This window comes from Sphingomonas sp. FUKUSWIS1, from assembly GCF_000733135.1.
In the GTDB taxonomy this organism is placed as follows: domain Bacteria; phylum Pseudomonadota; class Alphaproteobacteria; order Sphingomonadales; family Sphingomonadaceae; genus Sphingomonas; species Sphingomonas aerolata.
In genome coordinates this window covers 1-42,882 of the sequence record NZ_JPJC01000095.1, presented here as the reverse complement: position 1 = coordinate 42,882, position 42,882 = coordinate 1, and the positions used below count along the sequence as shown (strand labels likewise).

38 protein-coding genes, 1 tRNA gene and 1 pseudogene are annotated in these 42,882 nt (G+C 64.6%); 21 read left to right on the top strand and 19 right to left on the bottom strand.

Going from position 1 to position 42,882, the window contains the following annotated elements; translation table 11 throughout:
* Positions 1 to 202, top strand: a pseudogene (locus sphsw_RS07105) (acetyl-CoA C-acetyltransferase); the annotation flags it as partial.
* A gap of 89 nt (positions 203 to 291) precedes the next feature.
* On the opposite strand, the gene sphsw_RS07100 reads toward sphsw_RS07105, so the two are convergent.
* A complete protein-coding gene (locus sphsw_RS07100; protein ID WP_052380870.1) occupies positions 292 to 3,495 on the bottom strand; it encodes a TonB-dependent receptor domain-containing protein in 3,204 nt (1,067 codons plus the stop codon).
* 469 nt (positions 3,496 to 3,964) lie between these two features.
* On the opposite strand from sphsw_RS07100, the gene sphsw_RS07095 reads away from it, so the two are divergent.
* Positions 3,965 to 7,222 carry a TonB-dependent receptor domain-containing protein gene (locus tag sphsw_RS07095; protein WP_031439993.1) on the top strand — a complete coding sequence of 1,086 codons (3,258 nt, stop codon included), beginning with the start codon at positions 3,965 to 3,967 and terminating at the stop codon, positions 7,220 to 7,222.
* A 140-nt stretch (positions 7,223 to 7,362) separates the two neighbouring features.
* Here the strand turns inward: sphsw_RS07095 and alr are convergent, their stop codons facing one another.
* The 3 genes from alr to sphsw_RS07080 all read right to left on the bottom strand — a co-directional run bounded on the left by alr (position 7,363) and on the right by sphsw_RS07080 (position 11,861).
* A complete protein-coding gene (gene alr, locus sphsw_RS07090) occupies positions 7,363 to 8,406 on the bottom strand; it encodes an alanine racemase (RefSeq protein WP_031439992.1) in 1,044 nt (347 codons plus the stop codon).
* An 88-nt stretch (positions 8,407 to 8,494) separates the two neighbouring features.
* The gene (locus sphsw_RS07085; protein WP_042466743.1) at positions 8,495 to 10,564 is read right to left on the bottom strand and encodes a TonB-dependent receptor; all 2,070 of its coding nucleotides are present in this window, start codon (positions 10,562 to 10,564) and stop codon (positions 8,495 to 8,497) included.
* Positions 10,565 to 10,676: 112 nt separating this feature from the next.
* Positions 10,677 to 11,861: an acetyl-CoA C-acyltransferase gene (locus sphsw_RS07080; protein WP_031439990.1), complete on the bottom strand. Its 1,185-nt coding sequence runs from the start codon at positions 11,859 to 11,861 to the stop codon at positions 10,677 to 10,679.
* 336 nt (positions 11,862 to 12,197) lie between these two features.
* On the opposite strand from sphsw_RS07080, the gene sphsw_RS07075 reads away from it, so the two are divergent.
* Together sphsw_RS07075 and sphsw_RS07070 are read left to right on the top strand one after the other, a co-directional pair.
* Positions 12,198 to 12,647, top strand: coding sequence for a hypothetical protein (locus sphsw_RS07075; RefSeq protein ID WP_235188315.1), 450 nt, complete (start codon positions 12,198 to 12,200; stop codon positions 12,645 to 12,647).
* On the top strand, positions 12,644 to 13,393 hold the full coding sequence (locus tag sphsw_RS07070; RefSeq protein WP_042466742.1) for a TorF family putative porin: 750 nt from the start codon (positions 12,644 to 12,646) through the stop codon (positions 13,391 to 13,393). The genes sphsw_RS07075 and sphsw_RS07070 overlap by 4 nt, the downstream gene beginning before the upstream one ends.
* A gap of 189 nt (positions 13,394 to 13,582) precedes the next feature.
* Here sphsw_RS07070 and sphsw_RS07065 read toward each other — a convergent pair.
* Positions 13,583 to 13,657, bottom strand: a tRNA-Val gene (locus sphsw_RS07065).
* A gap of 44 nt (positions 13,658 to 13,701) precedes the next feature.
* Positions 13,702 to 14,079 (bottom strand): cell cycle two-component system response regulator CpdR, encoded by a 378-nt coding sequence (cpdR, locus tag sphsw_RS07060; protein WP_031394969.1) that lies wholly within the window; start codon positions 14,077 to 14,079, stop codon positions 13,702 to 13,704.
* A gap of 97 nt (positions 14,080 to 14,176) precedes the next feature.
* Here cpdR and sphsw_RS07055 point away from each other — a divergent pair, with 97 nt between their 5' ends.
* A complete protein-coding gene (locus tag sphsw_RS07055; RefSeq protein ID WP_031439987.1) occupies positions 14,177 to 15,055 on the top strand; it encodes an N-formylglutamate amidohydrolase in 879 nt (292 codons plus the stop codon).
* A gap of 305 nt (positions 15,056 to 15,360) precedes the next feature.
* Here the strand turns inward: sphsw_RS07055 and sphsw_RS07050 are convergent, their stop codons facing one another.
* Positions 15,361 to 16,128, bottom strand: coding sequence for a SapC family protein (locus tag sphsw_RS07050; protein WP_031439986.1), 768 nt, complete (start codon positions 16,126 to 16,128; stop codon positions 15,361 to 15,363).
* A gap of 64 nt (positions 16,129 to 16,192) precedes the next feature.
* Positions 16,193 to 17,641, bottom strand: coding sequence for an FAD-binding oxidoreductase (locus tag sphsw_RS07045; RefSeq protein WP_031439985.1), 1,449 nt, complete (start codon positions 17,639 to 17,641; stop codon positions 16,193 to 16,195).
* Between the two features lie 66 nt (positions 17,642 to 17,707).
* Between sphsw_RS07045 and sphsw_RS07040 the strand changes: the two genes are divergently transcribed.
* Together sphsw_RS07040 and sphsw_RS07035 are read left to right on the top strand one after the other, a co-directional pair.
* Positions 17,708 to 18,181 carry a hypothetical protein gene (locus sphsw_RS07040; RefSeq protein WP_031439984.1) on the top strand — a complete coding sequence of 158 codons (474 nt, stop codon included), beginning with the start codon at positions 17,708 to 17,710 and terminating at the stop codon, positions 18,179 to 18,181.
* A gap of 130 nt (positions 18,182 to 18,311) precedes the next feature.
* Positions 18,312 to 19,901, top strand: coding sequence for a DEAD/DEAH box helicase (locus tag sphsw_RS07035; protein WP_031439983.1), 1,590 nt, complete (start codon positions 18,312 to 18,314; stop codon positions 19,899 to 19,901).
* 210 nt (positions 19,902 to 20,111) lie between these two features.
* On the opposite strand, the gene sphsw_RS07030 is transcribed toward sphsw_RS07035, so the two are convergent.
* The 7 genes from sphsw_RS07030 to sphsw_RS07000 form a co-directional block, all read right to left on the bottom strand.
* Positions 20,112 to 20,729: a glutathione S-transferase family protein gene (locus sphsw_RS07030; protein WP_031439982.1), complete on the bottom strand. Its 618-nt coding sequence runs from the start codon at positions 20,727 to 20,729 to the stop codon at positions 20,112 to 20,114.
* 117 nt (positions 20,730 to 20,846) lie between these two features.
* The gene (locus sphsw_RS07025) at positions 20,847 to 21,716 is read right to left on the bottom strand and encodes a dienelactone hydrolase family protein (protein WP_031439981.1); all 870 of its coding nucleotides are present in this window, start codon (positions 21,714 to 21,716) and stop codon (positions 20,847 to 20,849) included.
* Positions 21,717 to 21,751: 35 nt separating this feature from the next.
* Positions 21,752 to 22,873 carry an MBL fold metallo-hydrolase gene (locus sphsw_RS07020; RefSeq protein WP_081874196.1) on the bottom strand — a complete coding sequence of 374 codons (1,122 nt, stop codon included), beginning with the start codon at positions 22,871 to 22,873 and terminating at the stop codon, positions 21,752 to 21,754.
* 120 nt (positions 22,874 to 22,993) lie between these two features.
* A complete protein-coding gene (locus sphsw_RS07015; RefSeq protein WP_081874195.1) occupies positions 22,994 to 23,671 on the bottom strand; it encodes a DUF1013 domain-containing protein in 678 nt (225 codons plus the stop codon).
* A 111-nt stretch (positions 23,672 to 23,782) separates the two neighbouring features.
* Positions 23,783 to 24,817, bottom strand: a complete 1,035-nt coding sequence (locus tag sphsw_RS07010; protein ID WP_031439978.1) for a glycosyltransferase family 4 protein — start codon at positions 24,815 to 24,817, stop codon at positions 23,783 to 23,785.
* A 45-nt stretch (positions 24,818 to 24,862) separates the two neighbouring features.
* The gene (locus sphsw_RS07005; protein ID WP_031439977.1) at positions 24,863 to 25,744 is read right to left on the bottom strand and encodes a UDP-2,3-diacylglucosamine diphosphatase; all 882 of its coding nucleotides are present in this window, start codon (positions 25,742 to 25,744) and stop codon (positions 24,863 to 24,865) included.
* Between the two features lie 158 nt (positions 25,745 to 25,902).
* The gene (locus sphsw_RS07000; RefSeq protein ID WP_031394981.1) at positions 25,903 to 26,883 is read right to left on the bottom strand and encodes an NAD(P)H-quinone oxidoreductase; all 981 of its coding nucleotides are present in this window, start codon (positions 26,881 to 26,883) and stop codon (positions 25,903 to 25,905) included.
* 118 nt (positions 26,884 to 27,001) lie between these two features.
* Here sphsw_RS07000 and sphsw_RS06995 point away from each other — a divergent pair, with 118 nt between their 5' ends.
* The 14 genes from sphsw_RS06995 to sphsw_RS18755 all read left to right on the top strand — a co-directional run bounded on the left by sphsw_RS06995 (position 27,002) and on the right by sphsw_RS18755 (position 41,190).
* Positions 27,002 to 27,196, top strand: coding sequence for a DUF1192 domain-containing protein (locus tag sphsw_RS06995; protein ID WP_031394982.1), 195 nt, complete (start codon positions 27,002 to 27,004; stop codon positions 27,194 to 27,196).
* A 143-nt stretch (positions 27,197 to 27,339) separates the two neighbouring features.
* Positions 27,340 to 29,658, top strand: a complete 2,319-nt coding sequence (clpA, locus tag sphsw_RS06990; protein ID WP_031394983.1) for an ATP-dependent Clp protease ATP-binding subunit ClpA — start codon at positions 27,340 to 27,342, stop codon at positions 29,656 to 29,658.
* Positions 29,659 to 29,809: 151 nt separating this feature from the next.
* Positions 29,810 to 31,456: a GGDEF domain-containing protein gene (locus sphsw_RS06985; RefSeq protein WP_031439976.1), complete on the top strand. Its 1,647-nt coding sequence runs from the start codon at positions 29,810 to 29,812 to the stop codon at positions 31,454 to 31,456.
* A gap of 75 nt (positions 31,457 to 31,531) precedes the next feature.
* A complete protein-coding gene (locus sphsw_RS06980; protein WP_031439975.1) occupies positions 31,532 to 31,729 on the top strand; it encodes a hypothetical protein in 198 nt (65 codons plus the stop codon).
* Between the two features lie 96 nt (positions 31,730 to 31,825).
* Positions 31,826 to 32,065: an exodeoxyribonuclease VII small subunit gene (locus sphsw_RS06975; protein WP_031394986.1), complete on the top strand. Its 240-nt coding sequence runs from the start codon at positions 31,826 to 31,828 to the stop codon at positions 32,063 to 32,065.
* A gap of 7 nt (positions 32,066 to 32,072) precedes the next feature.
* Complete coding sequence (locus tag sphsw_RS06970) at positions 32,073 to 32,972, top strand: polyprenyl synthetase family protein (protein WP_031439974.1); 900 nt, start codon at positions 32,073 to 32,075, stop codon at positions 32,970 to 32,972.
* A 21-nt stretch (positions 32,973 to 32,993) separates the two neighbouring features.
* The gene (coaD, locus tag sphsw_RS06965; protein WP_031439973.1) at positions 32,994 to 33,515 is read left to right on the top strand and encodes a pantetheine-phosphate adenylyltransferase; all 522 of its coding nucleotides are present in this window, start codon (positions 32,994 to 32,996) and stop codon (positions 33,513 to 33,515) included.
* 116 nt (positions 33,516 to 33,631) lie between these two features.
* Positions 33,632 to 34,354, top strand: a complete 723-nt coding sequence (locus tag sphsw_RS06960; RefSeq protein ID WP_031439972.1) for a peptidylprolyl isomerase — start codon at positions 33,632 to 33,634, stop codon at positions 34,352 to 34,354.
* Between the two features lie 7 nt (positions 34,355 to 34,361).
* Positions 34,362 to 35,417 (top strand): tRNA preQ1(34) S-adenosylmethionine ribosyltransferase-isomerase QueA, encoded by a 1,056-nt coding sequence (queA, locus tag sphsw_RS06955; protein WP_031439971.1) that lies wholly within the window; start codon positions 34,362 to 34,364, stop codon positions 35,415 to 35,417.
* Positions 35,350 to 35,868 carry an EF-hand domain-containing protein gene (locus sphsw_RS06950; protein WP_327195636.1) on the top strand — a complete coding sequence of 173 codons (519 nt, stop codon included), beginning with the start codon at positions 35,350 to 35,352 and terminating at the stop codon, positions 35,866 to 35,868. Before queA ends, sphsw_RS06950 begins: the two co-directional genes overlap by 68 nt.
* Entirely contained in the window at positions 35,868 to 37,013 is a 1,146-nt protein-coding gene (tgt, locus tag sphsw_RS06945) for a tRNA guanosine(34) transglycosylase Tgt (protein WP_031439969.1), read from the top strand. The genes sphsw_RS06950 and tgt overlap by 1 nt, the downstream gene beginning before the upstream one ends.
* A 9-nt stretch (positions 37,014 to 37,022) precedes the next feature.
* Positions 37,023 to 37,238, top strand: a complete 216-nt coding sequence (locus tag sphsw_RS06940; protein ID WP_197975095.1) for a hypothetical protein — start codon at positions 37,023 to 37,025, stop codon at positions 37,236 to 37,238.
* Between the two features lie 8 nt (positions 37,239 to 37,246).
* Entirely contained in the window at positions 37,247 to 40,084 is a 2,838-nt protein-coding gene (locus tag sphsw_RS06935; protein ID WP_031439968.1) for a M16 family metallopeptidase, read from the top strand.
* A gap of 443 nt (positions 40,085 to 40,527) precedes the next feature.
* Positions 40,528 to 41,190, top strand: a complete 663-nt coding sequence (locus sphsw_RS18755; protein ID WP_414712111.1) for a cell wall hydrolase — start codon at positions 40,528 to 40,530, stop codon at positions 41,188 to 41,190.
* Positions 41,191 to 41,266: 76 nt separating this feature from the next.
* On the opposite strand, the gene sphsw_RS06925 is transcribed toward sphsw_RS18755, so the two are convergent.
* From sphsw_RS06925 to sphsw_RS06910, 4 genes are all read right to left on the bottom strand, one after another.
* Positions 41,267 to 41,491 carry a hypothetical protein gene (locus sphsw_RS06925; RefSeq protein ID WP_031439967.1) on the bottom strand — a complete coding sequence of 75 codons (225 nt, stop codon included), beginning with the start codon at positions 41,489 to 41,491 and terminating at the stop codon, positions 41,267 to 41,269.
* A gap of 103 nt (positions 41,492 to 41,594) precedes the next feature.
* Positions 41,595 to 41,807, bottom strand: a complete 213-nt coding sequence (locus sphsw_RS06920; RefSeq protein WP_031394996.1) for a cold-shock protein — start codon at positions 41,805 to 41,807, stop codon at positions 41,595 to 41,597.
* A 249-nt stretch (positions 41,808 to 42,056) separates the two neighbouring features.
* On the bottom strand, positions 42,057 to 42,470 hold the full coding sequence (locus sphsw_RS06915) for a glycine zipper 2TM domain-containing protein (protein ID WP_031394997.1): 414 nt from the start codon (positions 42,468 to 42,470) through the stop codon (positions 42,057 to 42,059).
* A 74-nt stretch (positions 42,471 to 42,544) separates the two neighbouring features.
* Positions 42,545 to 42,882, bottom strand: a 338-nt coding sequence (locus sphsw_RS06910; RefSeq protein WP_031439966.1) for a DUF3597 domain-containing protein, incomplete at its 5' end; no start/stop codon positions are given.

The following is a 42,882-nucleotide window of genomic DNA, read 5'->3' as shown; positions in this document are numbered from 1 at the left end:
GGTCGGCAAGGAGCTCGGCTGGGATGCCGACAAGGTCAACGTCAATGGCGGCGCGATCGCGATCGGCCACCCCATCGGCGCCAGCGGCGCGCGTGTGCTGACGACGCTGATCTACGAGATGGAGAAGCGCGACGCCCGCAAGGGGCTGGCGACGCTGTGCATCGGCGGCGGCATGGGAATCGCCATGTGCCTCGAACGGTGAGACTGCCGTTGCCGCACTTATAAGCCTCAAACGAATAAAGGGGGCCGCTCGGTAAGACGAGCGGCCCCCTTTTTCATATTATCGCCCGGTCAGAACTTACCGGCAACGCTCACCGCGAACCGGCGACCGATCAGGTCACTATAGCTCGCCGGGATGATGATCCCGTTGTACTTTTCGCCGACCCTGTTGAACAGGTTGGTCACGGCAAAGGTAACCCGGAAACGATCACTTGCGTTTATGTAGACGCTCGGATTGACCGTCACGAAATCCTTGAGCTTGTCGATTTCGCGAAGATCGGCACCACGGCTGACACGAGAGAAAAGCGCTTCGCCGGTATAGTTGAACGAAGTCGAGATGCCGAAGTCGTCATGAAAATAGGAAAGGTTGTACTGGCCCTGAAACGTCGGATCGCCCAGCGTTCCGTCGGTCCGCACGGGGGCAACGCCGGTGATGTCGTTGATGCGCTTCAGCGAGACGAACAGATTTCCCCGCATCCCGACCGAGCCAGGAATGCCCAGCCCCGACAACGAACGATTATAAGTGAGTTCGGACTGGATCCCTTCGAACTTGATCTTGTTTCCATTGACGAAACCACTTCCGACACCCGGGTTTAGGGGGTCGTTGACCACCTGGCCGCCATTGTTGCCACCGTTCGCCGATGCGCCGCCTTGTCCCTGTGCATAGCGTCGGATTTGTGAGCAGAACGCATTGCCGTTCGCCGGATCGGCGGCGTTGAACGTCGAATTGTCGAAACACGCCGATGCGATCTGCGCGACCGTCAGGCTGGCAATTGGATCCGAGATCTTGATGTTCACATAATCGACCGTCAGCGTCAGGTTGGGAATGAAACGCGGCTGCAGAACGACACCATAGGTGAAGCTCTTCGCCACTTCATTCGCAAGCCCGACATTGCCCCCGTTGCGTCCCGGGACGGTGGCGGCTGCGGCATCCAGTGGCGTGGCATTCGGGAATGCCGACAGGAAGGCCGCGCAGTTGCGGGCACGGTTTTCGGGCGCGGCACCGGCATTGATGTTGGCAGGCGAACACAGGTCGGGAACCGTGGTGAACACGTTCGCAACGGGGGAGAACAGCTCGGTGATGGCAGGTGCGCGGAACGACTTCGTATAATTGCCGCGCAGCGCGATATCCCGGATCGGCGCGAACGACACGCCGCCTGCATAGGCCGTGAAACCGCCATTGACGGTGTTGTTGACGTGACGGCCGCTGGCATTCAGCTGAAGCGAATGCAGGAACGACAACCCGTTCTGCGCCGTGACGATCGGAAGGATGACTTCGCCGAACACCTCGTCAACATTGTATCGTCCCGCGACCGGAAGAATGGCGACAGCACGCCCCTGCCCCAGTTGCTCGAAGGTGCTGGGGGTGAAGCTGCCGCGCTCCTCGCGATGCTCATAGCCCAGGTTCAAGCCGGTCTCGTTGCCGAACAGGTCGAACGGGCTGCCGCCGACATTGACGTTGTAAACGATCTGTTCGAGCCGGCTCCTCGTGATGTTCTCGGATACGATGTACGACCGTGCCTCCGGGCTCGAAAGACCTTCACCCAACAGGTTGAGCGGCACGCAGGCGGCGTCTGCGACTGGCGTACCGCCAGGTGCGGCCTGCACCAACGGGGTTGCCGTGCACACGATCTGCCCCGCAGCGTTCCGCGTGACGTTCACCGCATTGATGAACCGCTGGGCGTTGATGTCCTGTCGGGTATCGCGAATATCGACCCGACCGATGTTGCTGCTGGCTTCATAATTAAAACGACGACCACCAACATTGAAATTGCCGCGGACGCCGGCGACGGCACGATATTGCTTGTTGGTCGAGAAGCCCGTCAGGTCGGCCAGATCGAGCGACGCACGCGAGACCTGGAACCGCTGGACGCCGAGCGCCGTTAGCTGCGCGCGCGCCTGATCCGTCAGGAACGGGCTTGCGCTCGTGAACGTCAGCGCGCCGCTGAGACCGCCGAACAGGCTGCTGTTGAAGGTCGGCTGCTGAACCAGTTCGTCACCGCGCGACTGGAAATAGGTTGCCTCGATGAAGACCTTGAACGCATCGGAAAAGTCGTAACCGGCAAAGCCATTAAACACGTTGCGCCGCAGATCGCTGGTGATCTGCGAATAATCGTTGAAGCGGAACCCGTCGCCGCCGCTGCCCTGCTGGACGCTCACGAACCGGATACCCCGGTTGAAGGGCACGAGATTGCCGCTGCGGTCGAACTGATAATTCTGCACTGCCGCCGCGACTGAGCCGGTCCCGTTCGCGTTGGCGAAGGCCGACGTGATCAGACCTCCACCGGTCAGCAACGGCAACGTCCGGTCGCGTACCAGGATCGATCCGGGAAATCCGTCAGTTCCGGAATCATTGAAACCGATTCCTGTATTCACCCGGCCGTCATTTGCGGTGGTCGTACCAGCAGGGCGGCCGAGCTGTGCGGACTGCGCTGTCGAGGGATTGTCGGCCGATCCGATATTGTCGCGAAGGAAACCACGCGAATTGTACAGCAAGCCCTTTTGATAGTCGCGCGTATAGGCCAGCGTGATGTTACCGCGGCCATCGTCAAAGTCGAAGCCGCCCGCCAGCGCTAGGTTGTAACGGAATGCGTCCCCTTCTTCGGTGATACCACTCAATGCGGTGTAGCGAACGCCCTTTAGGCGGGTGTCGAGAATAAAATTGACCGTTGAGGCAATCGCGTCTGAACCATAGGTGGTCGCCCCGACCGTCGAGATCTGTTCGATACGGTCGAGCAACAGCGTCGGAATGACGTTGACGTCGACCTGCGTCCCTGCGCCGCCCTGGTTGAAGATCGTCGTCACGTTGGACGATACCGAGCGGCGGCCGTTGATCAGCGTCAGCGTCCGGTTCGAACCCAGCCCAAGTCCGTTGATGAAATTGACGCCTTGGCCAAACGAACCCTGCGCGCCTGCGGGGGTGATGCTGCCGCGAATGCCCGGCGTCTCGTTCAGCGCATCGGCAGCATTGGTCAGGCCGCGATTGGACAGATACTGATTGTTGATCACCGTGATCGGCACGGTGCCTTCGACGTTCGGAAGCCGGATACGCGATCCGGTGACGGTGATCTCTTCGGGGGCGGACTCGCGCCGCGTTGCGCCATCGGCGCCCACCGCCGGCTCGCCCGCGACCGGCGCGCACAGCGACCCATCGGCGAGACGCTCCTGGCCGGGCGTGCATTCAGGGGTGGTCGAGGTTTGTGAATAGGCGGTGCCGGAAAATCCCGCGGCCAAGACGGCAAGCGCGGATACGCGAACGAGCAGATTGCATCGCATTAGTTATATCCCCCTGTGAACACGTGATTTTCTAGGGAGACATCGGACGAAGATCGACCGTTACATGACGAAATTGTCATTTGGCGCCGCACGCGTTGTAAGAATGCAACATATTTGTCACAATATGTCGCTTTATGATCTATGTTTGTTGTTAAAAACCTCCGCAAAGCCGCTTGGGTGTATTTTGGTTTAAACCCTGTGGTTTGCGATCGCACGGCGGAAGCTGTGAGCCTCGTTGACAACGACACGGCCGCTATCGCCTCGCTGCGGTGATAACGCCACCTCGCCTCTTCGAGTTCACAACATGGAATATGGAAGGGGATGTGTCGAATTGTTGCGTGAACGCTACAGTTTTGTGAAAACTCGGACTTCCGTTCATGCTGCAGCAATAAACCAATTGCGCGGCCAATCGCATGGCGTCACCCTCTCGCCATCGAATAGGGCATAAATGCCAACGCAAAGGGGTTTTATGAAATTTTCTCGCTTTCTGGGCGCGACGGCGATCGTCGGCGCGCTTGCGGCACTGCCCGGCACTGCGCTGGCACAAACCGCACCGGATCAGGTCGCACCTGTTGCGGAAGCACCCCAGCGCGAAGCGTCACAGCCTGCGAACGACGAAATCCTCGTCACCGGGTCGCGCATCGCCAGCCCGAACGGCGAATCCGCGGTTCCCGTGAGCACGATCAGTGCGGTCGAACTGACGACGACCGCCAAGACGTCGATCGGCGACGTCCTGAACGATCTGCCGCAGCTCCAGAGCACCTATAGCCAGGCGAACTCGACCCGCTTCCTCGGCACGGCCGGCCTCAACCTGCTCGATCTGCGCGGCCTTGGAACGCAGCGCACGCTCGTGCTCGTCAACGGTCGCCGGCATGTCGGGTCCGACATCCTCAACAACGCCGTATCGGTCGACACCAACACGATCCCGACTGACCTGATCCAGTCCGTCGATCTTGTGACGGGCGGCAATTCGGGCGTCTACGGATCGGACGCGCTGGCCGGCGTCGTCAACTTCATCCTGAAGGACAATTACGAGGGTCTGCAGGTCCGCGGCCAGGGTGCGATCAGCGAGCGTGGCGATGCCGGGTCCTATTTCGGCAGCGTCCTGGCGGGCAAGAATTTCGCCGACGGTCGCGGCAACCTCGCGGTCAATCTGGAATATTCGCGGCAGAATGCGCTCTACGCGTCGCAGCGCGACTATCTGCGCCAGGCCAACGGCTTCATCGCCACCGATTCGGACGCCGCTGGTGTCGCTAACGGTCAGACGAGCCTGAACTCTGACGGCATTCCGGATTCGGTGTTCTTCCGCGATATCCGGTCGGCAACGATCTCGGCCGGCGGCCTGGTCGCCTTTGCAAGCCCGACCGGCGCTTGCGGGCGCGACAACACGCCGACGGCGACGTTCAACAATGCCGGACGCCCCTTCTCGTGCAACTTCCTGTTCCAGTCGTCCGGCGCCCTCGCGCAGGAGACGGGGTCGCGCGTCGGTCTTGCCGCGACGGCCGGCACGGGCAGCGCGACCAACCCCTTCCGCGCCAGCGCGGTTCCGGCGGGATCCTATATTGGTGGCAATGGCGACACGCGCCGTGAAGGGCAGCTGATTCAGATCCTGCCAGAACTTAACCGGTACTCGGCCAATCTCATCGGCCATTTCGAGGTATCGGACGCCTTCGTCCCGTTCATCGAGGCCAAGTATTCGCGCACCGATTCGGTCGGACAGGGGAGCTCGGGACCGGCCTTCTTCACCGGCCAAACGCTGGACCTTCTCTACGAGCGGCCGCGACTTGATAACCCCTATCTTTCGGCCGATGCGCGCAACACCATCGCTGCGCAGATCCTCGCAAGCGGTATCAATCCGACCACCAACGCACCGCTCACGGCCGCGAACATCACCGCGATCAACAACGGGTCCTTCCGCTTCATCCTGCGCAAGAACCTCACCGATCTGGGCGTCCGCACCGAAGCCGCGCGGCGCGAAACCTACCGTCTTGTCGGCGGTGTCCGGGGCACGTTCAACGACGACTGGCACTATGAGCTTGCGGGGAACTATGGCGAGTTCCGCGAAAAGACGAAGGTCATGGGCAATCTGAACCAGCAGCGCATGGTGCTTGCCCTCGACGCCGTCACCAATCCGGCAAACGGCCAGATCATCTGCGGATCGCAGCTGCCGGGTACGGGTCAGGCGCGCGCCGATGCGTCCTTCGGCGGCGACATCGCCGGAAACGCAGCCGTCCAGGCGGCGGATATCGCCGCCTGCCAGCCGCTCAATCCGTTCGGCACCGGGAATATCTCGCAGGCGGCCAAGAACTACGTCCTTCAGGACACGGTCTCGAGTGGCAAGATCACGCAGCTTGACATCAACGGCTTCGTCTCCGGCGATCTGAGCCAGCTGTTCAGCCTGCCCGGCGGCGACATCGGCTTCTCGGTCGGCGGCGAATACCGGCGCGAGACGGCCTTCTACGAGCAGGATCCCTTGGTCTCGTCAGGCTATACCTTTTACAACGCGATCGGAAAGTTCGACCCGACCTCGTTCGAGGTCAAGGAAGCGTATGGCGAAATCCGCATACCGCTGTTGAAGGACATCACGCTCATCCGCGAGCTGACACTGAGCGGTTCGGGCCGCGTGTCGGATTACAAGGGCTCGGCGGGCACGGTTTACGCATATAGCGGCAACGCGACCTATACGCCGATCGATGGGATCCGTTTCCGCGGAAACTATTCTCGCTCGGTCCGTGCGCCCAACCTGTCCGATCTCTACTCGCCGCAATCGCAGAACTTCGCCACCGTCACAGATCCGTGCTCGGCGCGAAACGTCGCGGGGGGCACGCAGTTCCGGGCCGGCAATTGCGCCGCGGCGGGCATTCCGACCACCTACGACTATGTCTACGCACAGACGCTGGAGATTGTCAGCGGCGGCAATCCGCAACTCGACGTCGAAAAGTCGGATTCCTACACCTATGGCGTGCTGCTCCAGCCCAGGTTTATCCCGGGCCTGACGCTGTCGGTCGATTACTACAACATCAAGGTCAACAATGTGATCACCGCGCCATCGGCGCAGGGCATCATCAACAGCTGCTACGATTCGCCAACGACCGGCAACCAGTTCTGCTCGCTCTTCACTCGCGTTCCCGCGGGTCAGACCGGTGCTGTCGGTGAAGAGCAGTATCGCATCGTCGAGGGCAGCCTTCAGCAGACCTTGCTCAACTATGCAAAGCTGCAGGTTCGCGGTATCGACGTCGACCTGAACTACACGCACACCTTTGGCGATGTTCGCCTGAACAGCCACATCATCTACACGCACGTGCTGACCAACAGCTCGTTCACCGACCCGACGCAGCCGGGCTTTGCTGACACGACGGTCGGCGAAGTTGGAACGCCCAAGGATCAGGTCAACTGGAACCTTGGCGCTGATTTCGGCTCGGTCTTCGGCAACCTGCAGATGCGTTACATCACGAAGCAGTCGGTCGGGGCCGCCGAGAACCGTCAGTCGTTCCAAGGCCGCGTCCCGCAGAACCTCGACGATTTCGACATCCCCTACTACCCCGACGTGTTCTACATGGACGTGAAGTTCGGCGTGAACGTCACGCGCGAAACGAACTTCTACTTCGGCATCGACAACCTGACCGACCGCCTCCCGCCACTGGGCTCGACGGGCATCGGCGCCGGCACCGCGATCTTCGAGCCGCTGGGCCGCAAATTCTACGCCGGGTTCCAGGCGAAGTTCTGACCTGATCGCGATTTTCGCGACAAACGCTATCCCTTGGGGGGCGGTGATTTCCACCGCCCCTTTTTTTGTAACCCGCCGGTCCGCGGACACCTATGCGGTGCTTGCCGTGACCTAGTGCCGCGCCTTGCCCGCGCGGGGCGTCACGCAGATATACGCGGCGCGTCCCAAACGCGCTGGAACCTGGTGCCCATCGCGGTCAGCAGTTCATATTGCGACATTCCCGACACGACGGCCGCATCCGGCAAGGCTGGGTCAAAGGCGATCCAGTCCCCCTCGCTAGCAGTCGCCGAGGTCACGTCGATCGCGACGAGATCCATCGAGACCCGGCCGATCACTGCGAGCCGGTCCTGGCCATGCCATGCGGTGCCGCAATTGGAAAATCCCCGGAAATACCCGTCGGCATATCCAAGATTGACAACCGCGACATCGGTGTCGGCCTTCGCGGTCCATGTCGCATTATACCCGACCGCGTCGCCTGCGCGCACCCGCCGGACCTGCAGGATCTCCGCCTCGGGATAAACCACCGGCGTGATCACTTCGCCCAGTTCCCCTCGCGGCACCCCGCCATACACCGCCAATCCCGGCCGTGTCAGATCAAACGCATAATCGTGCCCCAGCGCGATCCCTGCGGAATTGGCGAGACTCATCCGCCGCGCGCCCGTCATGCCCTGCAACGCCGCGAACCGATCGCGCTGCAGCGCGTTCATCGCCGCGTCCTCATCGGCGCAGGCGAGATGGCTCATCAGCGTCTCGATCGTCAGTCCGTCGAGCAGTCCGTCGGCGATATCCTGCGCGGACACGCCGAGGCGGTTCATCCCCGTGTCGACCATGACGTCGCACGCGCCCCCGCCCCCGGCCTTCCAGCGCGAGACCTGTGCGGGCGTGTTCAGCACCGGACGCCCGACCCCGGCGCGGGCAGCCGCCATGTCTTCGTCACGGACGCCGTGCAGGACGGACACCGCGAGGCCGAGCGGTGCCAGCTCGACCGCCTCGCGCCAGTTGGAGACGAAGAAGTCGCGACACCCCGCCCCCGCGAGACGCTGCGCGACCTCGACCGCGCCCAGACCATAGCCGTTCGCCTTGACCGCCGCCCCACACGCGGCGCGGCCACTCATGCGGTCGAGCGTCTGCCAGTTGCGGACAAGAGCGTCGCCGTCGAGGCGCAGGCGGAGCGGGGCGGGAATATCGATCACCCGCGCGGGATAGAGCGCTCGCGCGGCATCGTCGATGACCTTCCCGTCTCCCCGCCCTCGCCCGGCCCCGATCCGTCCGTTACCGCATGGCGTAGCGCAGCCCGATCCAGAGCGTGCGCGGCGTTGCACGCTCGACAATCGTACCGCTGCTGATCCCCGCCTCGACCGTTTCATCGAACAGGTTTTCCGCGCGCGCCTCGACGACCAGCGCGCGGGTAATCGGATAGGCCGCATAGGCGTCGAGCGTGGTCGCGGGATCGAGGCTGCGGCTGTTCTGATCGTCGTCGAACTGGCGCGCGACATGGCGCACCGTCAGCGATGCGGCGGCGGCATCGCGTCGCCAGTCGATCGTCGCCGATACCTGGTCGCGCGGCGTCTGGGCCGGACGCAGCCCGTCGAGCGCGATCGCGGCGGCCGAGGCGTCCACGGTCGAATTGACGTGCGACCACGAGGCCTGGACGCCGACCGGGCCGGGGCGATACGCGGCATCGATCTCGAACCCATGCGCGCGGATCGCGTCGAGGTTGCGGCGGACGCGCGACGCGCTGGTGGCGGTCGACGACAGCGTGACGTTGGCGATCGCGTCCTTCAGCCTGTTGTAGAAATAGGTCGCGGCGATGCTGCCCCCCGGCGCGGGCGCCAGCGTGACCCCACCCTCGACCCCGGTCAGCCGCTCTGGCGACAGCAGCGCATTGGCCGCGGTCGTGTCGTTGCCGACGCGGAACGGGCGATAGAGTTCGTTGAGCGTCGGCAGCCGCCAACCGCGATAGCCCGCGACGCGGAACGTAACCGCGTCGACGGGACGATAGGCGATCCCCGCGCGGCCCGTCGTTTCGGTGCCCTCCCGATCGGCATAGCGCAGGTCGGTGACCGGCAGCCCCCCGGCAAGCGGTCGTTCCGACAGATACCCCTGGTCGATCGTCCAGCGGTCGATCCGCCCGCCAAGGCTGAACGTCACATCGCCCGCGACGAGGCTGCCGTCCGCGAACAGCCCCGACGTGGTCGAGCTGCCGCCCGCCTCGCGTCGCCGGGTCGGATTGCCGCCGGCAAAAAAGAACAGCTCCTGCGTCTTGCCGCTCACGTCGCGAATGTCCGCACCAAGCCGCAGCGTGATCGCCTCACCAAGCGGCGGCAGGAGTTCGAACCGCGCACCGAGCCCCGTCGCGGGCGTATTATACTGGTCGAGCGACTGGGTGGTCGTGCTGCGTGCCGCGTTGATGCTGCCGAAGCTCGAGGCAAAGGCGCGGGTCTGAAGATAACCGAGCAGCGAATAGCCCCAGCGTCCTCGCCCGACCAGTCGCAGGCTGGCATCCGCGCCCTCGCTGCGATTGGCGGTGAAATCGCTGCCGCGGTCGCGCGTGTCGGTGAAGGCGCTCGCGTTCAGCTGCAGCTCGGTGGTCGCGTCGACGGCGATCACCGTGCGCACGGCGCCCGACGCCTGTTCATACGGCGCCGGGCGATCGACCGCGCCGCGCGACCCCGCGACCGTCGGCGTGAAGCCGTCGCCGCGCGCATAGGCCCCCGATACGACTGCGAAACCGCTGTCGCGGACCAGCGCCGCGGAGGCCTGCGCGTCGACCGAATCGCGGCTGCCATAGGCGATGCCCGCCTGGAACGGGGTCAGCTGGTCGGGCCTGGCGCTTTCGAGCTCGACGGTGCCCGCCAGCGCGCCCGGCCCCTGATAGCCGCTGCCGCCACCACGCGTGACGCGGATCCGGCCCAGCCGGCCCGTCGCATAGGCGGGAAACGCGACCCAGCCGCCGAACGGGTCGGCCTGCGGGACGCCGTCGAACAGCAGCAGCGCGCGGCTTGACGCATTGCCGCCGATGCCGCGCAGCGAAATGCCCTGGCTGGTCGGATTGGCGCTGCGCGAATCCGAGCGGCGGAACTGCTGCAGGCCCGCGACATCGGCGAGCACGGTTTCCAGCCGATTGCTGGCGCTCGACTGGATACGGTCGCGCTCGATCGTGACGATGTCATAGACCCGGTCGCCGGGTGCATCCGCCAGGCCGCGCCCGGTGACGACGATCACCGGCGGCGTCTCAATGACGGGCGATGGGGCGACGTTCTGCGCGATGCCCGGCGTCGGGAGCGCGAGCGGAAGGAGAAGGGCGGCGGACAGGCAACGCGATCGCGCGATAATGGTCATCGCGGGCTCATGCCAGCATTGCACCGCCGGCGAAAAGCCTCTTTCGCCAAAGACCTGACACCAAGGCAAAGGCGGGGGCACGCATGCACTGCCCCGCCCCCGCCGGGCTGCGTCAGACCAGTTCGACCGCGACCGCCGTCGCCTCGCCGCCACCGATGCACAACGCCGCCACGCCCTTGCGCAGACCCCGCGCCTTGAGTGCGGCGACCAGCGTGGCGATGATCCGCGCGCCGCTTGCACCGATCGGATGGCCGAGCGCGGTGGCGCCGCCATTGACGTTCAACCGGTCGCGCGGGATTGCGAGGTCGCGCATCGCGATCATCGCCACCGTCGCGAACGCCTCGTTCACCTCGAACAGATCGACGTCCCCGACCGACCAGCCCGCGCGGTCGAGCACCTTGCGGATCGCCGAGACGGGTGCGGTCGTGAACTGCGCGGGGGCGTGCGCATGCGCGGCGGTCGCGACGATCCGCGCCTCCTGCGCCAGCCCCAGCCGCGCGGCGACGCTCGCACGCGTCAGGACCAGTGCCGCAGCACCGTCCGAGATGGACGCCGAGGTCGCCGCGGTGATCGTCCCGTCCTTGGCAAAGGCGGGGCGCAGGCCCGGGATCTTCTCGGGCTTTGCCTTGCCCGGTTGCTCGTCCTCGACGACCGCGACGTCACCGCCGCGCGTCTTGACCGTCACCGGCACGACCTCGTCGCGGAAATGCCCCCCGGTGACCGCTGCGCTCGCCCGCGCCAGGCTTTCAAGCGCGAACGCGTCCTGGTCCGCCCGTGTGAACTGATAGGCGCCGGCCGTGTCCTCGGCGAAGGCGCCCATCGGCTTGCCCTTCTCATAGGCATCCTCGAGACCGTCCAGCATCATCGAATCAGATACGACGTCATGGCCGATCCGCGCGCCGCCGCGATGCTTGGCGAGCAGGAAGGGCGCATTCGTCATGCTTTCCATTCCGCCCGCAACGACCACGTCGACGGTCCCGGCGGCAAGCGCCTCGAACCCCATGATCGCGGCCTGCATTCCGGATCCGCACATCTTGTTGATCGTCGTGGCCTCGACCGAATTGGGCAGCCCCGCGCCGAGCGCCGCCTGGCGTGCAGGCGCCTGGCCCAGCCCGGCAGGCAGGACGCAGCCCATATAGATACGGTCGATCACCGCCGGGTCGACCCGTGCGCGCTCGACCGCCGCCTTGACCGCGGTCGCGCCGAGTTCGGTCGCGGTAACCCCTGACAGGGCCCCCTGGAATCCACCCATCGGGGTGCGGGCATAGCTGGCGATGATGATCGGATCGTCGGTCATGGTGATCGTTCCTGTAAACGGCATGCGGCGTGCGCCAGTGGACCGGGGCCGGCGTCGCCGCGCACGGGCGCGGACCATACCGGATCATCCAAAGTCGCTGCAACCGACGCTCTGAGCGCCCTGCCATACCCGCGGTAAATGGTGTGTCAACACCACCGCGCCGCCGTGGCGCGCTGCCCCGAATTGCCGCACGCAGGACGTCGCACCCCCGGCCCGACGCGGTACCGGCGCAACGAACCGCCAGACGCGCGCGTTCAAAGGGCATGGTCAATCGACCGTGCCCAGACTTGGAAGCGTCACCGGCCAGCATAAGCCGGGACCCGAAAGGAGACGAACATGACCCATATGTTGCTCGCCGGCCTCGCGCTCGCGACCGCCGCCGCCATGGCCGCACCGACCATCGAACACACGACGCGAGTCGATCATCACAGCGGCCCCGTGGAGGTCCGTTATCGCGGCGCGGTCGTCATCGAACACCGCCAGATCGGCGCGGTCGCACCCGCGGGGCAATCCTCGACGCTGCGTTGTGCCTGGACCGCCAACATGATCGTCGACCGGCACGCCAAGGCGTCTTCTGGCACGTTGATGACGCGCAACTTCGCGCGCGATGGCGTCGCGGCGGGCCACCAGCCGGGATGGTGCAGCAGCAGCCGCGCCGCGATCGCGCGCGAGGTCGCCGCGAAGACGCGCGACCTGCATCAGGACGTGACCGCGATGGCACAGGAAGACCATGACGTACTCCGCGCCGAACTCGATCAGATCCACGGAGCGTTGGCCGCAGGATGACGCGCCCCTTCACGCATACACTCGCGCTGACCCTGTGCAGCACGGCAGCCTTTCTCCCAACGTCCGTGCGGGCACAGGTCGCGCCCTCCGGCGGGATCGAGGTCGCCACCGACGAGGCACGCCGCGGGCTCAGTTGGAGCGAGGGCCGCGCGGTACTGTCCGCGGATGCGGCGGCCTCGCTCGGCAGGATCGACGCGACAGCGCGCGTGACGACGCTCCGCAACGCCGACCGCCACGCGGGCGCCGACGCGGTCGTCGACGTCATGCTGGCAACCGGGTGGGATCTGGGCGCAGTCACGCTCCGGACGTCCGCGACCGGGCATCTGTTCGCCGGCGCGCGCACCGGGATGGACTATGCCGAGATCGGCGCGTCCGCGCGGTACAGCTATGGTCCGGCCCGTCTGGTCGGCGGGATCGAATTCGCCCCGTCGCAGGATGCGCTGGGGGGCAGCAACGTCTATCTTTATGCGAATGCCGATGCCGGGATCCCCGGGACGCCCTACACGCTGCTGGCAGGTATCGGGCACTCCTCGGGCACCACGACGGATCCGCTGCGCATACAGCGGCTGCGTCCCGGTGGCAGCTATACCGATTGGCGGTTTGGCGTCGAACGCCAGCAGGGGCCGCTGACGCTCGGGGTCGATTATATCGGCACCGACATCGCACGCGCCGATGCGACCGGCCCGTTTGCGGATGCGCGACACAGCGGCGACCGGATCGTCGCCCGCGCGCGGCTGGGCTTCTGATCCCGCGGGAGCGCACTGATCCGCGCTCCCGAGTCCGGCCCCCTTGAAGGGCCGTGCTCACGAAGATTCAGAAATGACATGATGGGGTTTGGGAAGCCCGGAAGTCCCTGAGGACATCCTCTGCTTCGAATTATCCCTACCCGGCTTTCTGTCTGCAAAGACGAGAAAGACCGGGTAGGGTCAATTCCATGGTGGGCGTGGCAAGGATTGAACTTGCGACCCCTGCGATGTCAACACAGTGCTCTACCACTGAGCTACACGCCCGCCGGAGCGCTCCACTAGCCGCGCTTATCGCGGGGCGCAAGCGCTCAATTGAAGCTTGTTGCATTATCCATCTCGAACAGCCGATCGACCTCGGCCACCAGGTCGCGGAGATGGAAGGGTTTGGACAGCACGCGCGCCTGCGGCATCGTCTTGCCCGCCTTCAGCGTGACCGCCGCAAAGCCGGTGATGAACATGACGCGAAGATTCTTGCAGAGCTCGCCGGCACGCTGTGCCAGCTCGATGCCGTCCATCTCGGGCATCACGATATCGGTCAGCAGCAGGTCGAACGTCTCGGTCTCGAGCAGCGGAATCGCCGCGGTGCCACGGTCGACCGCGGTCACTGCATACCCCGATCGCTGCAAGGCGCGGGTAAGATATTCGCGCATGACCTGATCATCCTCGGCCAGCAGGATTCGCAACATCGATATATTCCCGTGATTTAGCGGTCCGTTACTCCATAAGCAGTTAAGATTTCCAGATCGTTTGCCCGTTCATGCAATGCGCCCTACGCTTTTCCGCATGCAGTCTCCTTCGTTCACGCGCTTCGGCGACCTGCCGCCTGCCAGCCCGGTGGTGATGTCGGTACCGCATGCCGGGCGCGACTATCCGCCCGCCTTGCGCGAGGCGTTACGCGTCCCGTTCGACACCGTCGTGGCGCTCGAGGACCGTCATATCGACATCGTTGCCACCCGGGCACGGACGGTCGAGACGATGATCGTGCAGACCCGGGCGCGCGCCTGGATCGACCTGAACCGCAGCGAGGCCGAACGTGATCCGCGCGTGGACGAGGGGGCGAACCCGATGGCGCAGCCTCAACCCTCCGCCAAGCTGCGAAGCGGCCTCGGCCTGGTCCCGCGTCGGGCGGCCGCCGCGCCAGACCTCTGGCGGCGCCGGTTTACCGACGCGGACATCTCCAGCCGGATCGCCAACGACCACCGCCCCTATCATGACGCGGTGCACGACGCGTTGGCCGCAGCGCAGGCGCGGTTCGGGATCGCGATCCTCCTCGACGTCCATTCGATGCCGCCGCTGTCGGCGGCGGGCGTACCGGGCGGCAGCCCGCCCCGGATCGTCCTGGGGGACCGTTTCGGCCGCAGCGCCGATCCTCGCTTTCTCACCCGGCTCGAGACCGAGATCGCGGACACCGGCCTGCCCTGCGCCCGCAACGCGCCCTATGCCGGAGGGCATATCCTCGAACGGCACGCACGTCCCGCTGCGGGGATCCACGCGATCCAGCTCGAATTTGATCGATCGCTCTATCTGGATCGCCAGTTTGACGGGCTGGGCACCGGCGTGGATGCGACGGTGCGGCTGCTCAAGGCCCTTCTCACGACCTTGACGAACGAGGCGCGGGCCATGGGCGCATCGGCCACCACCCGGGCCGCAGCGGCCGAATAAGGGCCAGCGTTAACGACACCAATTCCCCGCAGCAGGACCCCAGCCTGGCACATAAAAAAACCACCCCGTGCACGAAGCACGAGGTGGCCAAGGTTCAGGGAGGAGGCACGCTGGAAGCGTGCCGTACGACGCCGCGAAAGGGGGGGACACGGTGCCGTACAGGTCTAAAATGGGCGAGCGGGATTTTGGTTCAACCCCGACGCGAAAAATTCTGCGCCGCAACGATCGCAGCCCGGGATTCCCGCGCGAGCGAGCCGTATCCGCTGCGCCGACCGACCGCACTGCGATCGGTCGGCGCGGGCGGATCAGCCGCCGAGCTGCGGCAGCGGCGTCTTGCCGAGCTGAACCTGGCGCGCGAAGATGTCGCGCATCAGCGCGAGCGAGAACAGGTGGGCGTACAGCAGCGGCAGCATGCCCGATTTGCTGATCTTGCGCAGCGCATCGCCGCGCAGGTCGATCAGCTTTTCCTCGTTGACCATCTGGAATCCGCGATAGACGAAGGGCTGCTCGGCACCGTCGGGCTGGATCGAGACTTCGCCGTCCATCAGCAAGCCGAGTTCGCGCAGCTCCTTCATGAAGTTCTGCGTGCGCGCGCCGGCCTGTTCGAACGATTCGTTGAACGCCAGGATCGACTTGGTAACCTCGGTCGGCGCGCCATCCGCGAACAGCGCGTCGCCCTCGTCGAACGCACCGAGCGCATCCGACGTCGGATCGAAGCAGAGCGACAGCTCCTGCGCATCGGGATGCAGCCGCGCGAGCATGTACGGATAGCGGCGGATATAGGCGGGAACGTAGAAGGTGTTCTCGGTCAGCTTGCCGTCGTCGCCGATGAAGACGTTGACGCCCTCGTTGAGGCCCATCAGCGCCAGCGGGATCGCATCGTCGCCGACCGAGAAGACGATCGGCATGTGACGCTGCACCAGCGGGAATTCGTCGACGGTGATCGGGATCGCATGCTGGCCGACGAGGAACGGCGCGCTCGCCTGCGGGCGGACCTTGTAATCGGCGTGCGTGTCGCTCGAAAGCGGCTCTAGGCCGTTGTAGAAGAGCGGAAGCTGCGGTGCGCTGGCCATCATGTATCTCCAGTGTTTCGTCAGAGGATCTGGGCGGCAGGACGCCGGCGATTGGCGCGAGGCTCTATGGCGTGACGCCTGCCCGTGCAAGCGTGACGAGCTTGCCGGGGTTCAGCAGCCCGTGCGGATCGAATGCGGTCTTCACCGCGCGCAGGATCGTCAGCCGTGCCGGCGACGACAACCGCTCCAGCTCGCCGATCTTCATCTGGCCGATCCCGTGCTCCGCGGAGATCGATCCTCCGGCCGCGACGACCAGATCGTCGACGAAGCGCGTCACGACCGGCGCATCCTCGGCATACCAGCGCGCGGGATCGGTGCCCTGCGGGGCGCGGACGTGAAAATGGACATTGCCGTCGCCCAGATGGCCGAACCCGCTGGCATGCGTACCGGGAAACCGCGCCTCGCAGGCCCGAGCGGCATCGATCATGAAGCGCGGCATCGTCTCGACCGGGACCGAGATGTCATGCTGGGTGGCGGGGCCGAGCGCACGTTCGGCCGCGGACAGGGAATCACGGATCCGCCAGAATGCCGCGGCCTGCGCCTCGCTGGCGGCGATCACGGCATCCTCAGCCTGCCCTGCCTCCAGCGCGGCGCCCAGCAGCCGTTCGAGCAGCGCCGCGGGGGTTTCGCCGTCCATGGACGGTGCGGTTGCCTCGATCAGGACATGCCAGGCATGGTCGCCGTCGAGCGGCGCACGCGTTCCGGGGAGATGCGCGACCGCTGCCGCTAGCGTTTCACGCGGCAGGATCTCGAAGCTTTCGACACGGTCGGTCGCCGCCTGCAAGCGGCGGAGCAGCCGGAGCGCGCTGTCGGGTCCGGAGACCCCGACCCAGGCGACCGCGCGTGCGGCCACGGCTGGCACCAGCCGCAATGTGGCTGCGGTGACGATCGCCAGCGTTCCCTCGGATCCGACGAGCAGCTGATCGATGTCGTAGCCGCGATTGTCCTTCTTCAGCGCAGACAGGCCGTCATGGACGCTGCCGTCGAGCAGCACCGCCTCGACCCCTGCGACCAGCCCGCGCATCGTCCCGAACCGCAGCACCTGCGTGCCGCCGGCATTGGTCGAGACCAGGCCGCCGATCGTCGCGCTGCCGCGTGCGCCGAGCGTCAGCGGGAAGCGCTGGCCGGCCGCCTGTGCGGCGTCGTCGAGATCGGCGAGAATAGCGCCTGCCTCCACCACCGCGAGGCCTGCCTCGGCATCGATCGACCGGATGCGGTTGAGACGGCGCAGGGACAGCAGGGCGGCACGGCCATCGGCGGGCGGCGTCGCCCCGCCGACCATCGACGTGTTGCCGCCCTGCGGTACCAGCGGGACGCGGAACGCCAGCGCGGCCTGGGCGATCGCCGATACCTCGGCAACCGACGACGGAGCGAGCATCAGCGGGGCTGCACCATGGAACCGGCCGCGCCAGTCGTTCAGCCAGGGGGCGATATCGGCGGCATCGGTGACGATGGACTTGCGCTCGAGCTGCGGGGCAAGCGCATCGAGCATCTGTGTCTGTTCGGGCGTCATGACTGCGCCGCTAAGCGCAATTCACCTCCCGTTCAACGATCGCGGTTAACGCTGCTTAGCGACATCATGATTCACCCTGCGCTTCCCGCCTCCCTCCTCGCCCTCACCGCCCCCCTCGCGGCCGTGGCGAACCCCGCCGCGCCGACGCGCGCGCGCGTCGAGATCACGCAGGTCTCGATCCACGAGCGGATCATCATCCGCGTCCCCCGCATGTTCAGGCGATCGGCCCAACCCGTCGGTAGCGCGCCCTTGTCGAAGCCGCGCGAGTGGAAAGAGCGCAAGGGACCCAAATGCGTCGCCGTCGCGGAGATAGCGGGCGCCTTTCTCGGCCAGCCGGGCTCGGTCGATCTCGTCATGCAGGACGGCACGCGGTTGCGCGCGAAGCTTGATGGCGACTGCAAACCGCTCGACTATTATCCGGGATTCTACCTGCGACCGAGCGGTGACGGTCTGATATGTCGCGACCGCGACGCGATTCGCATGCGGTCCGGCGCGCGCTGCGAAATCGATGACTTCAAGACGCTGAAGCTCAAGCAATAGACAAGACGGCAGGGGTGATGTGCGACTTTCGTCGTGTCGCCACCCGCTTTCCTTGACATTTTGTTGGAAATCCGCGAGCGGCGGGGCGCTTGAGGGAATAATGCGCGCCCTCCTTTTCCCGGACATATAAATGAGCTTTGCCGATCTCGGCCTTTCCGAAGAACTCCTGAAGGCGGTCACTGACGCCGGCTATACCGAGCCGACGCCGATCCAGGCCGGCGCGATCCCTTCGGTTCTGATGATGCGCGACATCATCGGCATCGCCCAGACGGGCACCGGCAAGACCGCGTCGTTCGTGCTGCCGATGATCGACATTCTTGCCCATGGCCGAAGCCGCGCCAGGATGCCGCGCTCGCTGATCCTTGAGCCGACCCGCGAACTGGCCGCGCAAGTTGCCGAAAACTTCGAGAAATACGGCGTCAATTCGCATCTCTCGATGGCGCTGCTCATCGGCGGCGTGTCGATGGGCGACCAGCTCGCCGCGCTCGAAAAGGGCGTCGACGTCCTGATCGCGACGCCGGGCCGGCTGATGGACCTGTTCGGCCGCGGCAAGATCATGCTCAACGGCTGTTCGCTGCTGGTCATCGACGAGGCGGACCGGATGCTCGACATGGGGTTCATCCCCGACATCGAGGAAATCTGCACCAAGCTGCCCAAGTCGCGCCAGACGCTGCTATTCTCGGCAACGATGCCGCCGCCGATCAAGAAGTTGGCGGACAAGTTTCTCTCGAACCCCAAGACGATCGAGGTCTCGCGCCCTGCATCGACCAACCTCAACATCAAGCAGTATCTGGTCCCGGTCGCCAGCCAGACCGCGAAACGCGAGACACTGCGCCGGATCCTGGCGCAGGACGAGGTCACCAACGCGATCATCTTCTGCAATCGCAAGACGACCGTGCGCGACCTCAACAAGGTGTTGAAGCAGGCGGGTTACAAATCAGGCGAAATCCATGGCGACATGGAGCAGCCCCAGCGCCTCGCCGAACTGGACCTGTTCAAGAACGGTGCGGTGACGATCCTCGTCGCCTCGGACGTCGCTGCGCGTGGTCTGGACATCAAGGGCGTGTCGACCGTCTTCAACTATGACGCGCCTTGGCATCCCGACGATTATGTCCACCGGATCGGCCGCACGGGCCGTGCGGGCGCGACGGGCACCGCTTATACCTTCGTCGCACCCGACGATTCCGAGAATATCCAGAATATCGAAAAGCTGACGGGCCAGACGATCGAGCGGCTCAAGCTGTCCGAGCCGAGAGCGCTGGCTCCGGCGGCTACCGCGCCGTCCGATAGCAATGAAGAGCTGCCACCGCGGCGCGAGCGGTCGCGGACGCGGCGGGTGCCGCGTGCCGATGTCGTTGCCCATGCCGTCGAGGACGAAGTGATGGCAGCTGCCGAAATCGCAGCGCCCATGGCCGCTGCCACGCCGAAACCATCGCGCTGGGCTCGGACGCCGATTGACGAACCGGTCCCAGCCGCACAGCCTGCGCTTCCACGTGTTGCTCCGGCAATGCCCATCGCGCCGGTCGCGGAACGTCCTGCCGCGGCCCCGGTGCCGACAGTGCCGCCAGCACCGTCGACCGCCATGCCCGAGCAGGCACGCGAGCCAAAGGTCGATCCCGTGCGGGCCACCCGCCGCAGTACCGTGCCCGACGCGCCGGTTGACGGGTGGAACGGCCCCTTCCCCAGCTTCCTGAATGCCGTGATTGGCGGATACGAGTGATGCCGAGAGCTTAGCTTCAGGCTTGCCCACTATAGGAGCGATAGCGACACAAGCGCGCTTGCCGTTTTGATCGTTGATCCACGGAGCGATCGCCTTGGGAGTGCGGAGGTACGTGGCCGAGTCGACGAATGCCCGCGCTATGGGGTCACAGGCGCTGCCGGGGGTTGCGTCTGGGCCACCTGATCGGGCATTCGACCTCATAGCGCAACCTCATGACGCCATCTTGGCCATAGCGTCATCATCCAGCGCTGCTGCCCGCCGATAGGCCGCGCGTCCGGTCAGGCGGGCGGCATAGGCCTCGAATGCTGCAAGCTTCGGCATCGTGCCGAACTGTAATCCCCATATGACCTGGGCACCCACATAGACATCGGCTGCCGTGAAGCGTTCGCCCGCGATATAGGGATGCGCCGCAACGGCATGCTCAAGTCCCGCGATCGCGGCCTCGAAACTTCCATAACCGACCATCCGCTGCTGCGTCTCGGTCGGGACCACGCCGAGCGATCGGTTGGTAATCGCGGCCTCCAGAGGCCCGGCCGCGTAAAATAGCCATCGATAATAGTCGGCCCGCTCGTCGGCCGTCGGCGCCAATTGCGCCTCGGGCACGGCGTCGGCCAGATAGGCGCAGATCGCGCCGCATTCGGTAACGACGTGGCCGTCATGGACGATAGCCGGCACCTTGCCCATCGGATTGACCGAAAGATACGGCGCCGCCTTCATCGTCGTCGCATAATCGAGCATTACCGTATCGTAAGCGACCCCGGTCTCCTCGAGCATCCAGCGAGCAATACGCCCCCGCGACATCGGATTCGAATACAGCGTCAACGTCATGGCCCGCCCCTCAAGAACATAGAGTGAACGATGGTCTCATGGCGATGCCGTCCCGTCAAGATGCGATCGCGGATCGCACCCAGCGGGTTGTGCCGTCGAACGAAGCGGCGATGTGTCCTACGCCAGCGCCGTGGCGAACAGCGCGAGCATACGGCCCCACGCACGGTCCGCCTGCACCGGATTATAGACCTTGCTGTCGGGCGGGCACCATCCGTGCATCGTTTCCGGATAGACCTCGATTTCCGCCGGACGCATTGCTGCCGCGAAGGCTGCCCGCAGCACATCCTTCTCGGTCGGCGCGCGCGCATCGTCGTTCGCCGCTATTGCGATCAGATAGCCGCCTTTTAATGCGGGGATCAGGCGGTGCGGGCTATCGGGTGTGTCGGTCACGAACCCACCGCCGTGAAACGTCGCCCCCGCACGAATGCGCCCCGAGACCGCAGCCGCAGTGCGGATCACCATCGGCCCACCCATGCAATAGCCGGTGGTCGCCAGACCACGCTTGTGATCCACCTGCGGTTGCGCATCCAGGAAGGCGGTGAAGGACTTGGCGTCACGGACCGTAGCCTCGGGCGTAAGCGCGTCACGAAAGGGTGCAATTCGCGCGCGGACGGCCGGCTGGTCGTAGGATTCACCGGGGCTAAGGAACGGTGCCTTGGTCGACCGATAGAATTGATTGACGACCAGGACGGCATAACCCGACTGCGCGAGCCGATCGGCCATCTGACGGAACGCCGGACGCAGGCCCATGATGTCTGGCCAGACAAGCACGCCCGGATAAGCCCCGGTGGCCGGCGCGACGAAATAGGCGTCAGCCTGACCATCGGGCGTCTTGATCGACACGTCGCGTCCGCTGATCGGCTTCGCATCGGCCGGCACGGGCAACAGCATCGCAAGACCTGCGGCCCCGGTCATCACGCCGAACTGGCGCCGCGACATGGCGGCGAGATAGTGTTCGTTATCGTCTGCGGTATGCTCGTCGCACATGGGGCCTCTCCTGCCGGCTTTGATCCGATGCTAGCTCACGTTGCGCGCCACCACCACACGCCATCGACACTGTCCCGAACGGCGCGACCCTCGACCTCGAGCCGACGCAGATGCGCGAGCGCTTCACCCGTCGCCATGCCGAGCAGATCGGGGCCGATTGCGCGCCGGAACAGCCGTCCGAAACACTCAACCGCACGACGCGGCTCGGCGAGAAAGGCAGCGAGTTCGTCGAGCCGTTCGCGGTGCTCACGATCCATCGCGCCAAGCCTGGTATGAAGACCAGTAAACGGATCGCCATGCCCCGGCAGGACCAGCAAATCTGCGGGCAATGTCTTGAGCCGGGCGATCGCGGCAAACCATTCGCCCAGCGGATCCGCATGCGGCTCGGTGATGCCCAAAGAGATATTCGGGCTGATACGGGGCAGAACCTGATCCCCGGCAATCAGGATGCCCGATGCTTCGTTGAGAAGGCATGCATGCTCTGGGCTGTGGCCCGACCCGATCACGACCTGCCAGTCATCGCGGCCTACCGTCAACACGTCACCGTCGGTGATCCGCGTGTAACCCAAGGGAAGCGGCGTGATGATCTTGCGGAATCCCGCCCACCCCTTCGCACTGGCATGCGCGATCTGCGTATTGTCCCAGCCCGCACCGCGCCAGAATGCCAGCATTTCGGCAGGAACGGCATCCCGGGCATCAGCGGCCAGCATTCGTGCGGTCAACCATTCGCCCCGGGTCATGACGAGGGCCGCGTCGTGCGCCTCGCACAGCCAACCAGCAAGGCCGATATGATCAGGATGAAAATGCGTGCCGATCACGCGGGTGATGCGGACGCCCGACTTCGGCCCTGCCAGGATTGCGGTCCACGCGTCGCGAGCTTCCGGCGTATTCATGCCCGTATCAACGAGCGCGTCGCCGTCGCCGTCGGCGAGCATCCAGCAGTTCACGTGGCGCAGCGGACCGGGAATTTTGAGGCGTACCCAGTCAACGCCGGGAGCGATGCGAAATACGTTACCGGGTTCGGGCTCGCGGTGGCCTAAGGGGTAGACCAGCCCCTTGTGTGTTAGCGGTTCATCCTGTGGAGCCGGCGGCGACGTCATGTGCCGCAGGTAGCAACCACCAGGCGCCAGAGATAGTCCCCGGGCCGACACGCGCATCAGCCATGCCGCATGCCCTCAACGCCCTGTGCCGCCGGCCATCCCCGCGCCGTCAGGACCGCAAACCTATCCGATAGCCCGTACCGCCCCCGCACCGCGCCACGCGGGGACCGGGAACGTTCAGCGCTTGAAGGGGTCGTCGAACAGCGGCTTGACCGGCAGGACACCGCCCTCTGCGACGAACTGCGCGTCCGCCGCTGCCTGCGTACGCTCGTTACGAAGCTGCTCGAGCAGCGCCTCACGATCACCTTCGAGACGCGTGTCGGTCGGTGCTTCCATACCTGCCGCCTTGGCGGCCTTGGCAACCGCGGCGTCGAGTTCGCGCTGCGACGTCAGGCCGAGCGTGACCGGATCCTTTGGCGTGATGTTGGCGATGTTCCAGTGGCTACGGTCACGGATCGCAGCGATCGTCGTGCGCGTCGTGCCGATCAGCAGCGAGATCGCGCCATCGGTGATCTCGGGATGATTACGGATAATCCAGGCAATGCCATCGGGCTTGTCCTGGCGCTTGGACACCGGCGTGTAACGCGGGCCCTTGGTCCGGCGGACCTGCTCGGGACCCTTGATCATCTTGAGCTGATAATCGGGATCGGCCGCGCCCTTGTCGATCTCGTCCTGCGTGACCTCATGCGCGCGGACGGGATCGCGCCCCGTCAGCTTGGTCGACGTGGTGTCGTCGGCGATCGCCTGGATCTCGAGAATGTGCAGACCGCAAAAGTCTGCGATCTGTTCGAAACTGAGCGCAGTATTGTCGACCATCCAGGCGGCGGTCGCATGGGGCATGAGCGGCTGGGCCACGGCGGAAACTCCGTAAAAATAGAAAGGGCCGCCCCTTTCGGAGCGGCCTGACATGACACACGACTTAGTGCGCCCATGACTAACAGGCAAGCGCGCGATCGTCGCGTCGCATCATGCCGCCATGCGCGGTCGATCGAGTGGACGGGCAAGCGGAACAAGGGCACGCAGAAACTGGCGCGCACTTGCGGGCCAGCTGTACCGGGCAGCATAGGCGGCGCAGGCGACAGGATCGCGGGTCAGTGCCGCCGCGATCGCTTCGTCGAGATCCTCATGCATCACGCCAACGCGCGGGTCGAGTACGTCGATCGGGCCTGCGACGGGATAGGCTGCAACGGGAGTCCCGCACGCGAGCGCCTCGATCATGACCAGCCCGAAGGTGTCGGTCCGGCTGGGAAAGACGAGGACGTCCGCGGTACGATAGGCCGCCGCCAGCCCTTGTCCGTCACGCTGGCCAAGAAACACGGCATCGGGGAAGCGACGTGCAAGCGTGGCGCGCCCGGGTCCGTCGCCGACGACGACCTTCGTTCCCCGATGCGCGGACGACAGGAAGGCCTCGACATTCTTCTCGACGGCGACGCGCCCGACATAGAGCAGGATCGGGCCGGGCAGCGCCGCCATCTCCGGATCGCGGGCGCCGTCCAGCCCGAATTGTGCAAAATCGACGCCTCGCCCCCATTCGCGAACCTGATGCAGCCCCTGTGCGGTAAGTGTTGCCGCGACGGACGGCGTGGAGACCAGGATCGACTCGGCGGGACGATGGAACCAGCGAATATAGCGCCATATCCAGGCGGGGTTCGCGCCCGTCCGTGCCGCGATGTAATCGGGAAACTGGGTATGATAGGCGGTCGTGAACGGCAGATCTCGGGCCAGGCACCAGGCTCGTGCAGCGAGGCAGACCGGACCTTCCGTCGCGAGGTGTATCGCATCGGCGCCAAAGCTTTCGAGCAATCGTCCGACCGCGCCCGACCGTGCAAAGGCCAGCCGAATCTCGGGATAGGTCGGACACGGCATCGAGGCGAACTGCGCGGGGGATATGATCAGCACTTGATGACCCACCGCTTCGAGTTCCCGTCGGACGGACTGCAGGGTGCGAACCACGCCGTTGACTTGCGGGCTCCAGGCATCGGTGACGATCGCGATACGCATCGGGGTCTCCTTGGGTAATCGCGGCATGAGCCGAATTGACGTGGGTCAGGCGGCCAGCGTGACGACGTTGTCGATTTCGCGTGCGGCGATCTCGTCTGCCCAGTGAAGCAGTTCCATTCGCCCGTCGAAATGCTCGACAAGTGCCGTGCAGCCTTCGACCCAGTCGCCGTCGTTATAATAGGCAACGCCGGCAATATCGCGCATTTCCGCGGTATGGATGTGTCCACACACGACGCCGTCGACCCCCCGCACGCCGGCCGCGTGCGCGACGACTTCTTCGAAATGCGATATGAAGGCGACCGCGTTCTTGACCTTGGCCTTGGCGTGTTTCGAGAGCGACCAATAGGGCATGCCGAGGCGTCGGCGCGCGCCATTCACCCACCGGTTGAGCCCCATGAGCAATGTGTACGCCGCATCCCCAATATGCGCGACCCAGCGATGCGCCAGCGTGATAGCGTCGAACTCGTCACCGTGCAGAACCAGCAGGCGGCGGCCGTCGGCGGTCTCGTGGATCGCCTTGCGCCGGATCGAGATCCCACCGAAGTCGAGCCCCGAATATTGCCGGAACACCTCGTCATGGTTGCCCGGAATATAGACGACCCGCGTACCGCGCTTCGCGCGCTTGAGCAGCCGCCACAGCACGTCGTTATGCGCCGCCGGCCAGTAGAATTTCTTCTTCAATCGCCAGCCATCGATCATGTCGCCGACCAGGAACATCGTCTCGCTGTCGACATGGTCGAGAAAGTCGTTGAGCATCGCCGCGTTGCAGCCACGCGTGCCGAGATGGACGTCGGAAATCCAGATCGTGCGATATTGCCGCCGGTCGACCACGCGTTCGGGCACAACGGGTCGCGAATGGATGAAGTCCGCGATGTCCGCCACATCGGCTATCGGCAACGCGTCGGTTGGAAACGTGACGATGTCCATCGGCCTGCCCCGCAAATCTGTTCGTTGCGGTCCTGTCTAGCGGCGCAATATGACATGGCAGTCGCAGTCCGGTGACTATTCTAAGTCATCGGACGACGCACAGCCTCCGTCACGAATACAGAGGCGGCTCGGGGACAGCCTGGTCAGGCATGTCCGCGTCACGTCATGGACAGCACGATCTTCCCGACGTGATCGCCCGCCTCCATCCGCGCATGCGCCGCCGGGGCGTCGGCAAAGGCAAAGACGCGATCGATCACTGGCTTGAGCTTGCCGGCCTCGACATGCGGCCAGACCGTCCGTGCCAGTTCATCGGCCACGAGCGACTTGAACGCGGTATCACGCGGGCGCAGCGTCGATCCCGTCAAGGTCAGACGACGGCGCATGATCTCGAACAGCGGCACTGTCGCATTCGCCCCACCCTGAACCGCGATCGATACGTGCCGCCCGTCTTCGGCCAGACATTGCAGATTACGCGCGACATAGTCGCCACCCACCATATCGAGTACGGCCGCAACACCCTTGCCGCCGGTGATCTGCTTGACCCGTTCGACGAAGTCCTCGGTCTTGTAGTCGATCGCGTGCGTCGCGCCGAGGCTGAGCGCGGCTTGGCATTTCGCCTTCGAGCCCGCGGTGACGATGATGTCGATCCCGAAGATGGCACACAAGCCGATCGCCATCGTGCCGATCCCGCTCGTGCCGCCATGGACGAGTACCGTATCGCCTTCGGTCGCATAGGCACGCTCGAACAGGTTGGTCCACACCGTGAACAACGTCTCGGGCATCGCCGCGGCTTCGACCATCGTCAGCGCTTCGGGCACGGAGAGGCACTGGCCGAACGGCGCAACCGCATATTCGGCATAGGCACCGCCCGTGATCAACGCACAGACCCGCTGCCCGATCTGTTCCTCGCCGACCCCGTCGCCGACCGCGACGATCGTCCCGGCAATCTCCATGCCCAAGATCGACGGGGCACCGGGCGGCGGCGGATATTTACCCTGCCGTTGCATCACCTCGGGACGATTGACGCCCGCCGCCGCAACCTTGACGAGGACCTCGCCGGCTCCGGGATGCGGCACGGCGCGCTCCACAAGGACGAGCACTTCAGGGCCTCCCGGGGCTTCGGGATCGATTGCCTTCATGACGTCAGGGACGATGTAACGCGGAGTCACGGTTTTTGCAGTCATGTGATCGAGACGCCCCATTGGATTCCCGTGCCTTATTGACATCACTCCGGTGCGGGTCAACGTTACAGGCGCAATGGATCCGGATGACGCCCCCTCTCGTCCCGACGATTTCCTCGATGCGCTCGTGCGTCAGGACATCGACTCGCTCTCGGTCGCCGAGCTCGATGCGCGGATCACCGTGCTGCAAGGCGAGATTGCGCGCTGCCAGTTGAAAAAAGATCGAGCGATCAGCCACCGCGCCAGCGCCGACGACCTATTTAGACGGTGATGTCCTCGACCTCGTCTCGGCGGTCCGCATTTGGACGGTGCAGGAACGCAGGCCGGCGGGGTCAAGTGCTTGATGCGATCGATTACCGTTCCGACATAGTGCCAAAGGGCCTGCGTCTGCGTGGCCCGACAGGAGTAATGTAAATGCCGTCATTTGCACCCGCCCTCGAGACCACCCTGCACAAGGCACTCGAGGCTGCATCGTCCCGACGCCACGAATATGCGACGCTCGAGCATCTCTTGCTGGCGTTGATCGACGACGAGCACGGATCGAAGGTCATGGGCGCCTGCAACGTCGATCTGGGCGAACTGAAAACCACGGTCGCGCATTATCTCGACACCGAGCTCGATGCGCTCAAGGTCGATGCCGCGACCGATCCTTCGCCGACGAGCGGCTTCCAGCGCGTCGTCCAGCGCGCCATCCTTCATGTCCAGTCTTCGGGCCGCGACGAAGTGACGGGTGCCAATGTGCTCGTTGCCTTGTTTAGCGAGCGGGAAAGCTATGCCGTCTATTTCCTGCAACAGCAGGACATGAGCCGCCTCGATGCGGTCAGCTTCATCAGCCACGGCGTCGGCAAGGGCGGACAGCAGCCGACCGAAGCTTCGACGCCCAAGGGTGCCGACGACGAGAAGCCGACCAAGGGACAGGAGAAGGGCAAGACGGAAAGCGCGCTCAAACAATTCACGGTCGACCTGAATGAGAAAGCCAAGAACGGGAAGGTCGATCCCCTGATTGGGCGCGGGCCGGAGGTGGATCGCACGATCCAGATCCTGTGCCGCCGGTCGAAGAACAACCCGCTTTATGTCGGCGATCCCGGCGTCGGAAAAACCGCGATTGCGGAAGGCCTCGCGCGCAAGATCGTCGAGGGCGAGGTCCCCGACGTGCTCAAGCCGGCGGTAATCTATTCGCTCGACATGGGCGCATTGCTGGCAGGCACCCGGTATCGTGGTGATTTCGAGGAACGCCTGAAGGCAGTCGTCAACGAGTTGGAGAAGATGCCGGACGCGGTGTTGTTCATCGACGAGATCCACACAGTCATCGGTGCAGGCGCGACGAGCGGCGGTGCGATGGATGCGTCAAATCTGCTCAAGCCGGCGCTCTCGGGCGGCACGATCCGCTGCATCGGCTCAACGACGTACAAGGAATTCCGCAATCATTTCGAGAAGGATCGCGCCCTACTGCGGCGCTTCCAGAAGATTGATGTGAACGAGCCGACGATCGAGGACACGATCAAGATTCTGGCGGGCCTGCGCTCGGCGTTCGAGGATCACCACAACGTCAAATACACCCCCGACGCGATCAAGTCGGCGGTGGAGCTCAGCGCGCGCTACATCAACGACCGCAAACTGCCCGACAAGGCGATCGACGTGATCGACGAGGTGGGTGCGATGCAGATGCTGGTGCCGCCGAACAAGCGCAAGAAGACGATCACCCCCAAGGAGATCGAACAGGTCATCGCGACCATGGCGCGCATCCCGCCGAAATCGGTTTCGACCGACGACAAGCTCGCGCTCGCCACGCTCGAAACAGATCTAAAGCGCGTGGTGTTCGGGCAGAATGCGGCGATCGAGAAGCTCAGTTCGGCGATCAAGCTGGCGCGAGCGGGTCTACGCGAGCCAGAGAAGCCGATCGGCAACTATCTGTTCACCGGCCCCACCGGCGTCGGCAAGACGGAGGTGGCCAAGCAGCTGTCTTCGATCCTGGGCATCCCGCTCCAGCGGTTCGACATGTCCGAATATATGGAGCGGCACTCGGTCAGCCGTCTGATCGGTGCGCCCCCGGGCTATGTCGGGTTCGATCAGGGTGGTCTGCTGACCGATGCGGTCGACCAAAATCCGCATTGCGTGCTGCTGCTCGACGAGATCGAGAAGGCGCATCCAGACCTGTTCAACATCCTGTTGCAGGTAATGGACAACGGGCGCCTTACCGACCAGCACGGCAAGTCGGTCGATTTCCGCAACGTCATCCTGATCATGACGACCAATGCGGGGGCCAGCGACATGGCGCGCGAGACGGTGGGCTTCGGTAACCTTACGCGTGAAGGCGAGGACGAACAGGCGGTGCAGAAGATGTTCACGCCGGAGTTCCGCAATCGCCTCGATGCGATCGTGCCGTTCGGCTATCTGCCGACGACTGTGGTCGCCCGGGTCGTGGACAAGTTCATTCTTCAGCTCGAGCTTCAGCTGGCGGACCGCGGCGTCCATATCCAGCTCGATGACGAGTCGAAGGCGTGGCTCACCGAGAAGGGCTATGACAAGCTCTACGGAGCGCGTCCGATGGGCCGTTTGATCCAGGAAAAGATCAAGCAGCCACTTGCCGAGGAGCTGCTGTTCGGGAAACTGGTCCATGGCGGCGAGGTGACGGTGAAGATGAAGGATGGTGCGCTATCGTTCGCGATTGAAAGTGCAGCGCCGAAAAAGCCCAAGAAGAAGGGGAAGGCTGAACCCGTCTCTGCGAAGTAGCAGCGAGACGGCGTCAAGCCGTGTTTATAAGACCCGGCGGCAGCGCTTGCCGCCGGGTTTTTTTGTGCCATAGCCAGCCACGTTTACCGTTCTTTGCCGAACGCGCTTTACGAGGCATGTCATGGGGATACGGGCATATATGCGGTGGGTCATGGTCTTGCTGCTGTGGACGCTCAGCCTGGTGACTGCACCGCCCGCCGCCGCGACCGCCTTCCCTCTGGCGACCTGTCTCGTCCGCGCAGCACCCGGCATGACGGCGCCGTCCCTGTTCAAGACGCCGGAACGATTCGACTGCACCACCCCACAGCGCCGATTCGGCCCGGGTGATTTCTGGGTCCTGTCACAGCCGCTTCCCGCCGCTCAGCTACGCGGCACCAGCGTGCGTATCGGCAGTATCTGGATGACGCGCATCACGCTCTATGTCCGCTATGCCGATGGTGCGATTCGCCATGTCGGCGTCACGCCAAAAACCGCCCATGAGATCCTGAACCTCGGCGCCGTCCTCTCGCAACCGCTGCCGCGCCATGACGCGCCACCGGTACGTCTCCTGTGGCATGTCGAAGGCGCCACGAACCTTCGCGGCGTCATCCTGCAGCCGGCACTGGCGGATCATGGCGAGGCGGCGACGACCGAGATCGTGCGCGGCGCACTTTACGGCGCGTTTGCCGGCATGGCGATCGCGCTGATCGTCTACAATCTGGCGCTCTGGGGAGCGCTTCGCCAGTCCTTCCAGCCAATTTACTGCCTGCTCGTCCTGTGCCTTCTGGCCTATGTATCGACGTCATCAGGTGCTGCGGGCCAAGTCTTTACGGGCCTCGACAATAACGACCGCCAGCGGCTCAACATACTGTTCCTGGCCGCATCCGCCAGCACAGCACTCCTTTTCGCCCGCAGCTTTTTCGAACGCGCCGTGTTTTCGGGTTGGGTACGGCCGCTCAGCAGTGCGGTGATGGTCGGGCTGGTCGGCATGGCGGGGCTCTGGGTTATGCTCGCCCCCCGCGCGATCCATGTCCTCGATACCGGCATGTCGATCGCATATCTGGGGTTCATCGGGGTTGTGGCGATCATCCTGTGGCGCGCGTGGCGCGTCCGCAGCAATTATCTGTGGTTGTTTGCGCTTGCGTGGGGTGCACCGATCGTCATGTCCGGGCTTCGCATCGCCAGCAGCTTCGGGATGGTCGAGCCGAGCCTGCTGGTCGACAATTCGACGGTCATCGCGATGGCGATCGAGGCGCTTCTGTCGAGCACGGCGATTGCCTATCGCATCCTGTTGCTGAGCCGCGAACGCGACGCTGCGCGGGAACAGGAGATCGCGGCGCGCCTGCTCGCCGATACTGACCCGCTGACCGGCCTGCTTAATCGTCGCGCCTTCCTGGCACGCGCGATTGGCCGCCCCGGCGAGCAGACGCTGCTGATCGCCGACATCGACCATTTCAAGCGGGTCAACGAGACGATCGGTCATGATGGCGGCGACGAGGTGTTGCGGGCCTTCGCCCGTGCGCTCCGCAGCGCACTGCCAACCGATACGCTCATCGCGCGAATTGGTGGCGAGGAGTTTGCTATCCTCGTCGATGCCTCGACATCGGTTTCGCCCTGCGCAATCCGCGACCGTGTCCGCGGCCAGTCGATGCCGTACGATATCACCGTCACCGCCAGCATCGGTACATGCACCGGCCCCCTGTTGCACGACGCCGACTGGAAGACGCTCTACCGCGACGCCGACCGCGCCTTGTTCGAGGCCAAAGCGGCGGGGCGCGATCGATCGCGAAGCGCGGTCAGCCTCGTCTCGGCCGCCTGAATGCGGTGCCTGGTGCCGCGGCTTGTCAAAGCGGATTGACGACGTCAGGATGCAGCTTCCGCCGGGGGAATGACGATGCGTAATCGTAAGGCTGGCCTCGCTGTCGCAGCGCTGGTGCTGACGCTCGCAGTAATGCCGCGACCGACGGCGGATATCCGCCTCATCACGCATGACCCGTCCGACCCCGCGCCGCACAGGATGCAGGCTGCCGTCGACCTGGGGCTGATCGGCATATCGGTGCTTTACACCTGGACCGTCGACCGGTTGCGCTAGAATTCGCGGCAAACTCGGCGCGTGCCGGTCACGGCATAGCCTCCGCCGTCGACGCGTCCTTGACCCCCGTCGCGCGCCTGCTCCATAGCAGCACGCATGGAAACGCCGACCGAAGACCTCTCATTCGAAGAGGCATTGAAAGAGCTGGAGACGATCGTGGGGCAGCTCGAGCGTGGCGATACGCCGCTGCAGCAGGCGATCGAGCTTTACGAACGCGGCAACAAGCTGCGCCAGCGTTGTGCCGATCGGCTCGACGCTGCGCAGGCGCGGATCGAAGCGATCCGGCTCGATGCCGAGGGTAAGCCGGCTGGGGTTCGCCCCTTTGCGGCAGGTTGAGCCGCGCATGACGACCTTGCCGCAATCGCTGGCAGAAGCGCTCGCGGAGGTTTCCGCAGAGATCGACGCGCAGTTCGACGTCCTTCTGGCGATCCCCAAAGATCCGCGTGCGGACCTGTATCGCGCGATGCGTCATGCCGCGATCGGCGGCGGCAAGCGGCTACGCCCGTTGCTCGTTTTCGCGACCGCCAGTCTGTTTGGGGTCGACCGTGCTTGTGCGGCGCGGGTGGCCACGGCCATCGAGGCGATCCATGTCTATTCGCTGATCCATGACGATCTCCCGGCCATGGACGACGACGACATGCGTCGTGGCAAGCCGACCGTCCACAAGATGTTCAGCGAAGCATGCGCGATCCTCGCAGGTGACTGCCTTCACGCGCTGGCGTTCGAGATCCTCGCCGACCCGTCAACGCACCCCGATCCGTTCGTGCGCGCCGATCTGGTGCTCGACCTTGCCAAGGCGTCCGGCCCGACTGGCATGGCCGGCGGCCAGATGATGGATCTCGAGGCGGAGAATGCCCGGTTTGATCTCAACACTGTCACCCGGCTTCAGCAGATGAAGACCGGTGCGCTGATTTTGGCGTCCGTCGAAGCAGGCGCCATTCTTGGCAGGATTGCGCCCGAGGGCCGGGTTGGCCTGCGCGGCTATGCGCACGACCTGGGACTTGCCTTTCAAATTGCTGACGATCTGCTCGATGCCGAAGGCGATGAGACGGCGGCGGGCAAACGTCTCCGCAAGGATGCCGGTGCGGGCAAGGAGACATTCCTGTCGCTGCTCGGCGCGGAGCGCGCGCGTGAACAGGCCCGCATGCTTGTCGAGCAGGCGATCGCGCATCTGCACAGCTATGGCCGCGAGGCCGATCTGCTCCGCGAGATCGCACGCTTCGTGCTTGATCGCGACCGCTGACCTCTTCCGGAGACACCGACCATGACGGCAAGCCAAGAGACCGTAAGGGTCGGTGTTTACCCGGGTACGTTCGACCCGATCACGCTAGGCCATATGGACATCATCCGGCGTGGCGCGAAGCTCGTCGACCGGCTGGTCGTCGGCGTCACGACGAACGCCTCCAAATCGCCGATGTTCACGATCGAGGAACGCATGGCGATGGTGAGGCGTGAGGTAGACGGCGTGGCCGGCGAGATCCACGTGGTCGCGTTCGACTCATTGTTGATGGATTTTGCCGAGCGCGAAGGGGCAAAGGTCATCGTCCGCGGTCTGCGTGCCGTCGCCGACTTCGAATATGAATATCAGATGGCGGGGATGAACCAGCAGATCAATCCGCGGGTCGAGACGGTGTTCCTGATGGCGGATGTCGCGCTGCAGCCGATTGCGAGCAAGCTGGTCAAGGAAATCGCGCTCTTCGGCGGGGACATAGCCAAATTCGTGCCGCCTGCCGTCAGTGAAGAGGTCATTGCCCGCGTCAATCAGATCGGCCGCAAGGGAAGTTGACGCGCGCGGGACGCCAGTCGGCAGACGATGTTCAGTTTGGCGCAAGCACGGATTTGTTCTAAGCGGCGGGCTTCAAGGTCGGCCCCGGCCTCATGGCCAATGCGAGTAGGGATTTGATGCGCTTTTTCGCCGGTATGTTTGCGATCCTCGGGTGCCTCGTCGCGGCGCCTGCGTCCGCCCAGATCATCGATCCCGCCGTTGCCGGACGCGCTACCCCGCCGTTGACGACGGACACGCAGAACCTGCTGCTGCTTGACCTGTCGACGGGGGGCCGGGTCACGATCTGGCTTCGTCCCGACGTCGCCCCTTTGATGGTCGAGCGCATCAAAACCCTGACCCGGCAGCATTTCTACGACGGCCTGGCGTTTCACCGGGTGATCGACGGGTTCATGGCACAGGGCGGCGATCCAAAGGGTGACGGTACCGGTGGCTCACCCCTGCCCGACGTGAAGGCCGAGTTCAATTATCTGCCGCACGTTCGCGGCGCGGTGTCCGCGGCGCGTTCGGAAAAGGAAGACAGCGCGAACAGCCAGTTCTTCATCGTCTTTCAGCCGCGCCTCAGCCTCGACAAGAAATATACCGTGTTCGGCCGGGTGATCGACGGCATGCAATATGTCGACGCCATTGAGCGCGGCGAGCCGCCGGCAAACCCCTCGCGTATCCTGCACGCCTATATCGCTGCGGACAGCCCACCGGCCTATGTCGCCGCGCCCGTTACCCCGCCACCGGCACTGGGCGTGCCTGTAACCCTGCCGGGGACCGGCAGCAGCAAGTCGAGGCCAGCACCGGCGGTCGTTGCAAAGCCCAAGCTTGCCAAGAAGGCCCCCGCGAAGAAGTGAGAATCCGTTGAACGTCGACCTTTTCGACTTCGACCTGCCGACCGACCGTATCGCACTCCGGCCCGAAACGCCGCGCGATGCCGCACGGCTGTTGGTCTTAGACGGGGATGCAACACGCGACCTGCGCGTCACGGATCTGGCTGGACAGCTGCGTCGCGGCGACCTGCTGGTGTTCAACGACACGCGGGTCATTCCGGCGCAGCTCGAAGGGCGTCGTGCTGGGATCGAGCAGGACGGGCAGCTCTCGTCCGGGGCGAAGATCGGGGCGACGCTGCACAAGCGCGAGGGGCCGCGGCGCTGGCGCGCCTTCATTCGAAATGCGCGCCGTCTGCGCGATGGGGATCCGATCGATTTTGGCAACGGCGTCGTCGCCCGGGCGGTCGACCGGGCAGAAGACGGCAGCTACGCGCTCGAATTCGCAGGCGACGAACCGATCGAACTGCTGCTCGATCGCGCGGGGCGAATGCCCTTGCCTCCCTATATCGCGGCGAAGCGCCCGACGGACGCGCGCGACGCCGAGGATTACCAGACAATGTTCGCCGCCGAGCCCGGCGCGGTCGCGGCGCCGACCGCGGCGCTGCACTTCACCCCATCGGTGATGGCGGCGCTCGAGGCTGCGGGCATCGGGAAGGCAACGCTGACGCTGCACGTCGGTGCGGGCACGTTCCTGCCGATGAAGGTGGACGATACCGACGATCACCAGATGCATGCCGAATGGGGCCGGATCGATGCCACCACGGCGGACCAGCTGAATGCGGTGCGCGCCGCCGGCGGCCGGGTGATCGCGGTCGGCACGACATCGCTGCGACTGATCGAGAGCGCGACCGGTGACGACGGCATCATCCGCCCGTTTGAGGGCGACACGGCGATCTTCATCACGCCGGGCTACCGCTTCAAGGGGATCGATGGCCTGATGACCAATTTCCACCTTCCGCGATCGACGTTGTTCATGCTGGTATCGGCGCTGATGGGACGCGAGCGGATGCAGGCCGGCTATGCGCATGCAATTGCGGCCAAGTATCGCTTCTACAGCTATGGCGATGCCAGCCTGCTGCTGCCATGACCGGCCCATGTTGATCCCGTTGATCCTGGCTTTGCAGGTCGTGCCTTCCGCTGGGGTCGCGCAACCGCCCGCAACGATCTTTGCCGAACCGGCCGCAATGCTGGTCGCCGCCTGCGATGGGGATCGCGACGCGCGCGTGACCAGGCCCGAACTCGACACTTGCCTCGCGCGGAGCTTTGCGGGCGCCGAGGGCAGCACGACGGGCAAGATCGGCTATATCGCCTATGCCGACTGGTCGCTGAAATGGCTTGGCGATCGCAACGCCCTGCCCAGTCCCTTCGAAGTCGATCGCGACGGCGATAACGCGATCACCCTTGCCGAGCTTCAGGCCCGATTTGCGCAGTTCTTTCTCCGCTTCGACCGCAACCGGGACGGTGTGCTCGTGCGCGAGGAGCTGCTCACGATCAGAAGCTTCGCCCCCAACGCCCCACCGCGCGGCAAGCGCCGTTAATGGATCATCCCGTGTCCCTTCGTTTCGACTTCACCATTTCTGCCACCGATGGCGCAGCACGCACGGGCCAGATCGCGATGCAGCGCGGCGTGATCCGTACCCCCGCCTTCATGCCGGTCGGCACCGCCGCGACGGTCAAGGCGATGAAGCCCGACGACGTGGCGGCCGCGGGGGCCGACATCATCCTCGGCAACACCTATCATCTCATGCTGCGTCCCGGAGCGGAACGTGTCGCGCGACTGGGCGGGCTTCACGGCTTCATGGGCTGGTCGAAGCCGATCCTGACCGACTCGGGTGGGTATCAGGTGATGAGCCTCGCGGATCTTACCAAGCGGTCCGAGGAAGGGGTGTCGTTCAAATCGCATCTCGATGGCACCCGCCACCTGCTCAGCCCCGAACGGTCGATCGAGATCCAACGATTATTGGGGTCGAACATCGTCATGGCGTTCGACGAGCTTGTCCCGACGACCTCGACGCGTGAAGTTCAGGCCGCGGCCATGGAACGATCGATGCGCTGGGCGAAGCGATCGCGCGACGCCTTCGATGCAGGCGGTGCCCATGCGGAGAACAACGCGATCTTCGGAATCCAGCAAGGCGCGCTGAATGAGTCGTTCCGCAAATCGTCGGCGGACGCGCTGATCGATATCGGCTTCGATGGCTATGCGGTCGGCGGATTGGCGGTCGGCGAAGGACAGGAGGCGATGTTCGGATGCCTGGATTTCGCCCCCGGACAATTGCCCGCCGACAAACCCCGCTATCTGATGGGCGTCGGCAAGCCTGACGATATCGTGGGCGCTGTCGAGCGCGGAATCGACATGTTCGATTGCGTCATGCCGACCCGGTCAGGGCGAACCGGCCAGGCGTTCACGCGCAAGGGGCCGATCAACATCCGCAACGCCCGGTTTGCCGAGGACCAGTCGCCGCTGGCGGCCGACTGTGCCTGCCCGGTCTGCGCCACCTGGAGCCGGGCCTATCTGCATCATCTCGTCCGCGCGGGCGAGATGCTGGGCGCGATGTTGATGACCGAACACAATATCTGGTTCTACGAAACGCTGATGGCAGATCTGCGCGCTGCGATCGCCGCCGGTACATTGACGAAGTTCGCAAATGATTTCCGAGCGGAGTATGGTCGGAAATCGAGTTAGGAGAGTGACGTGACCGACCCCATCACAACGGCTGCCGACGACGATACCCCCAACGAAATCCTCGCCGCAGCCAAGGAAGCAAAGCTTCACGCCGAAGCCGCAGCAAAGGCGACCGTCGAGAAGGCGAAGACCTGGCCGCTTGCAAAGATCGGGCTTGGCGTCGGCATAGGATCTGCCGCCATCGCCGGCGCGGTGCTTTTTAACCGCTCGCGTACCCAGAAGTAAGGACACAGATGCGCCTCCTCCGCTACGCCTTGCTGCTTGGTGCAGCCTGTTGTCCTGCAGCGGTGGTGGCGCAGTCCGCCCCCCCCAAATCTACATCGAACGTGTCGGTAAAACCGCTCGCCTTCACCGAACGCGTGCTGGCCAACGGTTTGCGTGTCTACGCCATCCGGGACACGGCGACACCCAACGTTTCGGTCCAGGTCTGGTATGACGTCGGGTCCAAGGACGATCCCAAGGGCCGGTCCGGCTTTGCCCATATGTTTGAACATCTGATGTTCAAATCGACCCGCAATCTGGTGTCTGAACAGATGGACCGGCTGACCGAAGATGTTGGCGGGTATAACAATGCCTCGACCAACGACGACTATACGAATTATTACGAGGTGGTTCCGGCCAATCACCTGCAGCGTCTGCTGTTTGCAGAGGCCGACCGGATGGCGAGCCTTGTGGTCGAACCTAAAAGCTTCGCGTCTGAACGCGACGTCGTGAAGGAGGAGCTTCGCCAGAGCACCCTTGCCCGGCCCTATGGCAAGCTGTTCTCGCTCTATTATCCCGCGCTTGCCTATGCACGACATCCCTATGCACGTGGTACGATCGGCAGCCTGGAAAATCTCGAAGCCGCCGGCATCGACGACGTCCGCGCCTTTCATGCAACCTATTATCGACCCGACAATGCGGTTCTGGTCGTCTCGGGCAACTTCGAGCCGGCACAGCTCGATCGCTGGATCGACACCTACTTCGCCCCCATCAAGAAGCCGAGCGGGGAAATTCCTCGGGTAACGGTCGCCGAGCCGGCCCGTACCCAAGCCGTGACGCGTACCGTCTACGAGCCCAACACGCCGCTCCCCGCGGTGCTGATCAGCTATCATATCCCGGCGGACCGCGCTGCCGACATCCCTGCGCTCAGTCTCCTGAAAGCGATATTGTCGGAGGGCGAAAGCTCGCGGCTCTACGAAAGCGTCGTCTACCGCGACCAACTTGCGCAGTCCGCCGACGCCATGATCGACAGCAAGCAGTCGACCGGCAATCTGGTCGTCTACGCCATCATGGCCGGGGGCAAGAGCGTCGACGCGGGTGAAGCCGCGCTCAAGCGAGAAATCGCACGGCTGCGCGATGCCCCCGTCACGCCTGCCGAACTGGCCGAGGCGAAGAACGAAATTCTGACAGCGTCGATCATCGCCCGGGAAACCGCCGAAGGAAAGGCGAGCACCCTTGCGTCATCGGTGATCGTGGATGGTGATCCGCGCGCCGCAGACCGCCAGCTCGCGGCCATTGCGCAGGTCACGGCCGCAGATATCCAGCGCGTCGCACGGACCTATCTGGCTGACGCGCAATCCGCGACGATCCGGTATCTTCCGCTCGATGCCAAGCCGGCCGCGACGCGGGTCGCGACGATCGATGTGGCTCCCAGCGTCCACGTCGCCGATCTTAAGGCGCCCGCCAACGTCGAGATCGTTACCCCCGCCGCCGAAGGACAGCGCGTCCTTGCCCCCGCCCCCGGTACACCGATTTCGCCGACCCTGCCCCAGCCGATCTCGACGCAGCTCGCCAATGGCATGCGGCTTATCACCGTAGAGCGGCACGATCTGCCGATCGTCACCGCCTATCTCGTTACCGGTGGCGGCGCGGCAACCGATCCTGCCAATCAAGCAGGCGTCAGCAGCTTGGCGGCCGAGTTGCTGACCAAAGGCACGCGCACGCGAACGGCCACGCAGATAGCACGGGAGATCGAAGGCCTTGGCGGATCGATCGGCAGCGATGCAGGCAGCGACGGTGCCTCCGTCGACGTCACGGTGAAGGCTGATCAGCTTGCCCCCGCGCTGTCGATCCTCGCCGACGTGGCGATGCACCCTGCATTCGCGCCCGACGAAATCGAACGGGCACGGACGCAGCAGGTCGACGCAGTATCACTCGCGCTCAAGAATCCGGCGCAGCTGGCCGCACTGGTCGCCGATCGGGCGGTTCTAGGCACGTCTGCCTATGGCGCGCCGGTCGGCGGAACGCCGATCTCGTTGAAGGCGATCACCCGGGCCGACATCACCGCGGCCTATGCGCGCAGCTTCAGCCCCGATCAGGCTACGCTCATCATGGTCGGCGACGTCACCGCGGCGCAGGCGAAGACGCTGGCCGACGCCCAATTCGGCCCTTGGAAGAAGACCGGCGCGGCGACGACACCCGGCATGCCGATCGATTACCCGGCGCCTCGCGTGATCGTCGTCGACATGCCCGATGCGGGCCAGGCTGGCGTCGTCGTCGCCCGGCCGGCGATCGCGCGCACCGACCCCCGCTATTATTCGCTGGCGGTAGCGAACACCGTACTTGGCGGAGGCTTTTCTTCACGGCTGAACCAGGAAATCCGGATCAAGCGCGGTCTGGCCTATGGCGCCGGCAGCACGCTGGACGCGGGGAAGACACAGGGAACGATTGCCGCGCGGACACAGACCAAGAACCCTACCGCAACGGAAGTGGTCTCGCTGATCGCAACTGAACTGGCGGGCATGGGCAAGGCGCCCGTATCCCCGGGTGAACTGGAAACGCGCAAGGCGGTACTTGTTGGGAATTTCGGGCGCGGGATCGAGACGACGTCCGGCGTTGCGGGAATTTTGGGATCTTATGTCCAGAACGGCGTCAGCGTCGATGAACTGCAGCAGTTTACGGCAAAGGTTGGCGCAGTTGATTCCGCGTCGGTCCAAACCGCAGCCGCGGCGCTGCTCGATCCCAAAAAGGCCAGTATTGTGGTTGTCGGCGATGCCAGGCAGTTCGCCCCCTCGCTCCGTCAAGCCTACCCGCAGACCGAGCTGATCCCCGAGGCTGCGTTAAAGCTCGATACCGCCGCACTTAAATGACTCTCGTCGGGACACACGCGGGCATTCGGTAGCGGAACGATAGGGTTTCCTGCAATATGGCTGGCCGTCTTTGATGACGGTGGCGCAAGGATAGCGGGATTTTGAACACGACGCGCTGGGCCTCCCGGTCATCGAGACGGCGATGGTTGCCGGTGGCCATATCCGGCGTGATCGCGTCGACCGCGCTGTTTGCGCACGCAGCGTTCCGTGACGCGCCAAGGGATGCCGGGACACCTTTGCGTGGCGGCAATGGCGAGGGGCGCCATAGCAATGCTCTTGAGAGCATTCCCAGGGACTTTGGGGCTCCCGTCCCCGGAGTGACGGGAACGACCGCCCTCCCCAAGGTGCCCAGATCCGTTAATGTTCCTACGAGGGATACCGGCGTCATGTCAGGACGTCCCTTTTCGATGACGGGGACGAGTGCCGCGGACAGGGCGCGGGCGTTGTTCTGCCTGACGATGGCAATATATTACGAGGCCGCGTCCGAGCCTGATGCCGGGCAACGCGCGGTCGCGCAGGTCATTCTCAATCGTGTCCGCCATCCCGCCTTCCCGGCAAGCGTCTGCGGCGTGGTCTATCAGGGGCCGCATTCGGGCGGGGCACCGACTGCATGTCAGTTTAGCTTTGCCTGTGACGGTGCCACCGCGCACGCGCCGGCCAGGTTTGCCTGGGTCCGGGCTGAGCGGAATGCGGCGATGGCTTTGGCGGGCTATGTCTACACTCCGGTCGGACTGGCAACGCATTATCATACCTATGCCGTCACGCCGCCCTGGAGCCGTAGTCTGGTGATGACGGCGGTCGTCGGTGCACATTTCTTCCACCGGTGGCGAGACTATTGGGGCACCGTTGCTGCCTTTAACCAGCACTATCTCGGTCACGAGCCCGTGCCAGGCGGGGCCACCGGGGCGGCATTTGCAGTACTCTCGACCACAGCGCTGCCTGATAGCGCGGGTGGCACCAGAGGCGATTCAGGTCCGGCTGACACCATGTCGGCGACGGTTCCAACAAGTGCGGTCGCTCGTGCGTCGACGCCAATCGAAGCGGATCGATTACCGCCCGCGCCGGAAATCCTCGACAAATGGAAGGATACAGGTGGAGTGCGCTGACGGTGCGGCGTGTAGCCACGCTCAAACGCTAAATATGGAAACGGCCGCCGATGGCGGCGGCCGTTCTAAGCCGATCTTATTCGGCGGGGATCATCGGGGTATTTGCCATGCGCTCGCCACCGGGAGGGGCAGCTTCGCGGGCGGCGCGCAACGTCTGCGTGCGCTCGGCACGGTTGGCCATGTCATCCCAGGCCTTTTCGGCACGGCGGCAGCGGTCGCGGACATTGTCGAGCGAGGCGGCATCGCCGTTGCGACGCTCTTCTTCAGCGCGGGCCCGGTAGAATTCTGGATTATCGGCCATGCTGCTGCGCTCCTGAGGAACTAGAGGAAGTAGGCGCGGCGGCCATAAGAGCCGCCGCGCCGCGACCGAAATCAGTCATCGGCGGACAAGTCCGCCGACAGCCTCAGTCGGCCGGCTGGAGGTTCACAGCCGACTGCTTGCCGCGCTTGTCGGGCTCGAGCTCGTAGGTGACGCGCTGGTTCTGGTTCAGCGTCGGCATGCCGGCGCGCTCAACCGCGGTGATGTGCACAAATGCGTCGTTGCCACCGCCATCGGGAGCGATGAAGCCATAGCCCTTGTCGGCGTTGAAGAACTTTACGGTGCCAGTGATAGCCATGCGATGGCTCCTTCTTTGTTATGGGGCAATCCGAGGTTCGGACCGCCCGATGCCGCGGAGCAGGGAAAGAAGGAGAAAGGTGCCGCAAAGCGCCAAGAACCGTCGATATGCGACTGTAGCAAATCTCCATATGGGCCAGACGACCCGAAATTGCAAATCTGGCGGTGTTTTTAGACGACCATTACCATCAGAAAGTCCTCCCGCAGCACCAAGACCGGCGGCGTAACATATCGCCGCCGGCCCCGGTCATTAGCGGCAGCGTGCCGGGGTGTTGCCGCGATCGACCGCGCGTCCGGCGAGCGCGCCGCCGGCGGCGCCGAGCACGGTGCCGAGAAGTCCCGAACCGCCGGGCGCGATCACGTTGCCGAGCACGCCGCCGGCCACGCCGCCGACGATCAGACCGGTCGTCCCGTCGTTGCGGCGGCAATAATAGCGGCCGTCATTGCCGCGATAGATGCGGTCGTTGTTCGACAGGCGGCGTTCGCGGTAGCGGCGGTCGTCGCGGTAGTAGCGGCCGGCGTCGTAGCTGCCATAGGCGGGGTCGGGCCGGTTATAGTCATAGGACCGATAGCGCGGGTCGACGCCGTAGCGGTCGCCGCCACCGCCGACGCAGCCGGCGATCAGGGTGGAGGCGGCCATAAGGCCCAGCGTCATAGCGCGCATTTCGTGTCCTTTCAGGGGTTTGTCGGTATCACCTCAATGCTCGGCGCCGGCCTTGGTTGCCGGCGCCGGCGCACTCAGTCCTGCAGACCCGCGGGAACGGTGCCGCCATTCTTGGCCAGTTCGCGCATCACGGCCTTGTGCAGCCAGATGTTCATTTCCGCGCTGCCGTCCTTGGCACCGGTATAGCCGAGCTCGGTGGCCAGTTCCTTGCGGTTGTCGAGGCTGGAGTCGAGGTCGAGCAGCTTCATCAGGTCGACGATCGAGCTGCGCCAGTTGAGGTCCGAATTCTTGCGCGACGCCATGCCCGAGAGCACCGCCTCGACATCGACCGGCTGGGTGGCGGCGGGGGCGGTCTGCGGAGTGGGCGCTGCCGGCGCCGCGGGGGCGGGCTTCGGGGCGATGGCGGCGGGGG

What these genes read in the sequence shown, in the direction of transcription:
- sphsw_RS07100 (WP_052380870.1), bottom strand. Translation starts at nt 3,495, where the DNA reads ATGCGATGCAATCTGCTCGTTCGCGTATCCGCGCTTGCCGTCTTGGCC.
- sphsw_RS07095 (WP_031439993.1), top strand. Translation starts at nt 3,965, where the DNA reads ATGAAATTTTCTCGCTTTCTGGGCGCGACGGCGATCGTCGGCGCGCTT.
- sphsw_RS07085 (WP_042466743.1), bottom strand. Translation starts at nt 10,564, where the DNA reads ATGACCATTATCGCGCGATCGCGTTGCCTGTCCGCCGCCCTTCTCCTT.
- sphsw_RS07080 (WP_031439990.1), bottom strand. Translation starts at nt 11,861, where the DNA reads ATGACCGACGATCCGATCATCATCGCCAGCTATGCCCGCACCCCGATG.
- sphsw_RS07075 (WP_235188315.1), top strand. Translation starts at nt 12,198, where the DNA reads ATGACCCATATGTTGCTCGCCGGCCTCGCGCTCGCGACCGCCGCCGCC.
- sphsw_RS07070 (WP_042466742.1), top strand. Translation starts at nt 12,644, where the DNA reads ATGACGCGCCCCTTCACGCATACACTCGCGCTGACCCTGTGCAGCACG.
- cpdR (WP_031394969.1), bottom strand. Translation starts at nt 14,079, where the DNA reads ATGTTGCGAATCCTGCTGGCCGAGGATGATCAGGTCATGCGCGAATAT.
- sphsw_RS07055 (WP_031439987.1), top strand. Translation starts at nt 14,177, where the DNA reads ATGCAGTCTCCTTCGTTCACGCGCTTCGGCGACCTGCCGCCTGCCAGC.
- sphsw_RS07050 (WP_031439986.1), bottom strand. Translation starts at nt 16,128, where the DNA reads ATGGCCAGCGCACCGCAGCTTCCGCTCTTCTACAACGGCCTAGAGCCG.
- sphsw_RS07045 (WP_031439985.1), bottom strand. Translation starts at nt 17,641, where the DNA reads ATGACGCCCGAACAGACACAGATGCTCGATGCGCTTGCCCCGCAGCTC.
- sphsw_RS07040 (WP_031439984.1), top strand. Translation starts at nt 17,708, where the DNA reads ATGATTCACCCTGCGCTTCCCGCCTCCCTCCTCGCCCTCACCGCCCCC.
- sphsw_RS07035 (WP_031439983.1), top strand. Translation starts at nt 18,312, where the DNA reads ATGAGCTTTGCCGATCTCGGCCTTTCCGAAGAACTCCTGAAGGCGGTC.
- sphsw_RS07030 (WP_031439982.1), bottom strand. Translation starts at nt 20,729, where the DNA reads ATGACGTTGACGCTGTATTCGAATCCGATGTCGCGGGGGCGTATTGCT.
- sphsw_RS07025 (WP_031439981.1), bottom strand. Translation starts at nt 21,716, where the DNA reads ATGTGCGACGAGCATACCGCAGACGATAACGAACACTATCTCGCCGCC.
- sphsw_RS07020 (WP_081874196.1), bottom strand. Translation starts at nt 22,873, where the DNA reads ATGCGCGTGTCGGCCCGGGGACTATCTCTGGCGCCTGGTGGTTGCTAC.
- sphsw_RS07010 (WP_031439978.1), bottom strand. Translation starts at nt 24,817, where the DNA reads ATGCGTATCGCGATCGTCACCGATGCCTGGAGCCCGCAAGTCAACGGC.
- sphsw_RS07005 (WP_031439977.1), bottom strand. Translation starts at nt 25,744, where the DNA reads ATGGACATCGTCACGTTTCCAACCGACGCGTTGCCGATAGCCGATGTG.
- sphsw_RS07000 (WP_031394981.1), bottom strand. Translation starts at nt 26,883, where the DNA reads ATGAAGGCAATCGATCCCGAAGCCCCGGGAGGCCCTGAAGTGCTCGTC.
- sphsw_RS06995 (WP_031394982.1), top strand. Translation starts at nt 27,002, where the DNA reads ATGGATCCGGATGACGCCCCCTCTCGTCCCGACGATTTCCTCGATGCG.
- clpA (WP_031394983.1), top strand. Translation starts at nt 27,340, where the DNA reads ATGCCGTCATTTGCACCCGCCCTCGAGACCACCCTGCACAAGGCACTC.
- sphsw_RS06985 (WP_031439976.1), top strand. Translation starts at nt 29,810, where the DNA reads ATGGTCTTGCTGCTGTGGACGCTCAGCCTGGTGACTGCACCGCCCGCC.
- sphsw_RS06980 (WP_031439975.1), top strand. Translation starts at nt 31,532, where the DNA reads ATGCGTAATCGTAAGGCTGGCCTCGCTGTCGCAGCGCTGGTGCTGACG.
- sphsw_RS06975 (WP_031394986.1), top strand. Translation starts at nt 31,826, where the DNA reads ATGGAAACGCCGACCGAAGACCTCTCATTCGAAGAGGCATTGAAAGAG.
- sphsw_RS06970 (WP_031439974.1), top strand. Translation starts at nt 32,073, where the DNA reads ATGACGACCTTGCCGCAATCGCTGGCAGAAGCGCTCGCGGAGGTTTCC.
- coaD (WP_031439973.1), top strand. Translation starts at nt 32,994, where the DNA reads ATGACGGCAAGCCAAGAGACCGTAAGGGTCGGTGTTTACCCGGGTACG.
- sphsw_RS06960 (WP_031439972.1), top strand. Translation starts at nt 33,632, where the DNA reads ATGCGCTTTTTCGCCGGTATGTTTGCGATCCTCGGGTGCCTCGTCGCG.
- sphsw_RS06950 (WP_327195636.1), top strand. Translation starts at nt 35,350, where the DNA reads ATGCGCATGCAATTGCGGCCAAGTATCGCTTCTACAGCTATGGCGATG.
- tgt (WP_031439969.1), top strand. Translation starts at nt 35,868, where the DNA reads ATGGATCATCCCGTGTCCCTTCGTTTCGACTTCACCATTTCTGCCACC.
- sphsw_RS06935 (WP_031439968.1), top strand. Translation starts at nt 37,247, where the DNA reads ATGCGCCTCCTCCGCTACGCCTTGCTGCTTGGTGCAGCCTGTTGTCCT.
- sphsw_RS06925 (WP_031439967.1), bottom strand. Translation starts at nt 41,491, where the DNA reads ATGGCCGATAATCCAGAATTCTACCGGGCCCGCGCTGAAGAAGAGCGT.
- sphsw_RS06920 (WP_031394996.1), bottom strand. Translation starts at nt 41,807, where the DNA reads ATGGCTATCACTGGCACCGTAAAGTTCTTCAACGCCGACAAGGGCTAT.
- sphsw_RS06915 (WP_031394997.1), bottom strand. Translation starts at nt 42,470, where the DNA reads ATGCGCGCTATGACGCTGGGCCTTATGGCCGCCTCCACCCTGATCGCC.